Genomic DNA, 57671 nt, shown 5'->3' with positions numbered 1-57671 from the left:
ACCTCTTTAGGTGCAGTATAATTTCTATCTAAAATTAGCCAGATAATTCGTATAGAAATCTATATTATTTAACAAACTCTCGCATTTTACTTTCAACACTTGCAAATAATTTTCTTTTTAAAAATTTATCGGTAAAATCATAACATTATACATTTTTTACAAAAATTTGTGCGTAATCTAATAAATAATTATTTTTTATTGCCTATTAAAAATTTTAATGCTGTTATCTAAAATTGTATATATATTTTTAATATTTGAAAAGCTATAATAAACTAGGAAAATATTGAACTTTATCAATACTTACTTCTTCTTGATAACTCTCTAATTATATTTTTATTAAGTAAACATGACTTGGATTTTTACAATTTCTAAATATTCTTTAAATATTCTTTTATCTAAAGGCTCTTCCCTGTAAATCTAAAATGTGATTTACTCCTAATTCATCAAGAACTTGAGGTAATTTTTCTATTATTTTTGGACATACATAGGGGTCGGTGAAATTTGCAGTTCCGACTGCCACAGCTGAAGCTCCAGCTGAAATAAAGTCTATAACATCCCATTCATTCATAATTCCACCCATACCAATAATTGGAATTTTTACAGCCTGTGCAACTTGGTAGACCATACGAATGGCTACTGGTTTTATAGCAGGACCTGACAAACCACCAGTTAAATTTGCTATAATTGGTTTGCCTGTTTTTTTATCCAATCTCATACCAACTAGAGTGTTTATCATAGTTATTCCATCAGCTCCACCTTCTTCAACTGCTTTTGCCATTGCTACAATATCAGCTACATTGGGAGAAAGTTTTACATAAACTGGCACACTTGATACTGCTTTTACTTTTTTCGTTAGATTTTTTGCAGTTTCCGGGTCTGTTCCAAATTGTATTCCGCCATGTTTTACATTGGGACAAGAAATATTAAGTTCCAAGGCTTTGACATTAGGAGATTTTGAAATATGTTTTGCTACATAAACATAATCATCTATCTCACTTCCAGCGACATTGGCAATAATAGGAACATCATATTTTTCTAATTGTGGTAATTTCTCTTCTATTATCCTGTGAACTCCTGGATTTTGAAGCCCAATAGCATTTAGCATTCCACTCGAAGTTTCTGCAATTCTTGGCGTTGGATTGCCATTTCTTTTTTCTTTTGTCGCTGCCTTTATCATGATTGCACCTAATTTTGATAAATCATAAAAATTTGCATATTCTATTCCAAAAGCAAAGCAGCCCGAAGCGGGAATAATTGGATTTTTTAGGTCAAGTCCCGGTATTTCTACTCTTAATCTATCATTCATAATAACCTCCTAAAATATAACTTGCTCAGCCTTGAAAACAGGTCCGTCATAACAAACTCTAGCCGTATCATCAAATTCTGTTTTGCAGACACAGGCATAGCATGCACCAACTCCACACGCCATTCTCTCTTCTAAAGAAATATAACCTTCCTTATCAGGATTTAAATTTTTTAAGGCATTTAACATTTGCAGCGGTCCGCAACTATAATACTTGTCATACTGTAAATTATATTTTTTAATAAGATCAGTTACAAAACCTTTTTCGCCATAACTTCCATCTGCTGTTGCTACATAAGTATTACCCAATTTTTTAAATTCTTCTTCATAAAAAACATCACCTTGATTATTAAAGCCTAGTATGTGGATAGTATTTATTCCTGCTGCCCTAAATTTTTTTGCAAGTTCATAAAGGGGTGGTACTCCGATGCCACCTCCAACAAGCAGAGCAGTCTGACCTTTTTTTAAACTTGATATATCATATCCATTACCGAGAGGTCCAAGTATATCAACCACATCTCCTTTTTTCATTTGAGAAATAATTTTTGTTCCAGCACCTTCTGCACGATAAATCATCACAAAAGTATTCTGCTCCTTATTAATTTCACATATAGAAATTGGACGTCTTAACAAGTATTCATTTGAATTATTTATCCTAATATTTACAAATTGCCCTGCTTGGTTCATATTTTTTACTATATCTCCCTGCAAGGTTATTTTAAAAATATTATGAGCAATATTTTTATTCTCGATAACTTTTGTTAATTCTACTTGCATTTTTTCCTCCTATGATTTTTAATTTTAAAATCAAATAATAAGTAGCTATATAAAATATTATACTTAAGTTAAAAATATTTTTTTTTATTTTAAAAATTTATATAAATAATTTTTTTATTTTTTAAATTTGTAAATAAATTATTTGTATAATATTTTATATTTACTTAGTTTATATTTTTAAACTTCTGCTATTGTAAAACTCATTGATTCTAAGACACTGATTAAAGCATTAGCCGTATCTAGTGAAGTTAAACAAATAACATCTTGCTCACTTGCTGCCCTTCTTATTTTAAAGCCATCACTCGTGCTACGTTTTTCTTTTGATGTTGTATTTATTATCACATCTATCTTGCCACCATAAATTGCATCAAGTACCGTATTTTCATTTTCTGTTATCTTGTTTACTCTTTCTATTCTCAAGCCATGTTCAGATAAATAATCTGCTGTTCCTTTTGTTGCGACTATATTATAGCCTATATCTGCAAAACGTTTTGCTAATTTTAACGCTTCTGGTTTAGCATCTTTACTTACTGTAAATAAAACATTACCACTATCTTTTATCTTAATTCCAGCTGCAACCAAACCTTTGTATAAAGATTTTTCTAAAGTTTTATCAACACCCATTACTTCTCCAGTTGATTTCATCTCTGGTCCTAATGTTGTATCAACATCTTTTAATTTTTGGAAACTAAATACGGGAACTTTTGTATATATTTTTTCCGCTTCTTTAACAAGTCCAGTAGTGTAGCCCTTATCTGATAATTTTTCTCCTAAGACTGCCTGCATAGCAAGTTTTGCCATAGGAACATTTGTTATTTTACTCAAGAATGGAACTGTACGAGAACTTCTTGGATTTACTTCTAATACAAAAACTTCACCTTTGCTAATAACATATTGAATATTTAAAAGTCCTACAATATTTAATCCTTTTGCCAAACGAATTGTATAATCAATTAGTGTATTTATTTCTTCTTTGTTTAAACTTTGTGGTGGATAAACTGCTATTGAATCTCCAGAGTGAACTCCTGCTCTTTCGATATGTTCCATTATTCCTGGTATAACGACTGTTTGTCCATCGCATATTGCATCTACTTCTATTTCTTTTCCGACCAAGTATCTATCGACAAGAACTGGATGTTCTGGCGAAACTTTTACAGCATTTTGCATGTAATGGCGTAACTCTTCTTCTTTATATACAATTTCCATAGCTCGTCCTCCAAGCACATAAGAAGGACGAACTAAAACAGGATAGCCTATTTCTTTTCCATGTTGTACCGCTTCTTCTGTTGTGAATGCAGTTTTTCCTAAAGGCTGTGGAATTTCTAATTTGCGTAATAGGTGTTCAAACTTATCACGATTTTCTGCATTATCTATTTCTTCTAGGGGCGTTCCTAAAATTTTAACTCCTTTTTTAGCTAAACTGTCTGCTAAATTTATGGCAGTTTGTCCACCAAATTGCACAACAACTCCCATAGGTTTTTCATGTTCAATAATTTCCATTACATCTTCTGTTGTTAATGGTTCAAAATATAATTTATCAGAAATAGAAAAATCAGTTGAAACTGTTTCTGGATTATTATTAATAATTATTGCTTCATAACCTGATTCTTTAATAGCCATTACCGTATGAACAGTTGCATAGTCAAACTCTACACCCTGACCAATTCTTATTGGACCAGAACCAAGAACAATAACTTTTTTCTTATCACTAACTATTGATTCTTGTTCAAATTCATAAGTTGAATAGAAATATGGTGTTGATGATGTAAATTCTGCCGCACAAGTATCAACCATTTTAAACACTGGTTTTATATTTTTATCTTTACGCAAATTATAAATTTCTTCTTCCGTCATATTCCATCTATGAGCAATTACCTTGTCTGAAAATCCATAACGTTTAGCGTAAAGTAATAAGTCTATATCCTTAGAATTATTTTTTAATTCATGTTCAATATTTATAATATTTTGCATTTTATCCAAGAAAAACATATCGATTTTTGTTAAATCATGTATTTCTTTAGTGCTTACTCCCCTTCTTAATGCTTCTCCTATAAAGAATAATCTTTCATCTCCAGCTTGCTTGATACGTTTCATTATGTAGTCAAGTTCAAAATCATCTCCATTAGGTAAACCTAAATGATGAACTCCATACTCTAATGAACGAATAGCTTTTAGTAAAGATTCTTCATAGGTTCTACCCATTGCCATAACTTCACCAGTGGCCTTCATCTGAGTTCCTAATTTTCTGTCTGCATGCTCAAATTTATCGAATGGGAAACGTGGAATTTTACTTACTACATAATCAAGTGCCGGTTCAAAACAAGCGTAAGAAACTTTCGTAACTGGATTTATAATTTCATCAAGAGTTAAACCTACTGCAATTTTTGCTGCAATTTTTGCTATTGGGTAACCAGTAGCTTTAGACGCAAGAGCCGAAGAACGAGACACCCTAGGATTTACTTCGATAATATAATACTTAAATGATTCTGGGTCAAGAGCTAATTGAACATTACAACCACCTTCAATTTTTAAGGCTCTAATTATTTTTAATGAAACATCTCTTAGCATGTGATATTCTCTATCCGTTAAAGTTTGTGATGGAGCTACCACAATAGAATCTCCTGTATGTATTCCTACTGGGTCAATATTTTCCATATTACACACTACAATAGCTGTGTCGTTAGAATCACGCATTACTTCATATTCTATTTCTTTGTAACCAGCAATAGATTTTTCTAGTAGACACTGATTTACAGGTGAATAGTGCAATCCATTTCCTACTATCTCTTCTAATTCTTTTGGATTATGGCAAATTCCTCCACCTGTTCCACCCATTGTAAAGGCTGGACGAACGATTACTGGATAACCAATTTTTTCTACAAACTTATAAGCCTGCTCCAAATTATTAATAATTTCTGATTCAGGAACTGGCTCATCTAGTTCATACATTAAATCTCTAAATAATTCCCTGTCTTCTGCTTGCTCGATAGAAGATAATTTTGTTCCTAGCAATTCTACATTATAAGTTTTTAATACTCCTCTTTTGTGCAACTCAACTGCCATATTAAGACCTACCTGTCCTCCTAAAGTTGGCAATAAGGCATCTGGTCTTTCTTTATGAATAATTTTTGTAATAAATTCTGGAGTAAGGGGTTCTATATAAACCTTGTCTGCTATTTCTTTATCTGTCATTATGGTAGCAGGATTTGAATTTACCAAAATTACCTTGTAGCCCTCTTCTTTAAGAGATAGGCAGGCTTGTGTTCCTGCATAATCAAATTCTGCTGCTTGTCCAATTATGATTGGACCTGAACCTATTACTAGAATAGTTTTTATATCTGTTCTTTTTGGCATTTTTCTTCTCCTTACTTATTACTTTCTTTAAAATTTTTCATATTATTTATAAATTCATCAAATAAATAATTTGGGTCGTGTGGTCCCGGTGATGCTTCTGGGTGATATTGAACTGAAAAGACTGGATATTTTTTGTGTCTAACTCCCTCACACGTTCCGTCATTAACGGCTATGTGAGTTACTTCTAAGTCCGTATCTTTTAATGATTCTATATCAACTGCGTAACCGTGATTTTGAGAAGTTATATCAACCCTACCAGTCAAAATATTTTTTACTGGTTGGTTAGCTCCCCTATGCCCAAATTTTAGTTTATAAGTTTTTGCTCCACTCGCTAGGGCTATAAGTTGATGTCCCATACAAATTCCAAAAATAGGAACTTGTGGTATTAAGTCTTTTATTGTTTCTATTGTTTCTGGTACATCAGTTGGGTCGCCTGGTCCATTACTTAACATTATACCGTCTGGTTTTTGACGTAAAATTTCTTTAGCAGTAGAGTTGTGAGGCATGACTATAATATCACAATCTCTTGCGTTTAGTTCTCTTACTATCCCAGATTTTGCTCCACAATCAAGAAGTACAACCCTGTATCCTCTACCAGAAGACATGAATGATTTTTTTGTAGAAACTTGGTTTATTTGGTCTGTTGGTAAATCCGTAGAACGTAATTCAGCTAAAACTTCATCACTATTTTTTTCTATTGTTGTGATTACCCCTTTTATAGTTCCTGCTTCCCTGATTTTTCTTGTTAAACTTCTAGTATCAATTCCTGCAATACCAGGTATGTCTAATTCTTTTAAAACTTCATCTAAAGTAAATTCTTGGCGGAAGTTTGAGGGCTTTTGACAAATTTCTCTTACAACCATTCCTTTTATTGTCGGATTGATAGTTTCATAATCATCTCTATTTATTCCGTAATTACCAATTAATGGATATGTGAATGTTACAATTTGTCCATTGTATGAAGGGTCAGATAAAGTTTCTTGATAACCGGTCATGGCAGTATTAAAAACTACTTCACCTTTCATTTCTGTTTCGGCACCAAATCCATAACCCTTATATATCGTTCCATCTTCTAATATTAATTGTCTATCTTGCTTATACATCTTTTCCTCCGTATAATTTTTAATAATGTAAAAATATTTTTTAGTAAATTGTGCTAACCTATATTTTATTTAAAAATTTCTTCATCACAGTAAGCTATTTTCCCAGCTACAAATGTTAGTTCAGGTATGCCATAAATTTCTTGATTTGTATATGGCGTGTTGCGTCCTTTTGATAAGAATTTATCTGGGTTAATTTTTTCTTTACGTTCTAAATCTATTACGACTAAATCAGCTAGTTCATTAGCTTCTAATTTCCCATAAGGTAAATCAAATGTTCTTGCCACCTTGCTAGACATCATATCTACAAGTTGTTCCAAAGTGAAAATTCCCGTTTTTACAAAGTAAGTATAAAGTTGAGAAAAGGCTGTTTCAGAACCGACAATTCCAAATGCTGACTCTGCCATCGGAACTTCTTTTTCATGTGGTGCATGTGGTGCATGGTCTGTTGCTATAATATCTATCGTCCCGTCCAAAACTCCAGCAATTAATGCTTGTCTATCTTCGCTAGCTCTTAGAGGTGGATTCATCTTCCACATTCCTATTGCTTCAGGAATATCATTTTCATCGCTGATTAAATGGTGAGGACAAACTTCACAAGTAACTTTTATTCCGGCTAACTTAGTATCTCTTATTACCCTAACAGACTCTTTTGTTGATACATGGCAAACATGGTAATGGCAACCTGCCGCTTCTGCTAGTAAAACATCTCTAGCTATCTGCACAGATTCACAAACAGATGGAATACCTTTTTGCCCTAATTCTTTACTTCTCTTACCACAATGCATACAACCACCCAGTATTAAAGAATTATCTTCACAGTGAGCAACTATCGCCTTGTTTAACTTGGCTGCAATTTTCATTGATTGGTACATCATATTTGCATCTTGAACTCCACGACCATCATCAGAAAATGCAAAAACATAATCATTTAATTCTTCAAATTCTGCATAGTCTTGACCCAACTCCCCCTTGGTAATTGCTCCGTAAGGTATGGCTCTGATTACACTATCTTTTTCTATAATATCTAATTGCTGTTTTAGGTTTTCGTAACTATCTGGAACTGGATTTAGATTTGGCATAGGCATGGCTGTTGTAAATCCACCTCTTGCGGCTGCTCTTGATGCTTGGTATATTGTTTCTTTATAAGAAAAACCCGGTTCTCGCCAATGAACATGAACATCAATAAAACCTGGTGAAATAAATTTTCCGTTTAGGTCATAAATTTTTTCTGAACTTTCATTAATTTCATCTGCAATTTCTTTTATATATTTTCCGTCAATAAGAATATCTTTTTTTACTAATTTCCCATTTTCTAATATTTTTCCGTTTTTTAAAAGTATCATTGTAAACTCCTTATAAATTATTATCTCTTATTATTTTTTCTAAAATAGCTTGGCGAACATACATACCATTTTTCATCTGTTCAAATATTAATGATTTTTCTGCTTCTACAAGTTCATCAGCTATTTCTACTCCCCTGTTTACTGGAGCCGGGTGCATTATTATTACACCATCTTTTAATTTTTTATATCTTTCAAGCGTTAGGCCGTAACCTGTGTGGTAACTTTCTTTATCGAATATTACTTGTCCGTCATGGCGTTCGTGTTGCACTCTTAGCAACATACAAACATCTACTTGAGAAATTATTTCATCAAAGTCTACTACTTGACCTAGCGTCTTATCGACAAAAACTTCTGGGCATACAAAATTTACTTTTGCCCCAAGCCTAGTTAAAATATTATAATTTGAACGGGCTACTCTGGAATTTTTTATATCACCCACTATCACAACATTCAAGCCTTCAATTTTTCCAAAACGTTCATACATGGTCATCAGGTCTAGTAAACACTGGCTCGGATGTTCACCGCTACCATCCCCACCAGATACAATAGGAATGTTTAATTTTCTTAAATTTTTATAATACTCACGTTCTGGGTGTCTAATTACCAAAATTTTACAATCTATCATTTCCAAAGTTTTGCAAGTATCATATAAACTTTCTCCCTTATTGATTGAAGATGTTGAAGTTTCAAAATTAATAACATTTAACTTTAATTTATGTTCTGCAACTTCAAAACTATGTTTTGTTCTAGTTGAATTTTCAAAAAATAAATTCCCAACAAATAAATCTTCTCTTGCTAGAGGCTTAGCCCCATTTTTTAATTCCAACCCCCTCCTTATTAATTCGTAAACTTCTTCATTTGATAAATCAGACATGGCTACTAAATTTTTTGGCATATATCATTCTCCTTTGACTAAATTATTATACAAAATAAAAACACCTCATCTGCTCTAGCAAACAAGGCGTGATAAATAGACTTACCCTAGTAAATTCTATAAATCTCTTGTTAGCCTCACAGGGCTACCCTTAAAAAGATATTGTATTAAGTTATGAGTACAACCATATCTTTGTCATCAACTTCTTTTAGTTGTACTTTTATATTTTCTCTGCTTGAAGTAGGAATATTTTTCCCTACATAGTCTGCACGAATTGGTAGCTCCCTATGACCTCTGTCAACAAGTATGGCTAAACGAATAGCCTTTGGGCGAGCTACATCCATTATTGCATCTATCGCTGCACGAACAGTACGACCCGTATATAATACATCATCAACTATAACTACTATTTTATTAGTTAAGTCAAGTTTGAAATTTGTATTCTTAACCTTAGGTTCACTAAAATCTTTTTCCAAATCATCACGATAAAAAGTTATATCCAAAGTTTCAATAGCAACATTAACTCCGTCAATAGCTTTTATTTTTTCTTTTAAGCGTTTGGCAAGAAAAACACCACGAGTTTTTATTCCAACCAAAACAAGACTATTTACTTCATAACCTTTTTCCAAAATTTCGTGGGCAAGGCGGCTAATCATTCTTGACATTGTATCTTCATCGAATAAAATTCTCTTCTTCATTTCTCACCTCAAAAAAATACTCCGACCTAAGTCAGAGTAGTAATTTCATCTTCATTAATAAACATAGCAAGCCATGTCTTAAAATATTTCCTTACTAGCCTCTCTGGACTATTTAAAAGAATTTTTATTATTTTTATATTAATATAATTATAAATTATAAAAAAGATATTGTCAAATAAAATAATAAAAGAACCTTATATAAAAAATAGATTTTTAAATAAATTATTTTACAGCTATCTTGTAATTTTATTAGTAAGTAATTTTTATTTTAACAATAAAATTTTCTAAATATATTTTAAACAAATGTATTATTAAAAAATTTTTTATCCCTTTATTTTCATATTGATTTTAAAATTTTTGTATCTTATTTTTATATTGAAATAACTATAATTTTTTAACTTTAAATAAAATTAGGAAAGTTATATAAAAAAACTTATTCTAATAACTGTAATAAATATAATTTTCTGAATAGTAACTTCTTTAGTCTTTACACCACTAGTAAATAAATACATAAAAATATTAGAAAAAGAAAATCACAAGACTAATTAATAAAAAATAAATTAAAAAATAGGACAAGTAATTATGGAAAGAAAAAAATCAAAAATATATTTAGTCATAATATGTATTATTACATCAGCAATAATACATGGACTTATCCGACTATTGAAAAACCATAACATAATAGATAATACACTATTGGTATTACTGTCATCGTTAAATAGTTTAATAACTCCTATAATATTTTTACACATATACAATAAATATATATCTAAAAAAGACGACTAGATAGTCGTCTTTTTTCTTCAAAATATATTTTAAAAATTTAATAGTCTATAAAGAAAAATTATTTTTTATAACTTATATAATTTTATAAGAATAATAAAGCTGCTGCATAAGCAATTACTACTGACAGTGGTCCAGTTATTAATCTTGAGTAGAATAGAGCTGGAACCCCATGTTCGATTGTTTCTGCTTCTGCTTCTCCCAAACTTAAACCTACTGGTACGAAATCACAACCTACTTGTGAATTGATAGCAAATAGTGCTGGTAAGGCTAGGTAAGCTGGAATAACTCCTAAACCAATTTGTGTACCGATAAGAGTACCAACTACTTGAGCAATAACTGCACCTGGTCCTAATATTGGAGATAGTAATGGAATAGCACAGATAATTGAAATTCCAACTAGACCAAAAATATTTCCAATAAATGGTGATATTCCTTTTGCAATTAAATCACCAAGTCCAGATGCTAGTATTAGTCCCATAAGCATACTTACAAAAGCCATAAACGGTAAAACACTTCCGATTACAACATTTATAGTTTCACGTCCAGCTTCATAAAATTTAGCGACAACATTTCCTACTCCTTGACCAAGTTTCATAATAAAACTTCCACTAACTTGTTCTTTAGCTTGACGTTTAATTTCATCATAATTTTCAGGTTTTTTAACTCCTGTATTACTCACAACTGCTTTTTTAGGAGCTGGTGCATCTGCTCCGTCAGTTACTGTAATTTGTTCAAGACCAACAGCTGAAACGTAAAGCTCTTCTGTAATAAATTGAGCTAGTGGTCCAGTTTTTCCAGTTGGTTTTACGTTAACTGTAAAAATATTTTTCTTAGGATAAACACCACATCTTGCAGTTCCTCCACAATCAATAACAGCTACTAAAATTTCACTATCATCAACTCCAGTTTTAAAACCATCAACTATTCTACAATCTAACAATTCTGCTAATTTTTCTGTTACAGGTTCAATACCTGCTGAAGTCATAGATAAAATTACATCTTTTCCTTCTTCTTTTCTTATTCTAAGTGGACCTCCCCAACCAGAAGGACCTTTTTGAATTAAAACTTCTTTCGCCATTTTCTCCACCTCTTATTTTTTAGATTTACTTGCTAAATATTTGTAAATTTTTTCTGTTACCATTCCTCTAATAAAGATTACAACTAATCCTGTTAATAAGTATACTAGGGCTAATTTAGTAGTTGACTGCCCTAGAGTTGTAAGTCCTGCTGAAATACCCAACCATACAAAAAGTTCTCCAGGATTTGCATGTGGGAATAATCCAGTTATTGGATGTACAAAAGATACAGCAGCGTCGTAGTAACCTGGCTTGTGTTCTTCTTTTAAAAATCTACCAAATGTGTAGCACATAGGGTTAGCTAAACAGAAAACTCCTAAAAATGGTAAAACCAAATAGCGTGCAAATGAATATTTTGATATTTTTTGAGCAAATCTATCAACACGAGATTCACCAATAATTTTAATAATAGAATTAATAGCAACCATAAGTACTATTAAAGTTGGTAAAATTCCTGTAACTAAACCTACAAAAGTTTCACCACCAGCTTTAAAAAGACCTATAAAAGCTTCTATACCATGTGTGATTTTATCTAACATATAATGTTACCTCCTAAAAATAATTTGTTTACGATTTCATTATAAGTATATTATTTTTTTAGATAAATACATATTTTTTCATCGCAAATGGAAAATTTATGTATTTATGATTTTTTTTATTAAAAGTACAATAAAATTATAAATTAAATAGCAGGGAGGAATTTTAGATGAAATATAATTCTGAAGTGGTTAATATCGGAGGTGAGGCTCTATCATTATATGAAGGAATTAAAAGTTTAATTCTATTTAATGACAGTGTCCTAGATGAATCACTCAAAGATATTGCCTTAGTTCACAAGTCATCTCAACTATTAGAAGATATAGCTGTCGGTGATGAAATAAGAATTGGCGAAAATGAATTATACGTTACTGCTGTCGGTGATGTCGCACTAGAAACTTTTAAAAATATCGGTCATTTAACTATGCGTTTTACAGGAAGTGGTGAAGTTAATTTACCAGGAGAGATAGCAGTCTTTGGCGAACTAAAAAATATTAAAATCGGAGATAAATTTACTATTAAATAATCTAAAAAATAAAAACATTATTAGGAGGAGAAAAAAATGTTTGGTTTAAATAGAAAATTAGCTGAACTAGAAGCTAAGGGAGAAAAAATTCGTGTTACTCTAGTTGGTGCAGGTCAAATGGGTAACGGTATGGTTAGTCAAATGGCAACTATGAAAGGTATGGAAGCTACAATAGTTGTAGATATAAATATAGAAAATGCTAAAAAAGCATTCACTGATTCTGGAGTTGACCCAAGTCAAATAGTAGAAGTAAATAATGTAGAAGAAGCTAATGCAGCTATTGCAGGCGGAAAACGTGTTGTTTGTAAAGATTTCTTAATTGGATGCAAGGCTGAAAAAATTCAAGCAGTTGTCGACGCAACTGGTGGGGTTGCTCTTGGAGCTGAAATAGCATTTAATACTATTCTTAATAAAAAACATATCGTAATGTTAAATGCTGAAACTGATTGTGTTGTTGGACCAATACTGAAAAAATTAGCTGACGACGCTGGAGTTATTTTTACAGGTTCTGCCGGTGATGAACCAGGTGCTGTAATGGAATTATATGATTTTGCAGACGCAATGGGATTTGAAGTTCGTGTAATTGGTAAAGGAAAAAATAATCCCCTAGACTTTGACGCAAATCCAGATTCAGTAAGAGAAGATGCCCTAAGAAGAGGGGCAAACCCACACATGATTACTTCATTTAAAGAAGGAACTAAAACAATGGTGGAGATGGCTTTAATGTGTAATGCTACTGGAATGGTACCAGATGTTCGTGGTGCTCACGGTATCGTATCTGACGTTAAAGACCTACCACAAAAATTCTCACTGAAAGAAGAAGGTGGAGTATTAAATAAATACGGAGTTGTAGATTTTGTAAATGGTATTGCTCCTGGAGTTTTTGCAATAGTTGCCCACAAATTACCATCAGTTAATCATGAAATGAAATATGTAAGTATGGGAGATGGACCTAACTATGTACTCTATAGACCATATCATCTTTGTTCATTAGAAACTCCGCTATCAGTTGCAATGGCAGTTTTAGAAAATAAACCAACTATTGTTCCTAAGGCTGGACTAGTTGCAGAAGTTCTTACTGTTGCTAAAAAAGATTTAAAAGCTGGAGAATACATGGACGGATACGGAGCATACACTTGCTACGGTTTAATAGATACATACGAAAATGCAAAAGAAATGAATGCAGTACCTCTTGGTTTAGTTGACAAGAAAACAAAAGTTCTTAAAGATATTAAAAAAGGTGAAATCATAACTTATGATATGGTAGAAATAGATAAGTCTACTACTCTATACCACCTAAGACAACTACAAGAAAAATTATTTTAATAAAAAATATATTACATTAAAAATTAAAACTTGATATAATCCAGTTATATTATATATTAGTATACTTCTGAAAGGAGGAGCATTTATGCAAATACCAATAATTGACAACAAGGACTTAAAAATTATTAATTTGCTAGCAGAAGAGAGATTTATTCCAATCAATAAATTATCTCAAGAGCTAAGTGTTTCTGACAGAAGTATTCGTAATTATATAAAAAGAATTAATGAAGAACTTGTAAATATTATTTCGATAGAAGCTCACAGAACAAAGGGTGTGTATCTTAATATTTACGACAAAACCTTGTTCAACAAATTTTTAAAAGAAAACAATCAAAAAAATCTAGCTTTAAACAGCAGAGAAGATAGAATAAAATATATTATTGATTATTTTGTTAAACTTGACGGTATTGCCACATTAGATGAGTTAGCCTACCAAATAAATATTGGTAAAACTACACTAATTGGCGATATGAAAGAAGTAGATAAAATTTTAAAGAAATTTAGTTGTAAAATAAAAAGTAAAAAAAATATAGGTAGCTATCTTGACTATAATGAAATAGATATAAGATTATTAATATTAAATTACTGTTGTGAAAATTACAAAATAGAAATGATTAATGACAAATATCTCAAATTAGAAACTCATATTATTAAATCACTAAAAACAGATATTTATAATTTTCTTACAGAAAATAATTATAATACAACCAAATTAATACTTGATGAAATTATTAAACACATACTTATTATGCTTTATAGGGTTAAGAAAGGTTATATTATAAATCATATCGAGAAAAAACATTCTGTAATAACTAACCACCCTTACTTACGTAAATATACTGATAGTGTTGGAGAATTAATAGAAGAATATTTTGATATTAAGGTAAATGAAAATGGTAGAATTTATCTATCAATTCCATTTTTGACACGTAATGCTGCAGTGAGTGAAATATATGACGAAGAAAATATTGATAACTTTGTTATTAGAATTATGGACAAGATATGGTTGAAAATTAATCAGGATATAGGTTTTGTAATAAATGATAAAAAATTATTAAAAAATCTTGCCCTACACCTAAATTATTCAATTAATCGCATAATATTCAATGTTCAAATCAATAACACTAGCACTTACGACATTAAAAAGAAATATAAATTTGCCTATCGTCTAGCTGAGTTATCATCAAAAATAATAGAAGATGAATTAGGAGTTAATGTATCAGAAAGTGAAACTGCCTTAATTGCAATTCACTTTGGAGCCTTACTAGAAAATAACAAAGCCAAAGTTTCTAAACTTAAAAACTTTGCCCTAGTTTGCGAAAATGGTTTGGGAACTTCTATGCTTTTAAAAGCTAGATTAAAAAGAATGCTTAGCTCTGACAGTAAAATTGATGTTTTTTCTATCTATGAATTTGCCAAAATAGACCATAGCGAATATCAGATAGTTTTTACAACCATATCTCCCAATACAAAAGTATTTCAATCTATATCGTTACCTATTATAAAGATAGATACCTTATTTAACGAAAACGAAATACTTAATCTTATTGAAAATACTTTGTATATAAATAATTTTAACGATAATGAAGATAATAATTCTTTTATCTTAAAATTTATTCAAGACAACCATATTCATTTTTATGAAAGTAGTGATTACAAAGAAATTCTTGTAGATATGATTGATAGTTTAATAGACTCTAACAAGGTAAATGAAAAATTTAAAAAATATATTATTGATAGAGAAGAAGTTAATCCTACTATTTTTGATAATGGGATAATGCTTCCCCACTATACGAGTGAATTAATACAAGAACCGGTAATAGCTATTGGTGTTTTAAAAGAGGAATGTTATCATTGTAATAAGATAGTAAAATTTATTATTTTAACTGCCTATCCAAAAGAAGAAATGATAGACCCAGACTTAATAATAAAAATTTATGATGATATAATGAATATAGGTCAAGATGTAGAACTTATGAACTCTCTTATAAACACAAATAGTTCTGCTGAATTTAAACAAATAATTAGGAGCTTATAAAATGAAAATACTGATAGCCATAGTAATAGTTTATGTTATAAATATTTTTCTATCATTCAAACAAATGAAAAAATATAAGGAAAAAACTGCTAGACTAAAAAAAGAATATCCAACATCTTACATTTCAACTGGTAAAAATCAAAAAATTCTAAAACAAGGTAGTATAGCAATATTAGTTATAAGCAAAACAGGAAAAATAGAATACGGAGAACTTATGAAGGGGCGTACAGTATTTGCTAAATTTAAGAAAATAGAAAATATAGACGGACTTTTTATTAAAGAGGCTAAAGAAAAATTTGCCCACGAAGCTGCAATTATAAATGCTATATCATTCTATGAAAAAATAAAATAAAAAGGAGAAAATATGACATTAATAAACGTAAAAAAAGCATTTAATCATGCTGATAAATATAATTATGCAATACCTGCTGCAAACTTTATAAACCAAGAAATGTTAGAAGCATACATTGCAGCGGCAGAAGAAACTAACAAACCACTAATAATTGCTTTTGCAGAAGCCCACTCTGAATATATAAGTATGGAAAAAGCTGCCCTGCTAGGAAAATTTTATGCAGAAAATAGCAAGGCAAAAATAATATTACACCTAGACCACGGGCAAAGTTTAGCAAGTGTAAAAAAAGCTATTGATTTAGGTTTTACTTCTGTAATGATAGATGCTTCAGAAAAAGAATTTGCTGAAAATGTTAGAATAACAAAAGAAGTTGTTGACTATGCTCATAGCAAAGGAATATTTGTTGAAGCAGAAATTGGTCATGTAGGCAGCGGAGATGTCATCGGAGTTGAATGTGCTGTTGGTAGCGACGGAAATGTTTATACAAGTGTAGAAGAAGCTAGAGAATTTGTAAAACAAACTGATGTAGACTCTCTAGCAATTTCTATTGGAACAAGTCATGGAACTTATGTAGGTGAACCTAATATTAGTATCGAACGCTTAAAAGAAATAGATGCAGCAATAGATACACCTCTAGTCTTACATGGTGGCTCATCATCTGGAGATGAAAACTTAAATAATTGTGCAACTAATGGTATAAGAAAAATTAATATCTATACAGACTTTTTAAAAGCTGCACACAAATCAGTTGTCAATTCAAAATCTAACAACTACTACGAACATAAAGAAGAAGTGAAAGAAGCTATTAAAAATACCTTACTACACTACTTCAATGTTTTTGAAACTAAAGGAGAATAAATATGGGATTAAGAGTACCTTACCTTGTAATAAATCCAAAATCATACCTGTATGGTGAAGAATTATTAGACTTGGCAAAATTTGCTGACCAAAAGGCAAAAGAATATGATGTAGATATTTTATTTACTGCACCTTATGTAGAACTTAAAACAATAGCAGAAAATACTAAGTATCTTACTATAACAGCTCAGCACATGGACGGAATATCACCGGGACGTGGTATGGGAAGAATAGTTGGAGAAATGCTTTATAATGTTGGAGTTCGTGCTACATTCTTAAATCACGTTGAACACAAAATCACCGATGAAGAACTAGAGCAATCTATGGCAAAATGTAAAGAGTTGGGTATACAATCTGTTGTTTGTGCTAACGGAATTAACGACGCTAAAAAAGCTGCAAGACTCGGAGCAGATATTATTATTTGTGAGCCAGATGAATTAGTTGGAACTGGACAAACAAGTTCTGATGAATACATGATAGAAACAAACAAAGCCGTAAAAGAAGCAAATCCTAATACACAAGTCTTACAAGCAGCGGGTGTTTCTACTGCAGAAGATGTATACCGTGCTATCTATTTGGGAGCTGACTCTACTGGAGGAACAAGTGGTATCATAAAAGCAAAAGACCCTAAACAAACCGTAGACGACATGTTACAAGCTATGCTTAAAGCCTACAAAGACAGAGAAAATAAAAAATAAAGAAAGGAAATCTGAATTTTTCAGATGGTATAAAAAATGAAATTTCATCACGAAGATATTAAGGTAACTACTGTACAAAATCGTGTATCTTATCATGATATTACTCCACAAGCAAAAGAAATAGTTGCTAAAAGCGGTATTAAAAATGGGATAATCACATTAACAAGTTCGCACACAACTTGTTCATTATATTTTGAAGAATATATGCACGATAAAAACTACTATGGAGATGAATATTTACAAGTAGATATTAGCAATGTAATGGATAAAATCGTTCCTAGATGTACAACTGAAACTCAATACTTCAGTCCTGGTCCAGAACATATAGAATTTGGTTTAGGCCTAACAAGTCCTAACTATCCACCAGAAGCATGGACTATGCTAAACACAGATGCCCACATCAAATCATCTATTTTTGGAACAAACTCACAAACAATTATCGTAAAAGATGGACAGATGCAAATGGGTTCTCTTGGAAAAGTATATTTTGCTGACTGGGATATGCTAAGAGAAAGAAATAGAACTATTAATGTTCTTGTAATGGGAGAATAAAAAATAAGAGATAGAAAGAAATCAACTCAAAATTAAGAGTTATTTCCGTCTATCTCTTTTTTAATTTCTATTAACAAGAATTTTTAATTTATTATCTTGTTTGTCAGTGTCAGAAAAATATATTTTATAATCTATCTCAAACTGTATAAATTTATTTTTTTCTAGGATATTAATTTTTTGTAAATGGGTATTAAAGGATACAATACCAAAATCAGTTTTATAGTTTGTTTTTTGAAGTTTTTTACTAAGTGCTAGAACTACTCCGTCTTTGATAATATCAGCCCTGCTCGCATCCTTAGCAATTTTAATTTCAAAATTATTTTTTTTACTGTCTTGATAAGTTAGGATATAATTTTTTTCATTTTCTACTAAGTCTCCCATATTTTTTTCGAAGAGTAGCTTTTCATTATCTATATATGTTGTTATATTTATTTTCATCATAAGCTCCTATGAGATTAAAACTATAATTTTAAATTTTCCAATTCTTCTTCTACTTCTAACCAAGTAGTATTTAATTCTTCTAGTCTTGTGTTTATATCCTGCAAGATATTATTATATTCTTGAGTTTTCTTTGCGTCTGTGTAAACTTCTTCTTTAATTAGTTCATTGTTTACGCTGATAATTTCTTGTTCTAAATTTTCGATTTGTGAAATGAGATTATCTCTTTCTCTTTCTAGTTTACGAACTTGTTTTTTTTCTTCTTTGCTGATTGTGTAGTCATTTATTTCTTTTTTTTGATTAGGATTAGTTTTTTCTGTCTGGGTAATTTTTTCTAGTATTAATTCTTGCTCTTTTTTTTCAAGATAGTAATCAAAATTACCAAGATAAATATTAGAACCTTGTTCATTTATATCCATAAGCTTGTTAGCAATCTTATTAATAAAGTACCTGTCATGACTAACAAATACTATTGTTCCCTCATAGTTTTCAAGTGCCGCTTCTAAGACCTGCTTGCTGGCTATATCAAGGTGGTTGGTCGGCTCATCTAGGATTAATAAATTATTTTTTTCAAGCATGAGTTTAGCGAGTTGCAACCTAGCTTTTTCTCCTCCTGATAGGTCGCTAACTATTTTTAGTACATCTTCTCCCGGAAATAAAAATCTTCCCAGTACACTTCTTACGTCAGCTTCTTTCATGGTCGGATATTCGTCCCACAGTTCTTGTAAAACTGTTTTTGATGATTGAAATTCTGCTTGTTTTTGGTCGTAATAACCTAATGACACCTTACTTCCATAATAGATATTTCCAGCTAGGGCTTCTTGTTTTTTGGCTATTGTTTTTATTAGAGTTGATTTGCCGATACCATTTTTACCGACAATAGCTAAACGGTCGCCCTTGTACACATCAAAATTATAATTTTTTGCTATTTGCTTTCCGTCGTAACCTACTTTTAAATCTTCTATTCTAAGAACGTCACGTCCACTTTGTTCACTAATTGTAAATTCTATGTTGGCTGTCTTGTCATCTTTGCGAGGATTATCTAGGCGTTCTATCTTATCTAAAATCTTCTGACGACTTTTTGCCATACCGCTGGTAGAAGCTCTTGCTATATTTTTTTGTACAAAGTCTTCTAATCTTTTTATATCCTTTTGTTGACTTATATATTCTTTTAGGTGTTTTTCAAAATCTTCTTCATACTGAATTAAAAATTTTGAGTAGTTGCCGATATATTTTTTACAAGTAGCAAATTCAACATTATAAACAACATCAACTATCTTATCAAGAAAATAACGGTCGTGGCTTACTATAATTACTGCACCCTTATAGGCATTTAAATAATTTTCTAACCAGGCTACATTTTCCATATCCAGATGGTTGGTCGGCTCATCAAGAATTAAAACATCGGGTTCACTAAGTAATAATTTTGCCATGGAGATACGAGTTTTTTCTCCACCAGAAAAATTAATAATATTTTTATGCAGATCATCTTCGCAAAAATCTAAACCGAACAAGACAGATTTAATCTTGCTCTTGTAGTGATAATCCTTATGATTTAAAACCATATTTTGTAAATTGTCATATCTATTTAATAAATTTGGGTCTTTTTCTATATTTTCATTCGTTAGGTTGGCTGCTGATTTTTCTAAATCACTTTCTAGGTCAATTATCTCTGTAAAACAGTCAAGCATTTCTTCATAAATAGTTCTTTCTTCTTTTACAATAAATTCTTGGGATAGATAACCAATTTTTGTATTTTTTGCAACCATTCTTTGCCCACTATCAAAACTTGTCAGCCCTGCTATAATCTTTAATAGTGTTGATTTACCCGCACCGTTACGACCGACTATGGCAATTTTATCTTTTTCATTGACTTCTAATTTAACATTTGAAAATACTTCTGTAACAACAAAATATTTACTAATATCATTTAATTGAATTAGCATAAGCTCTCCTTTCTAAATGATTTATTTTTATAAATAATTTTCAAAATAAAAATTGTAAAATTAAAATTATTTTTTAATAAACATTACTATAAACTATATTCATAACACCTAATTATAACAAAAAAAATATATTTTTACTAGTTGAGTAAAAATTCAAAAATAAGATTTACTTAACCATTAAATTTTGTAAAATAAAAATTATACAACACATTTATCTATAATCATTTCGCTAACGCACTACTTGAAGGAATTAATGATAAAATTAAAATACTAAAGAGAAATTCTTATGATTATCATAAATATTCATATTTTAGAAATCGTATTTTATTAATATGCAAGTTATATGTGTCATATACAGCATCATCTACTCCACAAATTGCTTAATATTTTAAGCACAAACCTACGTGAGAATAACTCCTTTCTCTTACAACCTAGGGGAAGATAAATGTATAGTGTCCATTTCGGTAAATTATACATAAGCTGTACTTAAAATAAAAATGTAGTGACTTAACTAATATTAAATCACTACATTTTATTTTAGCAATATCTTTAAGCCACAGTATCTTAAATACCTATAGCAATATAAAGACATTTAGCATGTCAGAAATTATTTCTACCATATCATCACTTGCAATAGTTTCTATATAACTATTATTTTCATAAAATTCTTATTTTACATCATTAATAACCAAAGTAATTTTATCAAGTTTTTTGAATAATAGCTATATCTTTTTCACCATTTTCCAAAAGTTCTATCACTGGCAAAATAAGACTTTTGATTTTTTGAACAATAAAAGACTGGTAATAATCATCATTAACAATTTCTTTTAATAGTCTATATTCTTTATCAAATTCTTTTATGTAAATGACTCCACAAGTTTATTTATTAATTTAAAATTATTTATAATAATATCTGGTTTTATATTTTTTACAGACATACTCATAAATAATTTGACTCCTTAATATAATATTTTTCAAAATTATAATTAAAAAATTTCTCCGTCAATTATTTCAGCATTACCATTTAAAAATATGCATAAATTTTATACCTTCTAAATTATCAGAATTTGCTATTTCTTCTTTATAAACTTTCATTACAGCTTGATAAGTATTGTTTACCATCCATAATCATATATATAACAATCAATCTAAACTATTTTTATATATAAATTTAGTAAAGCTGTGTTTTAATTTGAATGTTTTATATTAGACACTCCTACCTGGTAACAAACTTACGGGTAGAAGATAAGATTTTTCTAAACTTGAACCCTCAATTTTTTGCAAAAGAAGATCTACCATGAGTTTAGCAATATCTGCTAGCGGTTGTTTGATGGTTGTCAGTTGGGGATAATGTGTTTCGATGAAATAAGTCCCATCGTAGCCTATAAGTTTTAAATCTTGTGGAATAGATAATTTCAAGGATTGAATTATATTCCATACTAGTATGGCAGTCAAATCATCTGAAATAAAAATACCGTCTGTTTTGGTTGTTTTAAGAATTGTTCTGATTTCTATTTCTTTGCGAGCAGGGGAGAAATCACTTGAGATATGGTAAATCTTTGCTTTTGGAAAAATACTAGAAAATCCTCTTTGGCGAAGACCAGTAGGAGAGTTGGAATTGTTATTCCCTGTAATCATAATTGGATGAAGGCATCCTGCTTTTTTAAGTGTTTTAGCTGCTAAAATACCTCCGCTGTAGTTGTCAGATGAGACAATTGGTGTAGAAGGTGATAAATTACGGTCAAAGGCAATAATAGGAGCTGTAACTAGGTCATAATCTTTAATTCCTAGGTTATGACTTCCTGAAATAATACCATCTACTTGATTGGCAGTTAGCATTTCTAAGTACTCTTTTTCTTTGGCAGAATCCTGCTGACTGTTGCAAATAATAGTTTTGTATCCTCTATTGAATAATTCCTTTTCTAGGTAAGCAATCAATTCTGCATAGAATATATTACCGATGGTTGGAAATATGAGACCAACTAGTTTGGGAGATTTCCCTTGTAAACCTCTAGCTAGATTGTTTGGTTTGTAGTTTAACTTTTGCATAGCTTCGATAACATTTTTTATCGTCTTCTCAGACAAATATCCTTTTTTATTAATGACACGAGAGACGGTTGTAGGACTTACTCCAGCTAGTTTTGCGACATCAGTTAGTTTTGCAACCATAATCTAATGAGTAGTAATTTCCAGTTGCTTTCCCTGCTAGAATAGTTATTCCCGTCTCTCCCTGGCAAGGGAATATGCGTCCAGAAAATACTTTTTCTCCTTTATTAATAAAAATTTCAAATACAGACTTATCTACGAAAATATTAGTTGTTGTTAGCTTGTTGTCAATATGGCAATGGCGTTTTGTACCAAATTCAAGGGCAAAAGCTTCTCCGCAGTTCTTGCGATCAACCGATACCTTTTCATTTGCAGGGTCAATAACTAGTTTTAGCCCTTTTTTGTTTAAATCTGAGAAGAGAAGCAGCTCAATATAACCATCTTTTTCTACAGTTAATTCCAATTCGTATACATTATTAGTTTCTTTTTTTTCTTTAAAGACTTGAGAATCTTTACGGAGACTAGTAATAGCTTCAACAGGGTATTGGTAGAGTTTACCATTATTTATTTTCAATTCTTTGACCAAGGATAAGCAACCAAGATAATCATATCTTTCCGTAGGGTACTTAATGTCGGGTAGCCCAAGCCAGCTGATTGCAAGTACTCGTCCGTCGGGAGCATTGATTGCTTGAGTCGCATAACATTCAAAGCCGTAATCCAGCTGTTCAAGTGGACCAGGATTGAACACTGTAGCTGTTTTTGGATCAAATGATTGAGCTATTTTGTACATATTTGGATAGATATTGTCGTATTCAAGAATATTTTTATCTAGTCCTTGTGGGCAATAAAGTAGAATAGGTTGTTCATTAATAAATACAAGGTTTGGACATTCTATCATATAAGATGTCAAATCATTATCAAAATTCAAATCATTAATATAGATCCAGTTTAAATAATCATTATCTAAAGCTTTGTATAGTTTGATGATACCTTTTTTATTAATATTTTGAGCACCAATAATAGCATAGCAGTTGCCCTTGAAGTTGAAAATCTGCGGATCGCGAAAATGATCTGTTGTGTCGTCTGGTTTATCAATCAAAATCTTATCAATTTTTTGAATTTTCCCATTTTTACTCATTAGGGCCCCAATTTGATAAGAGTGGCGAAGCCAGTTTTTATCACGTACATTTCCAGTGTAAAAGAGAAAAAGCTTGTCTTCAAACTGCATGGCGGATCCAGAATAAACACCTTGGCTGTCGAGCCTAGTGTCGGGGTATATCATGACCCTTGTAGGTTCGAAGTGGACAAGATCTGTTGACTGAGTATGAAACCATGATTTTAATCCGTGAGCTACACCAAATGGAAAGTATTGATAAAAGAGATTCCATTTCCCATTAAAGTAAGAAAATCCGTTTGGATCGTTTAAAAGACCGTGTGGAGGTTCGATATGAAAGCTTGTTCTCCAAGGAGAACTCTCCGTATTTTTGGTGATTTTTTCAATATGTTCTGTTGACCAATCTTCATAAGGACGGTATCGTTCTTCATTTGTTAAGAGCATGTTTTCTCCTTATTTCATTTTTAGTTATTTTTCTATAAATATAGTTAATATAGTAAACTTTTTCTTGTAAAAAAGCAAGATTTTGTACTTAAATTTTAAATTATTAAAAAATATATTAAACGTTTGACATATTAAGGAAAAAGTTTATAATAAAAAATATATACGTCTTAAAATGCTTTTTAATTCAATAAAGAAAAAATTTAATAAAGGAGATTTTTACAATATGAACAATACTGAAATTGCAAAAAATGTCATAAAAGCTCTAGGTGGATGTAATAATATTAATAGTGTAGCCCACTGTGCAACTAGGCTACGTGTCATGGTAAAAGATAAAAATAAAATTGACCAAACTCTTATCGAAAATATAGAGAAAGTACAGGGAGCTTTTTTCAATTCAGGACAATATCAAATAATCTTTGGCACTGGAACCGTTAATAAAATTTATGATGAAGTTGTTGCACTCGGCCTCCCAACTTCTTCAAAAGATGATATGAAAGCAGAAACTGCTAAACAAGGTAATTCATTTCAACGTGCTATTCGTACATTCGGTGATGTATTTGTTCCAATTATACCCGTAATTGTAGCAACTGGTTTGTTTATGGGCTTGCGTGGATTACTTGCTGCTTTAAGTATTACGCTACCTCAAAATTTGAATGTTTATTCTCAAATTTTGACAGATACAGCCTTTATTGTTCTGCCAGCACTTGTAGTATGGTCAACCTTCCGTGTATTTGGAGGAAATCAAACTATTGGTATCATACTTGGTATGATGCTAATATCTGCTTCTTTACCAAATGCTTGGGAGGTGGCTAAGGGCGGTGATGCGACACCAACTATTTTCTTTGGATTTGTTCCAGTAGTTGGCTTGCAAGGCTCAGTTCTCCCAGCCTTTATTATCGGTATAGTTGGTGCTAAATTTGAAAAATTTGTACGAAAGCATGTGCCCGAAGTATTGGATCTTTTAGTAACACCATTTGTTACATTGTTTGTGATGTCGATCCTTGGTTTGTTTGTTATTGGCCCAGTATTTCATGTTGTTGAGAATTATATTCTTGCAGCTACCAAAGCTCTTCTTGCTCTTCCATTTGGTCTTCCAGGCATCTTTATTGGTGGGGTCCATCAGGTTATCGTTGTTTCTGGTGTTCACCATATCTTCAATTTGTTGGAATCTCAGTTAATTGCAAATACTGGTGCAAACCCATTTAATGCCATTATTACTGCGGCGATGACAGCACAGGGAGCGGCTACAGTAGCAGTTGGTGTGAAAACTAAAAATCCTAAATTGAAAGCTCTTGCTTTCCCTGCATCTCTTGCGGCTTTTCTGGGAATTACAGAGCCAGCTATCTTTGGTGTGAATTTACGTTTTCGTAAACCTTTCTTCTTTTCATTGATTGCAGGTGCTATAGGCGGTGCTCTCGCTTCTATTCTAGGGCTTGCAGGTGTTGGATTCGGTATTACTATTATACCAGGGACACTACTTTACTTGAACGGACAACTTCTACCTTATTTATTAATGGTAGCAGTATCCTTCATAGCTGGTTTCACATTGACTTATATGTTTGGGTTTGAAGATGAAGCAGTAACTTCTGAAAAAAATTTTAAAGTAGCATCAACTACTGAAGTAATAGATAAATCTTCAAATCCACTTGTTAAAGAAGAAATATTTGTTTCACCTCTTTCAGGTGAAGTTGTTGCTCTTGAAAATGTTAATGATCCTGTTTTTTCATCAGGTGCTATTGGACAAGGTGTTGCTGTCAAGCCATCTGAAGGTCTTGTTTATTCACCAGCAGACGCAGAAGTTACTATTGTATTTGACACAGGGCATGCTTATGGTTTGAAGACAGCAAGTGGGGCTGAACTACTTATTCATATCGGTATTGATACTGTATCAATGAAAGGTGAGGGATTTGAGAAATTAGTTGCAGTAGGTGATAAGGTTAAAGCAGGAACGGCTATTGCTAAGTTTGATTTAAGCAAGATTGTATCTGCAGGTCTTGATGATACTACTATGGTAATAGTAGTAAATTCATCAGAATTTAAAGCAGTTGAAGCCCTTGCAAATTCTAGAATATCACATGGTGATGCCTTATTTAAAGTACTAAAATAAGCATATAAAAAGTTTTAGCTCTTAAAATTAAGTTATATCTACCATATGCAGTGTCATCTACTCCACAAATTGCTTAATATTTTACATAGATAGAATTTTCTTTTTAAATATTTATAAAATTTAAACCCTATTTTCTTCATATAAATATTTTATATATAACAAAAATGCAGTCCAAAGACTGCATTTTTTATTGAAAGTTGATTGAGAGTTACTTTAATTAGATTTTTTCTACGAATTTTTTCTCTCCGTAGCCATACCATGCCGCTTCAAACATTTCTTTCATATCACTAATCATCGCTAAACGAGGGTTAGCTGGCGTACATTGGTCTTCATAAGAGTCGAAGGCAAGTTTTGTTAGTGAAGCTAAAAATTGTTCGTGAGTATAACCACCTTTTGTGAATGAACCATGTTCTTTGAATGCCATTGGACAGCCTACTTTTCTACCTAGTTCGTAAACAGCTTGTGCATAAGATTCAACACCTTCTTCTGGTGTGCTAGCTTTTAGTCCTAGCATTCGAGCAATTTCTTGATATCTTTCTGCTGCTTGGTAGTGTTCATATTTAGGCCATAGTGAAACTTTTCCTGGACGAGTACCGTTATATTTAATTACATAAGGTAATAAGGTCGCATTATTTTCACCGTGAACTGTATGGAATTTACCACCTATTTTGTGTGACATTGAGTGGCAAATTCCTAAGAAGGCGTTAGCAAATGCCATTCCCGCCATACAAGATGCGTTGTGCATTTTTTCACGGGCGTCTCTGTCAGCAGTTTTTACTGATTTTTCTAAGTTATCAAATACTAATTTTATAGCTTTAAGAGCTAAACCGTCAGTATAGTCGTTAGCTAGAGTAGCTACATAAGCTTCTGTTGCGTGAGTTAATACATCCATACCAGTGGCTGCTGTTGGTCCTGCTGGAACTGTTAATACTAGATTAGGGTCTACTATTGCCACATGAGGAGTTAGTGCATAGTCAGCTAACGGATATTTTTTATCATTTTCTTTGTCAGAAATTACGGCAAATGGAGTAACTTCTGAACCTGTACCTGATGTTGTTGGAATAGCTATAAATTTAGCTTTATTTCCTAAGTGTGGATATTTAACTGTACGTTTTCTTATATCTCCGAATTTTTGTACTAATTCAACAAAGTCAGCATCTGGTCTTTCATAGAATAACCACATTATTTTAGCTGCGTCCATTGGAGAACCACCACCAAGTGCAACTATCGCATTTGGTTTAAAGCTATTCATTAAAGCTGTACCAGCTTCTACAGTTTTAATATCTGGGTTTGGTTCTACTTGGTCAAAGATTTGAATTTGTACCTTGTTTGCACGACCTTGTAATTGGTCAATAACTTTTTGAGCGAATCCTAGTTTAACCATTGATTCGTCAGTTACTATCATTACTCTTTCCAAACCCTCCATCTCTCTTAGGTACTTTATTGAATTTGGCTCAAAATAAACTTTTGGTGGTACTTTGAACCACTGCATATTATTGTTTCTGCGTCCAATAAGCTTTACGTTGATTAGGTTAATTGCTGATACGTTTCCTGATACTGAGTTGCGTCCGTAACTACCACAACCTAATGTTAGAGACGGGATAAATGCGTTATAAACATCTCCAATTCCTCCGAATGTTGATGGAGAGTTCCAAACAATACGGCAAGCTCTTACTAATTTACCAAACTCTTCTGCTACGTCAGCATTTTGTGTATGGATAGCTGCTGTATGTCCTAGCCCATTAAATTCTACCATTTGACGTGATTTTTCTAATCCATCTTTTGTATCTTTTGACTTAATTACTGCTAATACTGGAGATAATTTTTCTCTAGTTAGTGGTTCGTTAATTCCTACCTCACTACATTCAGCAGCTAAAATTACAGTTCCTTGTGGCACTTCAAATCCTGCTAGTTTTGCAATTTCTGTTGCTGGTTTACCAACTATTACTGAATTTAATTTTGCTCCAGCACAATCTTGTGATTTAGCTTCTACTCCAAATAATAATTTTTCTAAAAGAGCTTTTTCTTTTTTGTTTACAAAGTAAACTCTGTGTGATTTCATTATAGAAATAAATTCATCGTATAATTCTTTATCGACAATAGCCGCTTGTTCTGATGCACAAATCATTCCGTTATCAAATGCTTTACTTAAAATAATATCATTTACCGCTTGTTTAAGTTTTGCATCTTTGTGTACATAAGCTGGCACGTTACCTGCACCTACACCCAAGGCTGGTTTACCACAAGAATAAGCTGCACGAACCATCGCATTACCACCAGTTGCTAAAATTGTTGCAACTCCATCATGTTTCATCAAGGCATTTGTACCTTCCATTGATGGTTTTTCGATAAATTGAATACAGTTTTCTGGCGCTCCTGCTTTTATAGCAGCATCTCTAACTATTCTTGCCGTTTCTTTAGAACACTCATTAGCAGATGGGTGGAAGCTAAAGATAATTGGATTTCTTGTTTTCAAACAGATTAATGACTTGAAAATTGTTGTTGATGTTGGATTAGTAGTAGGAACTACACCACATACAACTCCAACAGGTTCTGCTATAGCAGTCAAACCATCTACTTCATCTCTGTCTATAACACCAACTGTTTTAACTCCACGCATGCTATTTACTATGTATTCACAAGCATATAAGTTTTTAGTTGCCTTATCTTCTATTACACCACGTCCTGTTTCTTCAACCGCTGCTACCGCAAGAGGCCCGTGGGCTTCTAAAGATGCAACTGCGGCCGCTTGAACTATCGCATCAATTTTTTCTTGGTCTTCTATTTTCAAGAATTCAGCTAGTGCTACTTGCCCTTTTGCAACAAGCGTGTTCACTTCTTCGATTGGGTCTAATAATACTTCTTTTTCTTTTGCCATGATTATGACTCCTTTTAAAAATTATTTAAATTTTCATAAGTAGACAAATTTTAAAATAAAAATTACAATAATTGCTAGGCATTATTTAATTTTATTAGTTAATTTGCCCCTTAATTTATTACACCTAAAGTTTAACACACAAAAAAAAATTTGTAAATATCTGTTATATATCTGTTTTGAATATAAAAATTAATTTATTTTTATTTTTATTCTTATTTTTATAAATCAAGATATCATTTTTGAAACATATAAAATAAAACAGTGAAACAGAATATTTCATTTTAAAAAATGGTGTTTTACTTTAAAATTTATTTTTTAAATAATAATTGTTATATATCTATTTATCTTATTTAAAAAGACAAAAATAATAATAAAAATATTTTTAAAAATTTATTGACTTTTCTATTTTGAAAAATATTTCATTTTATTAGATAACAGTTTTAGGAGGAGTATGAAAGATTTTAAATATGACTTAATTATTATTGGAGCTGGGATTAGCCCTCTTATGATAGCAGATAGATTAAATAATCATAAACTTAAAATTTTTCTACTAGAAGAAAGAAAAAGAGTTGGCACAAAATTATTGATGACTGCCAATGCTTGATGTAATCTTTTATCTAGCGACACACAAAATCAGTTAGAACTAGCCATACATAACGGTAGATTTTTACGCAGTGCCTATCATAAATATAAGCTCCATGAATTTTTTAAAAATCATAACCTGCCTTTAAAACAAGAAAATAAAAGCCTTTATCCAGCTAGTGAAAAAGCTATAGATGCTGTGAATTGTTTTAAAATTAATAATGCAATAAAAAGAGAGCTAGATCTCCATATCTAACCCTCTTAAAATATTTATTAGGAAGTGTCTTTTTTTAATATGTTATACAAATTGTGGTTGAATTATAAAATCCTATAAATTAATTATATTAATTTTTATATAAAATTTTTAAGTTTTTCTAAAAGAACTTTATTAAATTTATCAAGTTCTAAATTATATTTTGATATGCTGATATTTAGATTTATTTTTATACTAAAACCTGACCAAGTATTTAATTAATATGATTTTTATTTGTTTCATAATAATACTCTTTAGGGAATATGTATCTTTTTACATATAATTTATTTAATATTTTTTATTATAGGTTTGAAAATTTTTCTACTAATTCTTCTGTTCTTTTTTTACAATCTTCTTGATTTAATATATCTGATATTACACAGATTCCATCCACCCCTATATCTTTAATAACATCTAAATTTTCTAACTTAATACCTCCAATTGCTAAAATTGGAATATATACATTATTTTTAATATCCATAATAGTCTCTTTAGATATTACATGAGCATCAGGTTTAGTATTTGTAGCAAATATAGCACCGACTCCTATATAATCAGCTCCCTCTTTTTGAGCTTCAAGTGCCTGTGATACAGTTTTTACAGAAACTCCTACTATTTTATTATGTCCCATTAATTCCTTCACTTTTTTTATTGGCATGTCAGATTGTCCTACATGTACACCATCCGCATCTACAGCAATAGCTATGTCCAATCTATCATTTATTAATAATGGAACATTGTATTTTGCACAAATTTCTTTTATCTTTATGGCTCTATTTAAAAAATCTCTAGTAGCTAATTTTTTTTCTCTAAGTTGAATAATCTTAGCTCCACCTTTTATGCATTCCTCTATAGATGTATAAAGATCTTTACCCAAGCATGCTTTTTCATCTGTAATTACATACATATCATATTGATATTTCACTTTTTCATAAGATATTTTAGCGTTTTTTATTACCATCTCTGGATTGAAGTTGAAAATATTATTCATCACCTCTTCTTTATAAGCGGCAATACCCTTAGTTTCATTATTTGCTATTTCACCAGATAGACTCATAGTCAAGACACCTGCAACTGAACTAATTAATGGATTTTTATTAGCTCCAACATAACTTCCTATCAATGAAGCAATCATACAGCCAGTTCCTGTAATGTAGGCTAAAGAATCTGATTCATTTTGTATTTTTATAATATTTATTCCATCTGTTATAATGTCAACTTTTCCAGTAACAGTACATACACATCTATACTTTCTAGCTATAAAAATAGCTGCGTCTATTGCTTCAGTACTTTCTACACTTGAATCTACTCCTTTGGTTTTTACATTAACTCCTGCCAATGCCATTATCTCAGAAGCGTTACCTTTAATAATACTAACGTGCACTTGATTTAAAAACTCTATAACCGTTTCATTTCTAAAAGGAGTTGCACCTATGCCTACTGGGTCAAAAACTATGGGTATATTATTCTCATTTGCAGTCTTTCCTGCTTTTATCATTGTTTTTAATGATTCAGAACTAATTATTCCAAAGTTAAGTACCAGTGCATTGGCTATTTTCGTCATTTGATCTACTTCATCATACGCATCTCCCATTACTGGTGATGCCCCAATAGCTAGTGTAACATTTGCACAATCATTTATTGTAACATAATTTGTAACTTGTTCTATTAAAGGTTTTGTTTCCCTAACCTTTTTAATTGCTTTACAAATTTCTTCTATAATTATATTTTTATTCATGTTTTTAATCTCCTTTATATTTTAGGTTTAAATCTTTATATATTTGTCCCATAGGATTTGTAGGTCCACATCCACTACCTATATTTAAAGAATTTTCAATAGCCATAGTTATAAATTTTTTGGATTTTTTTACAGCATCAATCATTTCAAAGCCTAAAGCTAAATTTGCAGCAATTGCTGAAGATAATGTACAGCCTGTTCCATGTGTATTTTTAGTCTTTATTCTATTATTAGTAAAGTAGTGTTCTTTATTATTAATATCTATTAAAACATCACATGGATTTTCATCAAGATGCCCTCCCTTAATGAGTACATACTTTCCTGTTACTGTTTGTATTTCTTTACCAACTTTTACCATTTCTTCTACCCTAGTTATATTTACTTCTATGTTAAATAATAATTTATATATACACTTGGCTTCCATTATATTGGGAGTAATTATATCAGCAATAGAAAAAAGTGTATTTATTAATTTATTTTTTGCCGCATCATCTATTAAATCAAAGCCTGAAGTGGAAATCATAACAGGGTCTAAAACTATATTATTAGTTTTATATTTTTTTAAACCGTCATAAACCGACTCTACTATATTTGAATTTGACAGCATTCCTATTTTTATAGAATCAACTTCAATATCTGTAAAAATAGCTTCTAGCTGACACGTAACTCCTTTTGAAGAAATATCTTCTATATAATTAACCCCCATTGTATTTTGTGCTGTTATTGATGTTATAACACTCATACCATAAACTCCATGTGCTGCAAATGTTTTTAGATCGGTTTGAATCCCAGCTCCTCCACTTGAATCAGAACCGGCTATTGTTAATACTTTTTTCATTATTTACCCTCCATATATAATGTTTAATTAAATATATTAATCTATTTTCAAAAAAGTTAGATGCTAGCTCAATATTTAATAATATAATTTTATTATTTTTAATAATTTTTAAGTAAATCCACTAAAAAAGCATATATCTACGGATATATGCGGCGTCAATTAAATTCCTACGCTGGCATTACCCAGATCAGGTCGAAGGTCAAGAATCACATTCTTATCTCAGCCGATTTATCAGCCCCCTTTTATAAGATAATTTATTATTTTTAACAATTTTTAAGTAAATCCACTAAAAAAGCATATATCTATGGATATATGCGGCGTCAATTAAATTCCTACGCTGGCATTACCCAGATCAGGTCGAAGGTCAAGAATCACATTCTTATCTCAGCCGATTTATCAGCCCCCTTTTATAAGATAATTTATTATTTTTAACAATTTTTAAGTAAATCCACTAAAAAAGCATATATCTGCGGATATATGCGGCGTCAATTAAATTCCTACGCTGGCATTACCCAGATCAGGTCGAAGGTCAAGAATCACATTCTTATCTCAGCCGATTTATCAGCCCCCTTTTATAAGATTAATTTATTTCTTATTTCATATTAGCATAAAAATTTTATTTTTTCAATAAAAAGAGTTATATATTATTATTTGTATTTAATTTTCACTGGAAATAAAACAAACAATTTAGAAAATAAATATTAACTATACCTGAAATAATCATTTATAATATTCTTGTTTTTGCTATAAATATTCTTGTAAAATATAAGAATATTATGTTTTATTTCCTTGGAATTGGTGAAATCGAAAAAAGGCATATATTAAAAAATGATTTCATCCTAGATTTTAAAAATAAAATTTTCAAGTCTACTGCTATATAGAAATATAAGATTAGGAGAAGTAGCCATAATTTCTAGTAAGAAATTATCTGTTTTTATTGAATATAATAAAAATAGGATTAGAAACTTGTGATTTAGATGCTAATTGTACTATATTTTAGTAGTGAGAAAAGATGAATTATATATTATATATTTTTATCCCTTATGAAAACATCTGATTAAGTACTTTCTACCATATTAAACCTAGCAAGATTAAACATTATTATTAAAGACGAATTGCAAAATTTTAGTTATCATATACACTTAATTAAAGCGACAATAATGGTGTTATCATAGATTATTACCATATTTATTATTTATAATTTCAATGGCTTTAGTTATATAGAATTATTTATTAAATACTAGTCCTCTTATATATTGGAAAATTAGGAACATTGGCTTATACAAGTCATGTTAAATTGATAAAAATTTAAAGAACTAACTGGCATATCATGGTAGCCCAAGTTGCCTAGAAGTTTTAAAATAAATATTTCCAAGTCTTGTTAGGTTTTAAATGATGCTTATATATTTTTTATTGGGAGATGGGAGATTGTAAATAATTATGGATTTTATGGGTGTGATTGAAACATAGAAAGTTAGAAAAAATCTCAACTTAGCTTCAGAATTTTTTTATTTTTCTAATATATCTACTTGTGGGATAATCCGAACTGTCTAGCAACTCCTCTTTACCTACTGCAAGCATGGCAAGATTATAAGCAATTATACCTCCAGTAGTTAGACCAGAAGAGCCTAGACCACTTGCTACAAAAAGATTTTTTTCGCCTGGAACTAGACCGTAAAAGACAGAAAAATCATTTGTATATGCCCTAATTCCTACACGCTCATTTATTACCCTTGCTTTTTTTAATGTAGGTAAAAAATTAGTCGCCTCTTCTTCAAATTTATTTAATAAATCTTTGTCAACACTTAAATCAAAGCCCATATTATTTTCGTGACTTGCTCCCATACTGAGAAAACCATTTTCAAAAGGGATTATATCTAACTCACCTTCTGGCATAATTACGGGATAAGTGCCACTCTTAGAATCTGAAATTTGATAATCTCGAAGTTGTCCTTTTTGTGGGCGAACGTCTACTTCAAAATTAAGGGGTTCAAGTATTTCTTTAAGCCATGCCCCTGTACATAAAATTACCTTGTCAAATTCTTCATTATCAACAATATATTTGTCTTGCTGAATTTCTAGTGTAACTTTTTTATTTATTACTTCAACCTTGGCAGCTTCGAGTAGTGTTTTTACAAAAAGTTCTCCCTCTATTCTCCCCCCACCACTTGCATAAAGGGCGTAATTAGCACCTGTAAAATCTGGAATATTTTTTTTGATATCCTCCTTAGAAACTATTTTTAAATCCCCTATCATAGCAGAAACTTCTCTTCTACTTTCTGCAAGACTTAATAGGTATTGTAATTTACTTTCATCTTTTTTTAGGATATAAACTCCAGTTTGCTTGTAAAAATCTGTGCTGTAACCGTCATTTTTTAAATCTTTTACCAATTTTAAATAAAATTCAGCCCCCATTCTTGCCATCTTGTACCAGGCCTTGTTACGACGTTTAGAAAACCAGGGGCTGATAATTCCTGCTGACGCCTTTGTTGCTTGCCCCAAGCCGTAATCAAAAACCTTTAGTTCGACATCTTCTTTTGACAAGTAATAGGCACAAGTAGCTCCAACTATGCCAGCACCAACGACTGCTATTTTCATATTAACACCTCTTTCTTATATACTTATTTTATAGCACTAAAAAACTATATTCAATTATTTTTATAATTTATTTTTTAATTTTATATTTCAAAATAAAAAATACTTTGAAATATTTAAAATCTCAAAGTATTTTTATTAGATACTATTTAAAAATTTTTATTTTTACCATAAAAGCAAATTAAAACACTGTCTTAACTTAATTAATTAATTAATTTTAATATTATATTATTCTCCAAATCATTTATATTATAAATATTTCTAGTTATATTAAAAGTTTCTTCTAAATTCTTCTTAGCCTTGTTCCAACCCTGACCGTCAGTAATCCAAATAAATTCAAAATTTTCTATTTTATTACATACTTCAAATAAATTTTTATAACTTCTTGCAATTTCATTCAATTTAGAATCACCTCTGGAGTAAAAATTTGTTTCTATGGCATAAATTTTATTATTGGTTTTTATTACAAAGTCAAAACGCTTTTCTGTTTTACCACTATTTCCTAGCTTTGATAAATCTATTCCCCAATATTCTTCTATCTTACTTTTATTTAGTTCTTTAAAATAATTTACATTTTTAACTAAACCAGAACTTAGCAGATACGATTCAACTAAATCTTCCATTAAATGTCCTGTTCTATTTTTCCTAGCATTAGAATCTAATCCTACTTCTATTCCTGTAACATAATCATATAAATTGGAAATTATATGATTTTCTAAAAGGTTAAAAATTCCTGTTTTTCTCATAAACAAAATATAATCTTTAATATCATAATTCTGTTTCTTAAAATTAAATTCATAATCACATTTATTGTCTTTAATTATTATCTTGTTTTCTCTTTTAGCTATTAATATTGGTATTGCATTTAAAATATTAGGATATTTTTCTACTAAATTTTTAAATTCTACTTCTATATTCTTGCTATTAATTAGCGTGTTTAACAAATTTAACTCTATTTTTATGCTATCTATATTTTTATACACTTTTTCAAAATCTGTATACCAAGACCAACTAGCTATAGAATTAACCATTTTAGATAACCATATATCAAAATTTCTATCCATATTTACTCCTTAATAATTTGTTATTATAATTTCTTTGCCTACTCTATTTGATGCATCGCTATTGACTGCCCTTTTAACATCAAGAAGTTCAATATGATACTCTTTATATAGCTCTCTAATTAATTTTGTATTATGATTAGTTAGCATAAGATATACCCCTTTACCATCTAATCGTTTAAATTCTTGAGCTAATCTTTTATGGTCATATTTTGTAAAACCTGTTTGTGTATATGAATTAAACGTAGTTTCATTTAAAGGTGCATAAGGACTATCAAAAAATACAAAATCACCTTTTTTTACAGTCTTTAGAAGATTTAAAAAATCACCAGATTTTATAGTGGCATTTTGTAACTTTTTAGAAATAGCCTTTAAATTATCTAACTCATAAATTTTAACCTTAGTTTTTTTATTCCAAGGAACATTGTAAAGCCCTTTTTTGTTGACTCTATATACACCGTTAAAGCAATATTTATTTATAATCATAAATAAAGCTGCACACTCTAAGTCTAGCTCTTTATTTATTATCTTGTCATTGTATAATTCTCTTAATTTTTCATACCTAATGGAATTAACCTCTTCACTGTTTAAACAATCTATTTGGTATGCAAGTTCTTTGTAATTATTTTTTATTTGATGATAAACATTTATTAATTGTTCATTAATATCATTAATAAAAATATTTTCAGAATTAATATTAAATAATACCGCTCCGCCTCCAACAAAAGGCTCGTAGTAATCATTAAAATTTGAAGGTATTTTATTTTTTATTTTATCTATTACCTGTCTTTTCCCACCAACCCACTTTACAAAAGGTTGTGGATAAATAACATTATCATTTTTCATATATCTCCTAAATTAATATACCTTGATATAATTTTAATTTAATAAAAATATTTCATAAATATAATTAAAATAAATTTTATTTATTCACTTCATCAGTCAAGCTGTACAACTGGTCTACTAAATATCCTACATAGGCAATTGCTTCTTTTAGTGGTTCTTGCGTTCTTACATCACAACCACCTAAAGTTGCCAAGTCTTTTGCTGACATACTGCTTCCTTTTGTTAAAGTGTTTAACCAAATTTGAGCGGCTGAAGTGTCCTTTTCTATTTTATTTGCTATGGCTGTTCCTATTGTCAGTCCTGCTGAATAAGTGTATGGATATAGTCCCATGTAATAATGTGGCTGACGCATCCAAGTTAATTCTGCTCCCTCATTTACTCTTAAACTATCTCCAAAAAATTCTTCCATTACAGAGCCTTTAATATCTGATAATATCTCACCAGTAAGCATTTCATTATTATCAACTTTTTTATAAACCCTGTCTTGATAAACAGCTTCTAGGTAGTGAGTTACCATATTGTGAAAATATGTACGACTAATCATATTAGAAATTACCCAGCGTTTAAATCTTGCGTCCTCACTTGTTTTTAAAAGATAGTTAGAAACTATTACTTCGTTACAAGTTGACGGAGCTTCTACAAAGTAAAGAGGACAGTCATAATTTAACATTGTTTGGTGCTTACCTGTACTCATAAAATGAAAGGCATGACCTAATTCGTGAGCAAGAACAAAGACTTCATTCATTTTACCTGTCCATGATAAGAGAATATAGCTAGCTATATTTGGCACAGTAGCACAAAAGCCACCAGTAGATTTTCCCTTGTTCTGTGGAAAATCTGTCCAACGCTTGTCATAACTTTCATCAATTAAGTCTAGGTAATCTTGCCCTAAAACTCCAAGAGCCTTTTTCAAATATTCTCTTGACTCATCAACTGTCATGTCAACTTCAAACTCTGGGTCAAGGTTGATTTTGCAATCAGCAAAAGTCATATCTTCTATCTTGTGTTCACGAGCAAGTAATTTTATGTAGCGACGAATGTGGGGTGCTAAATCTTCCATTAAAACTTTAATTTGTCTGTCATAAAGTTCTCTATCACCGTCTTGTCTATCTAATAAATAATCAATTACACTTTCGTAACCACGAGCAGTGGCTATGGCTTTTTCTTTTTTAATGTGTGATATATATTCGGTAGCTGTTGTATTTTTATATCGGTTCAAAGTTTCATAAAAACTTGCCGCTGCATTACGTCTTACTTCCTTGTCATTATCCATTTCATGTAGATTTTCATAAAGAACATAAGAATTTTCTAAAGTTTTTCCATTTGCTTCAAAAGAATCAAATTCCATATCTTCAAATTTTGTAACTTCATAAAGATTGTAAAAGCTCGGTAAACTTTCTAGGCTTGCTAATAATTGTTCTGTATCTTTACTTAGCATATGTTTTTTATCACGCAAAACTTTACTGAAAAAATATTCTAGGTCGGGGCGTTTAGAACTTACAAATTCTTTAATAAAATCTTCTTCTAAAGTAGCAAGTTCACTACTAAAGAAACTTGCATTACTTGACCAGATACTCACAAAATTTTCAAACAAGCTATAATTTTCAATAACTTTATTATTAAATCTGTCTACCGTTGTTGGCAAGTAGGCGTAATGTTCTAACTTAGTTAAATCGAACAATAATTCTTCAAAAGTTTTAATAGCCCTATCTAAAATATTTAAGTCGGCTAATTTATTTTCAAACTCTGACTTAAATTCAATAATATTTTTTTCTAGTTTTTTTAATTCTTCCTTATACTCTACATCATCTTTGTAAATTAAATTAATATCCCATGTATATTTTTTATCGACATCTTTTCTGTCTACTAATTTTACTTGGCTCATAATAATCTCCTTTAGCTATAATTTTCGTTAAAAATTTATTTAACTTGTATATTATAAAATTATAAACTATTTATTAGAAAATTGCCATAGTAACTTTATTATGATATATTTAAGAAAAATAAATTTAAGGAGTTTTTATGGATACTTCATGGAAAAAATTTTTTAAAAATTATCCTAAACGACAAGACCTTGGCAATGTGCTAGATGAAATAAATAAACAAAGGGCAAAAACAACAATCTTCCCTCCTCAAAATGAAGTATTTAAAGTTTTTAATTTAGCCCTTGAAGATATAAAGGTGGTAATACTGGGACAAGACCCCTATCACAATGATAATCAGGCTTGCGGTTTAAGTTTTTCTGTAAAAGATGGCCTACCTCTACCCAAAAGTTTAATAAATATTTACAAAGAACTGCATGACGACTTGGCTATAGCTCCTAGAAAAAGTGGCAACTTAGAAGCCTGGCACAAGCAGGGAGTTTTTTTGCTTAATTCTGTTCTGACGGTTGAAAAAAATAAGCCAGCTAGTCATTCAAATCTTGGTTGGGAAGATTTTACAGACTACATTATAAAAGAAATATCTAATGAGTGTAATAATATTGTTTTTATTCTTTGGGGAGGTTTTGCTCGTAGCAAAAAGAAACTTATAGACGTTAAAAAACATTATATTATCGAATCAGCCCACCCAAGTCCCTTGTCTGCTTATAGAGGATTTTTCGGAAGCAAGCCCTTCTCAAAAACCAACGAATTTCTAAAATCTGTAAACAAAGAAGAAATAAAGTGGTAGCGACAATAAAAATTTTACAAAATATCTGAAAATAAGAGAGCAAAACAAAAAGATTTAAAATAATTTTAAGTCTTTTTTCTTGTCCTATTTCTTTTCTTTAAAAGCTAAATTTTTGATGTGTTCTTCAGTCTTTTTAACACTCACTGCTTTCTTATCTTCAGTAAGTATATTTTCTGGAACAATTTTTCTAAACTTGCTTATTAGGATAATTATTTATTTTTAAATTTTTACATATCTTCGTAAAATATCTTTTCCCTTTAAATAAAAAAACTACCTAAATTTAGGTAGTTTTATCTTATTTTTTTAAAATGTTATGGCAACGTGGGCATAAGCCGTCTTCATCTACTTCATCAACTATTGTCCAGCAACGTTGGCATTTATAACCCTCTGCTCTTGTTACGCTCACTGCTGTATAGTCATATTCTTTGCCGCCATTTTCCTTAACATCTGCCTTACTTACAATAAATAATTGATGTAAATTATCTACTGATTTTAATAGGTTTACTATTTCTAAATCTTTTGCATAAATTTCTATTTTTGCTTCTAGTGATTTACCGATTACTTTTTCGTTACGGCTTTCTTCTAGGGCTTTAAGAACGTCATCACGAATTTCTAATAATTTATCCCACTTAGCCTCTAGTTCTTTGTCGTCGATAAGGTTTTCGGCTGGGAAGTCTGTTAGGTGTACCGAGTCAGCTTCTTCATAAGGCATGTTGTCATATACTTCTTCAGCAGTAAATGATAGTATCGGTGCTATTAATCTTACTGTTTTACTTAGGACTGTATATAGAACTGTCAGCATACTTCTACGAATGTGAGAATCTTCTGACTCGATATAAAGAATATCTTTTCCGTAATCTAGGTAGAAAGAAGATAGTTCGATATTAAAGAAGTTTGTTAGCTCGCTCATTACATAGTTGAACTGGTAATTTTCATAGTATTTTAGCATTTTACTAACAACTTGTTCAAATTTTATCAGCATATACTTATCTAATTCTAATAAGTCTTCATAGGCTAATAGGTCTTTTCTGTTATCAAATTTTCCGTTGAATAAATTTCCTAGTAAGAAACGGTATGTGTTACGTAATTTTCTATAAGATTCTGAAACCTGTTTTAATATGTCATTTGAAATACGCACGTCTTGTGTGTAGTCAACACTTGCTGACCATAGACGGATAATTTCTGCTCCTAGTTGTTTTCCTACATCATTTGGAGAAATAACATTTCCTAGAGATTTACTCATCTTATGGCCGTTACCGTCCACAACAAAACCAGCAGAAACTAATTCTTTGTAGGGAGCTTGTCCAGAGACAGCAACAGAATTTATTAGTGATGAGTTAAACCAACCTCGATATTGGTCGCTTCCCTCTAGGTAAAGGTCGGCTGGATATGTTAAGTCTTCACGCACTGCACAACAGCCTTGGTGTGATGTTCCAGAGTCGAACCACACGTCCATTATATCCATTTCTTTTGTGAATTTGCCGTTTGGGCTGTCCGGGTGAGTGTAGCCTGCTGGTAGTAGTTCTTCGGCTTCTTTATTAAACCAAACATTAGAACCCTCTACTTCAAAGATTTTTGCAACGTGTTCGATTAGGTCGCTATCTAAAATTGGTTGTCCGTTTTCTGCATAGAATACTGGAATAGGAACTCCCCAAACTCTCTGACGAGATATTACCCAGTCTCCACGGTCGCGAATCATGTTATAAAGACGAGGTTTCCCCCATTCACTATAAAATTTGGTTCTGTCGATAGCGTCTAAGAGTTCTCCACGAAAGGCATCGACCGAACAGAACCATTGAGGTGTTGCCCTGAAGATAATAGGTTTTTTACTACGCCAGTCGTGCGGGTATGAGTGGGTAATAGTTTCTTGTTTTAACAAGGCGCCTAAACTCGCTAGATGTTCAATAATATCCTTGTTGGCATCAAAAACAAATTTTCCAGCAAACATTCCTGCTTCTTCTGTGAAAATTCCTTGATTGTCAACCGGAGAAATTACGGGTAGTTTGTATTGTAAAAAACCTACATTGTAGTCGTCAACCCCGTGGCCTGGTGCAGTGTGAACAAGCCCCGTCCCTGCTTCGAGCGTAACGTGGTCGCCTACTATTAGCATTGATTCTCTATCCAAGAAAGGATGTTTACATAGTAGGTATTCTAGGTCTGCACCGTTTACTTCATTGACTATTTGGTAACTTTCCCAGGCAAATTCTTTTGCTAACTTATCTAGCAAATCTTTTGCCACTAAATATTTTTGGTCATTAACGGCAACTACTTGATATAAAAAATCCTTATTTACTGCAATGGCAACATTGGCTGGCAAAGTCCAAGGCGTAGTTGTCCAAATAAGAAACTTAGTTCCCTTGTCAACAAGTTCAGTATCGCTGATAAGTTCAAAACCTACATAGATTGACGGCGAAGTGTGTTCCTTATATTCAATTTCCGCTTCTGCCAGGGCAGATTCAGAAGATGGCGACCAGTAAATAGGTTTTAGTCCCTTGTAAATATAGCCCTTGCTCACCATTTTTCCAAAAACTCTAATCTGCTCAGCTTCAAATTTTGGATCCAAGGTTACATAAGGATTGTCCCAATCTCCGATAACACCTAATTTTTTAAAGTCTACTCTTTGCTTATCAATTTGCTTTAGGGCATAATCTTTACACTTGTTTCTAAACTTGTAGGCTGGCATAGACTTTCTATCAACGCCATTATTTACCAAAACTTGCTCGATTGGTAAACCGTGCGTATCCCAACCAGGAACAAAGTTCGATAGGTAGCCATTCATATTTTTATACTTCACGATAAAATCTTTTAGGATTTTATTCAGAGAATGTCCGATATGAATGTTACCATTTGCATAGGGTGGACCGTCATGTAAAACATATGTCGGTTTCCCCTCATTTTTCGCTAAAACCTTTCTGTATAAGTCCATTTCGTCCCAACGTTTTAAAAATTCCGGCTCCTTGTTTGGTAAATTGCCTCGCATTGGAAAAGCTGTTTTGGGCATAAGTAGTGTGTCTTTAACTTCCATGTCCTATCTCCTTTCAAAATAAAAAACTCCTAAAATAAATCAGAGGGCGAAAAAATCCACGGTACCACCTCTATTAACTCACTTTAGGAGCAGCTCTTTTAATTATTAATTTTTTAAATAAAGTGATAATTTTTAAATCTTGTTAAAACTTTGCACCAACCAGTTTCTCTCTATAAACATAATTTAAAAATCTTGTCTTTATTAAATTTATTTAATTATATTATATTTTCTAAAAATTAGCAAGTGATTAGTGAAAATTTAAAATATAAAATTGAAAAAATATTTTTCCCAGTTGAAAAAGTTTTAAAAATTATTTGACAAAAATTTATAAAAAATATTTAAGCTGGCAATTAAAAAATTCAGACCAACTTTCTTAAAAATTTTTATCTAGTAAAATTTAGATTTTAAAATTTATAATAATTCTTTGCTAATAGATTTTATAAAAATTCACAAAAAATATTTAGGTTGGCAGTTAAAAATTATAGACCAACTTTCTTAAAAAAATTTTTATCTAGCAAAATTTAGATTTTAAAATTTATTTGATAAAAAATTTTATCTAGTAAAACCTAGATTTTAAAGTTTATAATAATTTTTTGCTAATAGATTTTGTAAAAATTCACAAAAAATATATAAGTTGGCAATTAAAAATTTTAGACAAACTTTCTTGAAAAAATTTTTATCTAGCAAAATTTAGATTTTAAAATTTATTTGATAAAAATTTTATCTAATAAAACCTAGATTTTAAAGTTTATAATAATTATTTGCTAATAGGTTTTATAAAAAATATCTTGCCTTTGGCAATACAGCTAATAAAAACTAGCAAAAATATTTTATAGTAAGTAAATTTATAAAAAATTTAATTCCCCTGTCCATATTAAAAAAAATTTATTCCCAGCCCTAATATTAATCATTTATTTTAGAAAATAAAAAATAATCTTAGACAAGTTTATCTAAGATTATTCTATATTTTAAAGATTTTGTATTTTGACTTGATTCTTTTAGGGTATATCTCCCATACTTGCGAATAGAAATCATATCGCCAATCTTACAATTTTTTTCGCCGTCAGTAACTAGGGTGTGATTTACTTTTACAAATTCTTTTTGCAAGACTTCCTTTGTTTTACTGCGACTTTTATTTATAATTTTTGAAACGATAGAATCCAGCCTATGCGATGAGCAAACAATACTAAGACTTTGATATTTTTTTTCTATTTTAATAGCAGCCAGATTTTCCTCTATGCTAAAATTTAAAACAGCCCTACCGATTTTACTAAAATTCATTATTAGATATTCGGCAATACCAGCGTCAACAAAAATAAATATCTTGTCATCTTCAACAATAATATCTCCGATACGGTTAAAATTTAAGCCTAGATTGTGGACTGCTCCTAAAACGTCCCTGTGTCCTATCTTGTGAAATTTAGTATTAAAATTTGCTACTAAACAGACTATATTATAGTCAATATCGTAGTTATCATTAATAAGCAGTTTGGCACGTTTACGCTCGTTATCTAAAGTTCCACCAAAAAAATCTAATTTTATATTACTATAAGAATAATTTATAATTTTTTCTAAAAGTTTTTGTTCTACCTGACTTAAAAAAGGAGAAATTTCATTTTTACCACTCTTTAAATTTATGGTATTTAATAAATCTTTTGCTATCTCCTGCTCTTCTTTGGAAAAAATATTATTATTAAATAAATTTTTCATACTAGAAAATTGACACTCCAAAGACAAGAGCATATATTAATCTTTCTATAAATCCTAGGGCTATAAAGGCTAGGATAGGAGAAAAATCTACCATGGCAAGTGGAGGTAATATTTTTCTAAATAATTTTAAGTAGGGTTCACAAATATCTTCTAAAAATCTGATTATTATATTTTCTCTTGAGATGGGAAACCAAGACGAAAAAATATAGATTAGTAAGGCTCCCTCATAAAACCTAAAAGTGTAACTAATAACCTTGTATATCCAAATGTAAAAACTACTATCCAAATTAATATTCTCCTTCTGAAAATTCACCCTCTACGTCTACTCCGTGAGGAACGCAAAGATATATTTCATCACCGATTGTTTTTAATTTTGCATCCATGGCATAAATTCCACCAGATATAAAATCTAATAACCTGTCTGAAGTTTCTAAATCTAATTTTGTTAAATTTAAAATAACTACCTTATTAGCCTTAATATCGTCAAGAACATCTTTGCTGTCTGCAAAAACTAAGGGCTCTACTAAAACTACATCACCTTTTTTCGCCATACCTTGTGAGATACCTACTTTTCTACTTGATTTATTATTTTGCACTCTACTAATTTCACTTTCCTTTTTTTCTACTATTTCATCTTTATCTAGTTCATCATATACTTGGTCTTCTTCATTTTCTAAAAGACTACTGAATTTTTTCAATATACTCATAGCTATATACCCCTATAATTTATATATCATCTCATTATAGCACATAAAAATCAAAAAAACTAGAAACAATACTAATTTAAAATTTTTATAGTAAAAATTTTACAACTAAATAGCAGGCTATCATCAAGATGAATGAAGAAATAAAACAAGCTCCTAAAACTCTACCGCCTTTTTGGCGTAAAACTTTAAAATCAACATTCATTCCCAAAGCTGCCATTGCCATACCCAGCAAGATATAGGCTGTATCGACCAAGTAAGGACTTAGTGGTTTTAAAACTGTAACATAGCTACCTATAAAACTCATAGCGATAAAGCCGAGTATAAAATAAGGCAAGGGTGCTTTTTCTTTACTATTATTTTTTTTAAATATAGCCAAGGCTAAAATAACCACAACAAGCATAAGAACTCTTGAAAGTTTCATTAAGATTGAAGCCTCTAAGGCTAGTCTACCACCTGCACCACCAGCAGCAACTGCGTGGGCAATTTCATGCAAACTTGCTCCAGTAAAAGTTCCATAACCTGCATCAGTTAAATTTAAATATGGTTTTAAAGCTACCTCGATAAGAGTAAAAACTGTTCCCAAGATGGCAACCACTGCAACGGCAACTACACTATCTTCTGTTTTTGCCTTGATTTGTGAACTCACACCCATTACTGCGGCAGCTCCACAAATACCACACCCACACGAAGCAAGTATGGCTAAATCATTTTCGATTTTAAAAAATTTACACAGTAAATAAGTTAAAATAATCATAAAAAGAACTATTAAAAATGCCATTAATATAGTAATTTTTCCCTCAGAAAATAATTTATCTACCGACAACTTAAAACCTAATAAAATAATTCCCACTCTTAAAAATTTATTACTTATAAAAGCTGTACTTTTTTTTATGGTCTTTAGGTTATCCTTAAGAATTATTTGAAGTAGCATACCAAAAACTAGGGCTAAAACTAAATGACCGAATAGTTTTAAATATGGTAGCTTGGCTAAGTACATAGCACAAAGTGATACTATAAAAGTTATAGTAAATGATATATAAAAATTTTTTTCTTTAAACATTATTTCTCCCCCTTTTTCTTTATTATACACCCATATACTAAATAAAAAAAGACGATTATAAAATTTATAATCATCTTAAATAATATTCACTAATTTTTTATGCTTGTAGTTTTAATGGCGACAGTTAATTTTTTACTTCCTCTTCACAACTTCTTTAGTTGCTTGAATTTTTTTATCAGCGTAAAGTACCACGTCTTTAATAACTAACTTCTGTACGGCTGATATTAGGGTATTTATAAATTCAAAATCAATTTCACCGTTTTTGGTTGGGAGTTGGATAAATTCTTTTTTTACTTTTTCCCAACCTGCTTTATCTGTCCAAGCAAAATTACCATATATAGATTTCCTAATTGCACCTGTTAAAAACAAATTATGATTGTCATTAAGTGAAAAATCTAACTTGCAAGATATTGCATAAGCATCTTGTAACACTGTAAATTCTTTACTTTGATAAAATGTTGCACCAGTATTTGCTCCATTAGCAGATATTGAAATTACATTTTTTAATATAGTTGCATTTGCTTTAGGAGCGTAGTTATTAAGTCCTTGATTTTCAATTCCTGCGGTTAAAACTGGAAGATTGAATTTTTCTGTCTTTCTAGGAGATAAATCTCCTACTTTCATTTTTAAATTTTTTGTTTTGATTTTCTCAAACAAATCTCCAATCCTAAACTCCGCCCAAGTAAGTTTATCTGCTAAGACAAGGTCTAGTGCCTCACGCTCAAGAGTGGATAACTTATAGTTATCCAAGCCGCTTACTGTCAAGTAAGCGGCTAGCTCGCTTATACGCTCCTCTTCTAGCTCGCTTATACGCTCCTCTTCTAGCTCGCTTATATAAGCGTCCATAAATTCAAAATCAATTTCTCCATTTTTGATTGGGAGTTTTAGAATAAATGAATTTATCCATTCTTTAGTAGAGCCTGTCCCCCAGCTAAAATTACTTAATAAATGTTTAAATATTCCTACAAAGAATATTCCAATACTTTCATTAAATTCAGAAAATTTAGGCACAAGTATTTTAACATTATTTCCTGTAAAATATTTTTCCTTTTGGTAAAAAACCGTGAATGTGTCTTGTGCAAAAGATAATGTATTTTTAGGATTTAAAAATTCTTCACTTTGTTTAATATACCCTCTAATTCCATTTTCTCCAGTTTTTCTAACAACATAAGGATAACTATCTAATATTTTTTCTTCCATAATCTCTATATTGTTAGCGTGAAAAATTTTTTTCGATGATTTAACCTCAAACAAATCCCCAATCCTATACTCGCCCCACTGAATATTTTTTAGTTTTTTATCCAGTGAGGCTTTTATTTTTTTGATTTTGCTTCCTCCTGGTCTGTATTTTTTATAAGGTTTGCTACTTCCCAAGCCAAATAATCTGCCACGGTTTTTTTAAAGTCTTCTAGTTTTGGTCTTGTGTCTATTGGGGCTGACTGGTTCCAGTCTGCTCCATTGTTTGGGTCGATATGTCCTTCATAGTATTCTTTTTCTGTAAAGATATTTAGTTTGCTTTTGCCAAAGCGGACTAGGTTTGTTATTTCTTCGTATCTTTCTTTTGCTCTGTCGGTATCTCTTAGGTTGTTGCTTGCTTTTTTTCTGTTGCTTCTTGTGTAGCCGTCATTTGAAAAGTCTATGAATTTTACTATTTCATCTTTTTGGTGTCTTTCTCCTACTCTAAAGACGTATATGTTGGTTTGGACGCTTGATTTGCCGACAAATAGGTCTATTGGCATTTTTATGCTGGCTAGTAGGGTGTTTTTTTCTAGTATTTTTTGGTTTATTTCTTTTGCCTTGCCACTTCCTGCTGAGTTTTGTATGATGATTGCCGCATAGCCTTTGTTCATCATTGACAAGGCTTTTTCTACAAAGACCATGCCGTTGCCTTGGGCTGAGTAGGGTGGGTTTAGGATAAAGGCTGTGGCTGGGAAGGTTTCTTCTGTTTTGCCAAAGCCGTATTTGCCGTCAAAGTCTGTTAGTGAGTCTTTGTTTAGTATGTTTGAGCTACCATCTCCCATTAGTATCATGTTTAGTATGGCTAGCATGTAGATGTTTGATAGGACTTCTAGTCCTAGTAGTTGTTCGGCTTTTATTTGGAGTATTTTTTGTTCTAGTTCGGCTGGTGATTTTATTTTTTCTTTGGCGTCTATTATCATTTCGTTCATTGCGGCTACTAGTAGTCCGGCTGAACCTGTCGCAAAGTCCCAAACGTAGCTGTCTTTATCTACTCTGGCTAGTTTTACGAGTAGGTTTGCTACATAAGAGGGTGTTAGGACTACATCGTTTAGTTTGTCTTGGGTAAATCCTAACCAAGAGTACATTTCATTAAATAGTTTTCCTGTGAAGTCTGTTGTTAGTCCTATTTTGTAGTAGATGCCTAAGTCGTCTATTATTTTTGCAAATATTCTTTTTAGTTGGCTTTCTCCGTTTACTGCCTTGTTTATGTTGTCTGAAAGTAGGGTGTTTTCTAAACTTCTTACTATTAATTTTTGTTTTGTATAGGGTAGGTTTTTCTTTTTAGGAAGGATTTTATTTTTCTTATTATGATTTCTCCGTCTGTGTTGCCTTCTTCTTGTGATGATTTTAGGTCTGATTTTTCTAGTGGGCTTACTTCTCCAGGTATTCCTAGGTTTGCCATTATACTCGCTGATACTAGGTATACTCTGTCGTTTTCGCTAAGTCCTTTTTCGCTTGCGTATATGTCGTTGTTTAGTTTTACTAGACTGGCATTGATTTCTTTTTCTCTTTTGTCTTTTAGGGCTTCTAGTTCTTCTGTTGTTAGGGATAGTTCACTTTTTTTTTTATGAAGTCGTCAAAGTTTTCTTTTCTTAAAAATGATAGGTCTGTGTATTTTCCGATTTCTTGACCTATTCCAAAGTTTTCTTTTGATACGTAGTAGACTCCTATTGTGTGTTTGATTTCTTCTTTGTCGTTTTTATAGCCTGTTACTCCTATAGCTATTACTTGGGTGTAGCTTGTGTAGTGTAGGATTGCATTGGCGTAGTGGACTGCTCCGTTTACTGCATAGTCGTTTATGTTTTTGTAGTTGGGGGAGTTTTTGCTGTTTCTGTTGTCTACATTTCCGTTTTCGTCTAGTTTTATGAGTTTGTCTTTGTAGCCTTTGTATTCTATTAGGACGGGGTAGTAGTTTAGGTTTTTGTCTTGTAGTAGGAGTTTGGCATCAGGTCTGTTGCCTCCACTTCCTCCATTTTTTGATTTGTATTCGTCTAGTGCCTTGTCTATTTCTGCATTTAGGCTTTCTTGTTCGAGTTTGTAGTCTAGCTTGTAGTTTTTTAGCCAGCCGTTTACTAGGTCTGCTATGTTGGGTTCTATTGATTTTATTTTTGCCATCTTGGGTTCCTTTTTGTGTTTTTTTAGTTTTATTATACTATATTTATATTTGTTAGGTCTATGTATTTTTTCTTGTTTTTATAATTGTTTTGAGTTTAATTTTATTTTTTTAAATATTTTATTTGGTATAGTTTTTTGTGGGGTTTGTTTTGGTTTTTACAACTTGCCTTATTTTATTTTAACTTTAATATTTTATTTGAAATTATTTAATAATTTTTATTTCTAATTATTTTTGTTTTGGATTGATTTATAGATTTTATTTTTCTTTTAATATTTTATTTTATATTTTTTGTGGGTCTTCTTGTCTTTTACAACTTATCTTATTTTTTTCTTTTTGTATAAATTTATTTTTACTAGGTAAAATTAAAAATCTTGTAACTTTTGTTACAAGATTTTATTCTTTTCTGATACGTTCATACATTTAAAATATTTTACGCTTCTAAGTCTACATTATGGAAAACTTGTTGAACGTCATCACAGTCGTCTAACATATCAAGCATTCTTTCAAATTTAATCTTGTCTTCTGGACTTAAGCTTACTTCATTTTGTGGTAACATTGAAATTTCTGCAATTTCAAATTCTTCTATGCCTGCTTGTTTCAAGGCGTCTTGTAGTTCATGGAAATTATCTGGCTTGCCGTATATAATCGTCATGCCGTCTTCTGCGATAATATCACGCACATCAAGGTCAGCTTCCATTAAAATTTCTAAAAGTTCATCTTCTGTTTTATCAGCCACACCAATTACAGCTGTATTGTCAAACATGTAATTAACAGAACCTGTAACTCCTAAATTACCTCCATTTTTTCCTAGGGCTGTTCTTACTTCTGCGGCTGTACGATTTACATTATTTGTTAGCGTGTCGATAATAAGCATTGTACCTGCAATACCAAATCCTTCATAACGTAATTCGTCATAATTTTCTTCTGAGCCGCCTTTTGCTTTTTCTATGGCCCTATCAATTATATTTTTTGGCACACGATAAGTTTTGGCTCTTTCTAAAACCAGCCTCAAATTTCTATTTATTTCTGGGTCAGGTTCTCCAGATTTTGCGGCTTGATATATTTCACGTCCGAATTTTGCATATATTTTACTCGTGTTTGCATCTTTTGCTGCTTTTTTTTCTTTTATATTATTCCATTTACGACCCATTTTAACTCTCTTTCTTTGCTTGTTACGCTAATTTAAATTTATTTACCCTATATATTAGCCTATTTCAAGTATATTTTCAATACTTAAAATAAAAAACGAACATAAAATTTAATTTTACGTTCGCTTTTGTTTTATTAAGGTCTAGTTATTATTTTTATTTGTTGTTTCAGGTTTTTTCCCTTCGAATATATCCACTGTCCAACCTGTAACAGCCCCTTTCGAATCTCTAATTCCCCTGATTACATATTCCATATATTTCTTCTCTGCTCTTGACCTACGCACAACTTCTTCCTTAGCATAATCGTGGGCTTCTGCTTGACTTGTAAAAACCTTTCCTGTATTGCCTGCCCCGTCAGTGCTACCTGTAGCACTAGAATTATTTTTTACTGGGCTGTTGGGGCTAGTCGGTTTATTTTCATTTGTTGAACTTGTATTTTTGTTTGTGTTTTGCTTGGTGTTTTCTTTATTTTGGTTTGTAGTTTGACTTGTATTTTTATTTGTATTTTCTTTATTTTGGCTAGTATTTGAGTTGCTTGTAGTTGATGAGCTATTGGTATTTTGCTTGCTTTCTTTTGCCGATTTTGTATTAGCCTTTTTATTTTGGTCTGTGTCCTTGCTAGAATCTTTATTGCTTGTAGTTTGATTTGTATTCTGGTTTGAATTGTTTTTTGCTTTTTTATCCACAGAAGTGAAATTCAAAATCAATATAACCATTACTGAAAAAATAATAACCCCCACCGCTGCAAAGATAAGCATTTTTAAAAATTTTTCTGATTTTTTCATTAACAATTCCTCCTTAATATTAGTTACCTATATTATACCACTAAATTAGAAATTGTACAGTAGAGACTTATATTTACTTTTTATACTGGCAATTAATTCATAACCCTTGCTTTTGGAAATATTGAGTTTTGAAAAAATAATTTTACTGTCTAGCCCCTGCTTTAGCAAGTTGTAAATTTTATATTCTTCTGCTGTTAATACAGATTTAATACTATTTTCTATTTCTATACTTGCTAAATTATTATCACTTATTGCAAATACTTTTGTATTGTCTACTTCTTCAAAGCAAGAAAGCTTGTATCTGCTCCGTCTTCTTAATTCATCTATTATTTTTCTTTTCATTGTAGCAAGGGCAAATCTGTCAAAATCTTTTTCTGCAATATCCCCCTTTTTCAAAATTAAAAAACTTACCAATAAACCCTCTAGGGCATTGCCATAAAATTCATCATACTGGCGATAAGCAATATTACACTTGTAAAGAGCCAGATTAATTTTATCCTTGTAAGTAGCAACTAATAAATTAAATTCTACTTCTTCTTCTGCTGTTAATCTATAATCCATAATTCTATCCTCTGTAAAAATTTTAGACGTCTAAGTATATTTTATGGGATAAAAATATTTTTACAATAAAAGCCTAAGATGACCATACTTTTAAGACATATTTATTAAAAAATATATTTTAACTTTTTAAAGGGTTTTGGCTTTTAAAATCTTCTTAGTAGGAAAAGATAAGTAGGAGTTTTTAAATAATTAATTGGGGAGTAAACTTTTTAATAGGCTGAGGTGTTGAAAATTTTCTTGAAATTAAATTTTTAAAATATTTTTAGTAGGAAAAGATAAGTAGGAATTTTTGAATGTTGAAGTGAAGTTTAAACTTTTTAATAGTTTTGATTGTTGAAAATTTTTCTTTTAATAAAACTTTGAAAATAAAATTTTATTTCTAGCAAAGATACAAATAAAAATTTTTATAATAAATTGGGAATAAAAAACTAGAAAATAATTTTCTAGTCGTATTTAACCACTAGCAACTAGTTCTTTCATAGGGTGTATGCTAGCAATATTAGTATTTATATTTTCTAATTCTTCAAAAATATATCTTCTTTAACTCCAGATTTTGCTTTAAAATTAGTAAAAATATTATGTTTTTCTAACCATTGATTAACATAGTCTATTTCAAATGATCCTGAACCAGCTCTTCCAGAAATAATATTGTAAAACACTTGATTTTTGAATTTAATTATTTCCTCAATTTTAATTGCTTCAATTTTTTCTCCAAATATATCTGGAATTACCATATCATTTTGAATCTTAAATTTTATTACTCCACTTTTTTTCTTTGAAATAATACTTTCAACAGAAAAAATATTATTAGTAATAAGGTTTAATTTACAATCAACTAAGTTTAATTTTCTATTAGCTAATAAGTAAAAAATTGAATATAATTCAGACCATTCCCCTTTATTGAAAGCCACCTTTTTCTCCTTTGCCATAAAATTCATCCAATCTCTCTATCATATATTCTGCCATACTTTCTATAACTGGAATACATACAGAATTCCCAAATAACTTATACTGTTGGCTGTTACTTATACTCTTAGGAAATTCAAATTTATCAATACCATTTTCCATAAAAGCATAATTTACAAAACCTTGTAATTTTCCCCATTCTTTAGGGGTCATATACCTAATACCCTCTGAATTAAGTTTTCCTTTTTTTGCCCCTATATTCTTTAATCCAATATAATCTTCTTTATACTGTCTTATTAAATTTCTCTCTTTACCAGAACCGCCAGTAGCCATTATAGTATTTGCTATTGGATTAGGTTCATCATTTACAACAATATAACCAAAACCTGCTTTATTTGATTTATGTCTATCTTTATGTCTGTTAAGTGTATCTAAATATATTTGAGATAAATAGTATTTAGGTTCTACTACTTCTTCTATCAAATCGTTTAAGTCTTTATAAATATTTAACTCTCTACCCCTTGGTAGCATAGGAAATATATATCCTTTGGGAACAATATCTTTTCTAAAACCCATAATAAAAACTCTTGCCCTCCTTTGTGGAATACCAAAATCATATGGAGTTCTTACAATATTTTCTCTTTTTGCAGAATATTTTTTACCAACGAGTGTTTCTTCTATATCAACACCTACTAGAACATAACCAAGTTCATCTAATGTTCTTGCAATTACATTAAATGTATTTCCTTTGTCGTGCTTTAAAAGTCCTTCAACATTCTCTAGCATAAATGCCTTAGGTTTAGACATGTTTATTATTTTTGCTATATCAAAAAATAATGTGCCTCTTGTTTCATCTTCAAATCCCTCTTTTAGGCCCGCTATCGAGAATGCTTGACAAGGAAAACCACCTAGAAGAACATCATATTCTGTACTTTTAACTAACTCTTTAAATTCTTCTGATCTTACATCATTATAAGGGTCATCTCCATATAAGAATTTATAAGATTCACAGGCATATTTATCTATTTCAGCTGATAAAACATTTTGAAATCTACCAGTATTTTCATAACCTTTTCTAATGCCTCCAATCCCTGCAAATAAATCAATCATTTTGTATGTCTTATCCAAGAATATTTCCCTCCTCTTGATTTAAATTAATTATTTAAACTACATCTTCAAGTCTGAAATCCAAAGCTATACAAATTTTTTCTATTGATGCAAGATTTACATAGTTAGCTTTAATCATTATTAGAATAATATTACTTCTTATTCCACTTTCTCATTTTAAATCTTCTTTATTCATTGCTTTTTCAGCTAATAAGTGCCATAAAGGTTATAACTAATAGCCATTTATTAACTCAGTAATTCGTTTAAAATATTGCTTTTATTATAGCATAAATAGCATTAAAAAGCCCTATTTTTAAATATTAGCTTTTGCCTGCCTTAGCAATTATTGAGATAGTCTGTTAGTAACATCTTTATAATTTACATATTTATTATCTAATAAAAACCTGCCCTAATATATAAAGATAATTTTTTATTCATAGTTTTCTTACTTCTCCTAATCTTATATTAGCAATCAGTTTTTCCACCTTTTTATTAAAAAGACTGGTTTATTTTCCTGTATTTTTTATGATAATTTTATATTTCATTTTTGTTGGACTTTTTTCCTATAATAACTTTTATATGAATTTTTGCTTTTTGTAGTTTTTCCTTAACTTTTTAACACTAAAATTTTTTATTATATCATATATTTTTTATTATAAGTATTGTTTTTTTATTTTTTTGTGCTAATATAAAATTGTAGATTTAAGTAGGTGTTTTTAAGTTGATACCTAGTTCGAAATAGTTATTATGTATTTTATTAATAAAAGGAGGACAAAATTATGAATAAAAAAATTAAAGTTACTAGTGTAATATTAACTTCTAGTTTATTATTTACACCAATTATAGATGATATTTTAAAAATTAATATAGCTCAAGCTACAAACCAAGCAATCTCAAAAGCTATAGAAGAATATGATAAGGAAAATATAAATTTAAATAATCTTTCAGAAAAAGATTTTAAGGATATAAAAAAAGAATTTAATAATAGATTATTGTATGATAAAAATTTTAAAAATAAAGGTATATTATTTGAAGAACGTGGAATTAAATATCAAACTGTAAAAATTGCTGTAAAAGCTATGAAAAATAAATTAATAGCTATAGGAAAAGAGGCTTTTGAAAAAAATATACCTAAGTGGCTCAAAGCTTATATAAGTTACCAAACAGTTATGAAAACATTAGATGTAATAACAGGATTTGAAGGTGAATTAGAAGATATAGTTACTAAAGGTTATATTAATTTAGGAATTAATCCCTATGTAGCTGGAGTAATAGCAAGATTATCTATTGCTATATTACTATAATAAATAAATGAATATAAAAAAAAAAATAATAATATATATTTTTTTAGTTACACCTATGCTTTTCCCTAAAAATTATATTGACTATTTCACAAATATAAATATTATTTGCAGAATAATTTACAATATTTATAAATTTATTTTTGTAATATTTTTTGTAAAAATAATCAGCAAATTTTTTAAAAAAAAGACGACTAAATAGTCGTCTTTTTTCTGAATATTTATTATTATTCCATTTATTAGTTATTAAGCAATACCACTAAATTTCATCTTTAAAGTAATATTCTTCAAGTTCTCCTTTTTTAATTTTTCTCTAGCAAGTTTAAAATCTTCTTAAAGATTTTATGATAGGAGAATCCTTATAATTATTTTTTATTTTAAATAATTATAAAAAATTTTTCTCTTGTTTATATTTTATTTTTTAAGTGCAAGCTTTCTTTTGCTAATATTTATACATTATTCATTTTTCAAAAATACCCACATTTTTTATATGGTAACCTTATAAATAATTGGCTTTTATTTTGTTCTTCTAATAAAAATTTTTATGTTGATCTAATAATTTGGTAAATTCTAAAATATGCTTATCTTTTCCCTTAACCTGTTCTTTTAAAATATCTGTATAAAAATTGTTATCAAATTTAATTTCAATCTCTTTTTTCATCTATATTAAATAAAATATTTTTTACATGCCCTAATATATTTAAATCAACTGCCTTTGCTTTTTCCAACTCATCTCTTTATTTTAATTTTAAGCTTAAATTTTATATTTCTATTAGCCTAAAAATCTCCTTTATAAATAAATGTAGAATTTTTTATTCAGTTGTCATTGTCCCTCTGATGTGGTAGTCTACTTAATTCTTGTATTATCAATAAAAATAAAAAATAATTAGTAAGGATGCGAAGCATCATTACTAATTATTTTACAAGGCAAAAATCCCTATAATTCGGATTAAAAACAGGGGTAACAGGAATTGAACCCATACCGAAGGTTTTGGAGACCTTTGTTCTACCCTTAAACTATACCCCTTAAAATAATGGTGGGAAGAAGTGGATTCGAACCACTGAACCCTAAGGAACGGATTTACAGTCCGTCGCGTTTAGCCTCTTCGCTATCTTCCCAAATATAAAATGCCGGCCAGAGGACTTGAACCCCCGACCTACTGATTACAAGTCAGTTGCTCTACCAACTGAGCTAGACCGGCAAATAATGGTGCCTCGAGACAGAGTCGAACTGCCGACACATGGAGCTTCAATCCATTGCTCTACCAACTGAGCTATCGAGGCTCTAAATATATAATAATGGCGGTCCCGACGGGAATCGAACCCGCGATCTCCTGCGTGACAGGCAGGCGTGATAACCGCTACACCACGGGACCAAAATAAAAAATTGCGGGAGCAGGATTTGAACCTACGACCTTTGGGTTATGAGCCCAACGAGCTACCAGACTGCTCCATCCCGCGTTAATAAAATGGAGGAGGAAAGGGGATTCGAACCCCTGCGAGCTTTTACACTCCTGTCGGTTTTCAAGACCGATCCCTTCAGCCAGACTTGGGTATTCCTCCATATGGTGGACTCTGTAGGACTCGAACCTACGACCGATCGGTTATGAGCCGATAGCTCTGACCAACTGAGCTAAGAGTCCAAAATTCAAGATAATATTATTGGTGGCGGCAGAGGGGATCGAACCCCCGACCTTACGGGTATGAACCGTATGCTCTAGCCAGCTGAGCTACACCGCCAATAAAATTTACATACTTATTTTCAAAATGGTGGAGCCTAGGAGGATCGAACTCCTGACCTCCTGCGTGCAAAGCAGGCGCTCTCCCAGCTGAGCTAAGGCCCCTTTTTTAGGTTATAAATGGTCGGGAAGACAGGATTCGAACCTGCGACCCCTTGGTCCCAAACCAAGTGCTCTACCAAGCTGAGCTACTTCCCGAATTTTTATTCATACGCGCCCAAGAGGAGTCGAACCCCTAACCTCTTGATCCGTAGTCAAACGCTCTATCCAATTGAGCTATGGGCGCTAATATAATGGTGCCGAGAACCGGAATCGAACCGGTACGGTATTGCTACCGCAGGATTTTAAGTCCTGTGCGTCTGCCAGTTCCGCCACCCCGGCATTATATTAGAAAAATGGAGCGAAAGACGGGATTCGAACCCGCGACCCTCACCTTGGCAAGGTGATATTCTACCCCTGAACTACTTTCGCATTTTTAAATGGTGCGGGTGAAGGGAGTCGAACCCCCAC

48 protein-coding genes, 15 tRNA genes and 3 riboswitches (1 of these 66 only partly in view) are annotated in these 57671 nt (G+C 30.8%); of the genes, 12 read left to right on the top strand and 51 right to left on the bottom strand.

Annotated features, from left to right (window positions below):
* Positions 1-391: 391 nt before the first annotated feature.
* The 9 genes from KMP11_RS00985 to KMP11_RS00945 all read right to left on the bottom strand — a co-directional run bounded on the left by KMP11_RS00985 (position 392) and on the right by KMP11_RS00945 (position 11853).
* Positions 392-1306, bottom strand: a complete 915-nt coding sequence (locus tag KMP11_RS00985) for a dihydroorotate dehydrogenase (RefSeq protein ID WP_215756103.1) — start codon at positions 1304-1306, stop codon at positions 392-394.
* Positions 1307-1315: 9 nt separating this feature from the next.
* The gene (locus KMP11_RS00980; RefSeq protein ID WP_215756104.1) at positions 1316-2080 is read right to left on the bottom strand and encodes a dihydroorotate dehydrogenase electron transfer subunit; all 765 of its coding nucleotides are present in this window, start codon (positions 2078-2080) and stop codon (positions 1316-1318) included.
* Positions 2081-2257: 177 nt separating this feature from the next.
* On the bottom strand, positions 2258-5434 hold the full coding sequence (carB, locus tag KMP11_RS00975) for a carbamoyl-phosphate synthase large subunit (RefSeq protein ID WP_216279960.1): 3177 nt from the start codon (positions 5432-5434) through the stop codon (positions 2258-2260).
* 11 nt (positions 5435-5445) lie between these two features.
* Complete coding sequence (carA, locus tag KMP11_RS00970; protein WP_216279959.1) at positions 5446-6537, bottom strand: glutamine-hydrolyzing carbamoyl-phosphate synthase small subunit; 1092 nt, start codon at positions 6535-6537, stop codon at positions 5446-5448.
* 65 nt (positions 6538-6602) lie between these two features.
* A complete protein-coding gene (locus KMP11_RS00965) occupies positions 6603-7880 on the bottom strand; it encodes a dihydroorotase (RefSeq protein WP_216279958.1) in 1278 nt (425 codons plus the stop codon).
* Between the two features lie 10 nt (positions 7881-7890).
* The gene (locus tag KMP11_RS00960; protein ID WP_216279957.1) at positions 7891-8775 is read right to left on the bottom strand and encodes an aspartate carbamoyltransferase catalytic subunit; all 885 of its coding nucleotides are present in this window, start codon (positions 8773-8775) and stop codon (positions 7891-7893) included.
* Positions 8776-8921: 146 nt separating this feature from the next.
* Positions 8922-9452, bottom strand: coding sequence for a bifunctional pyr operon transcriptional regulator/uracil phosphoribosyltransferase PyrR (gene pyrR / locus KMP11_RS00955; protein ID WP_215756109.1), 531 nt, complete (start codon positions 9450-9452; stop codon positions 8922-8924).
* A gap of 868 nt (positions 9453-10320) precedes the next feature.
* A complete protein-coding gene (locus KMP11_RS00950) occupies positions 10321-11316 on the bottom strand; it encodes a PTS glucitol/sorbitol transporter subunit IIB (protein ID WP_216279956.1) in 996 nt (331 codons plus the stop codon).
* A gap of 12 nt (positions 11317-11328) precedes the next feature.
* Positions 11329-11853, bottom strand: coding sequence for a PTS glucitol/sorbitol transporter subunit IIC (locus tag KMP11_RS00945; RefSeq protein ID WP_216279955.1), 525 nt, complete (start codon positions 11851-11853; stop codon positions 11329-11331).
* A gap of 167 nt (positions 11854-12020) precedes the next feature.
* Here KMP11_RS00945 and KMP11_RS00940 point away from each other — a divergent pair, with 167 nt between their 5' ends.
* From KMP11_RS00940 to KMP11_RS00910, 7 genes are all read left to right on the top strand, one after another.
* Positions 12021-12377 carry a PTS glucitol/sorbitol transporter subunit IIA gene (locus KMP11_RS00940; protein ID WP_216279954.1) on the top strand — a complete coding sequence of 119 codons (357 nt, stop codon included), beginning with the start codon at positions 12021-12023 and terminating at the stop codon, positions 12375-12377.
* A 36-nt stretch (positions 12378-12413) separates the two neighbouring features.
* Entirely contained in the window at positions 12414-13703 is a 1290-nt protein-coding gene (locus tag KMP11_RS00935; protein ID WP_216279953.1) for an NAD(P)H-dependent oxidoreductase, read from the top strand.
* Between the two features lie 85 nt (positions 13704-13788).
* Entirely contained in the window at positions 13789-15741 is a 1953-nt protein-coding gene (locus KMP11_RS00930) for a BglG family transcription antiterminator (RefSeq protein ID WP_216279952.1), read from the top strand.
* A 1-nt stretch (position 15742) separates the two neighbouring features.
* Entirely contained in the window at positions 15743-16093 is a 351-nt protein-coding gene (locus KMP11_RS00925) for a transcriptional regulator GutM (protein WP_216279951.1), read from the top strand.
* Positions 16094-16105: 12 nt separating this feature from the next.
* Positions 16106-16951 (top strand): class II fructose-bisphosphate aldolase, encoded by an 846-nt coding sequence (locus tag KMP11_RS00920; protein ID WP_216279950.1) that lies wholly within the window; start codon positions 16106-16108, stop codon positions 16949-16951.
* A gap of 2 nt (positions 16952-16953) precedes the next feature.
* Positions 16954-17649 (top strand): triose-phosphate isomerase, encoded by a 696-nt coding sequence (locus tag KMP11_RS00915; RefSeq protein ID WP_216279949.1) that lies wholly within the window; start codon positions 16954-16956, stop codon positions 17647-17649.
* Between the two features lie 36 nt (positions 17650-17685).
* A complete protein-coding gene (locus KMP11_RS00910; RefSeq protein WP_215756118.1) occupies positions 17686-18201 on the top strand; it encodes a YjbQ family protein in 516 nt (171 codons plus the stop codon).
* Between the two features lie 60 nt (positions 18202-18261).
* Here KMP11_RS00910 and KMP11_RS00905 read toward each other — a convergent pair whose 3' ends face one another.
* Positions 18262-18639 (bottom strand): DUF1934 family protein, encoded by a 378-nt coding sequence (locus KMP11_RS00905; protein WP_215756119.1) that lies wholly within the window; start codon positions 18637-18639, stop codon positions 18262-18264.
* A gap of 23 nt (positions 18640-18662) precedes the next feature.
* A complete protein-coding gene (locus KMP11_RS00900; RefSeq protein WP_216279948.1) occupies positions 18663-20585 on the bottom strand; it encodes an ABC-F family ATP-binding cassette domain-containing protein in 1923 nt (640 codons plus the stop codon).
* A 213-nt stretch (positions 20586-20798) separates the two neighbouring features.
* On the opposite strand from KMP11_RS00900, the gene KMP11_RS00895 reads away from it, so the two are divergent.
* Positions 20799-20969 carry a transposase gene (locus KMP11_RS00895; protein WP_215756143.1) on the top strand — a complete coding sequence of 57 codons (171 nt, stop codon included), beginning with the start codon at positions 20799-20801 and terminating at the stop codon, positions 20967-20969.
* A gap of 318 nt (positions 20970-21287) precedes the next feature.
* Here the strand turns inward: KMP11_RS00895 and KMP11_RS07885 are convergent, their stop codons facing one another.
* From KMP11_RS07885 to KMP11_RS00885, 3 genes are all read right to left on the bottom strand, one after another.
* Positions 21288-21446, bottom strand: a complete 159-nt coding sequence (locus KMP11_RS07885) for a DUF5713 family protein (protein ID WP_371741362.1) — start codon at positions 21444-21446, stop codon at positions 21288-21290.
* A gap of 345 nt (positions 21447-21791) precedes the next feature.
* Positions 21792-22754 carry a LacI family DNA-binding transcriptional regulator gene (locus KMP11_RS00890; protein ID WP_216279947.1) on the bottom strand — a complete coding sequence of 321 codons (963 nt, stop codon included), beginning with the start codon at positions 22752-22754 and terminating at the stop codon, positions 21792-21794.
* A complete protein-coding gene (locus KMP11_RS00885; protein ID WP_216279946.1) occupies positions 22735-24189 on the bottom strand; it encodes a sucrose-6-phosphate hydrolase in 1455 nt (484 codons plus the stop codon). Before KMP11_RS00885 ends, KMP11_RS00890 begins: the two co-directional genes overlap by 20 nt.
* A gap of 223 nt (positions 24190-24412) precedes the next feature.
* On the opposite strand from KMP11_RS00885, the gene KMP11_RS00880 reads away from it, so the two are divergent.
* Positions 24413-26296 (top strand): PTS sucrose transporter subunit IIABC, encoded by a 1884-nt coding sequence (locus tag KMP11_RS00880; protein WP_305798415.1) that lies wholly within the window; start codon positions 24413-24415, stop codon positions 26294-26296.
* A gap of 217 nt (positions 26297-26513) precedes the next feature.
* Here KMP11_RS00880 and adhE read toward each other — a convergent pair whose 3' ends face one another.
* On the bottom strand, positions 26514-29174 hold the full coding sequence (gene adhE / locus KMP11_RS00875) for a bifunctional acetaldehyde-CoA/alcohol dehydrogenase (protein ID WP_216279944.1): 2661 nt from the start codon (positions 29172-29174) through the stop codon (positions 26514-26516).
* Positions 29175-29625: 451 nt separating this feature from the next.
* Between adhE and KMP11_RS07605 the strand changes: the two genes are divergently transcribed.
* Positions 29626-29778, top strand: a complete 153-nt coding sequence (locus KMP11_RS07605) for an NAD(P)-binding protein (protein ID WP_253195962.1) — start codon at positions 29626-29628, stop codon at positions 29776-29778.
* Positions 29779-30310: 532 nt separating this feature from the next.
* Here the strand turns inward: KMP11_RS07605 and thiM are convergent.
* The 6 genes from thiM to pepF all read right to left on the bottom strand — a co-directional run bounded on the left by thiM (position 30311) and on the right by pepF (position 38972).
* The gene (gene thiM, locus KMP11_RS00865) at positions 30311-31747 is read right to left on the bottom strand and encodes a hydroxyethylthiazole kinase (protein ID WP_216279943.1); all 1437 of its coding nucleotides are present in this window, start codon (positions 31745-31747) and stop codon (positions 30311-30313) included.
* Positions 31748-31751: 4 nt separating this feature from the next.
* Entirely contained in the window at positions 31752-32585 is an 834-nt protein-coding gene (gene thiD, locus KMP11_RS00860) for a bifunctional hydroxymethylpyrimidine kinase/phosphomethylpyrimidine kinase (protein WP_216279942.1), read from the bottom strand.
* Between the two features lie 147 nt (positions 32586-32732).
* Positions 32733-32836: riboswitch (TPP riboswitch) on the bottom strand.
* Positions 32837-32897: 61 nt separating this feature from the next.
* Positions 32898-33001: riboswitch (TPP riboswitch) on the bottom strand.
* Between the two features lie 61 nt (positions 33002-33062).
* Positions 33063-33166: riboswitch (TPP riboswitch) on the bottom strand.
* Between the two features lie 916 nt (positions 33167-34082).
* The gene (locus KMP11_RS00855) at positions 34083-35183 is read right to left on the bottom strand and encodes an NAD(P)/FAD-dependent oxidoreductase (protein ID WP_216279941.1); all 1101 of its coding nucleotides are present in this window, start codon (positions 35181-35183) and stop codon (positions 34083-34085) included.
* 200 nt (positions 35184-35383) lie between these two features.
* Positions 35384-36244, bottom strand: a complete 861-nt coding sequence (locus KMP11_RS00850) for a type II restriction endonuclease (protein ID WP_216279940.1) — start codon at positions 36242-36244, stop codon at positions 35384-35386.
* A gap of 9 nt (positions 36245-36253) precedes the next feature.
* Positions 36254-37087, bottom strand: a complete 834-nt coding sequence (locus tag KMP11_RS00845) for a DNA adenine methylase (protein ID WP_216279939.1) — start codon at positions 37085-37087, stop codon at positions 36254-36256.
* Between the two features lie 76 nt (positions 37088-37163).
* Complete coding sequence (gene pepF, locus KMP11_RS00840) at positions 37164-38972, bottom strand: oligoendopeptidase F (RefSeq protein ID WP_216279938.1); 1809 nt, start codon at positions 38970-38972, stop codon at positions 37164-37166.
* Between the two features lie 137 nt (positions 38973-39109).
* Here pepF and ung point away from each other — a divergent pair, with 137 nt between their 5' ends.
* A complete protein-coding gene (ung, locus tag KMP11_RS00835; RefSeq protein WP_216279937.1) occupies positions 39110-39757 on the top strand; it encodes a uracil-DNA glycosylase in 648 nt (215 codons plus the stop codon).
* 295 nt (positions 39758-40052) lie between these two features.
* Here the strand turns inward: ung and ileS are convergent, their stop codons facing one another.
* The 14 genes from ileS to dcm all read right to left on the bottom strand — a co-directional run bounded on the left by ileS (position 40053) and on the right by dcm (position 54142).
* Positions 40053-42782, bottom strand: a complete 2730-nt coding sequence (ileS, locus tag KMP11_RS00830) for an isoleucine--tRNA ligase (RefSeq protein ID WP_216279936.1) — start codon at positions 42780-42782, stop codon at positions 40053-40055.
* Between the two features lie 936 nt (positions 42783-43718).
* Positions 43719-44492 (bottom strand): YlmH/Sll1252 family protein, encoded by a 774-nt coding sequence (locus KMP11_RS00825; RefSeq protein ID WP_216279935.1) that lies wholly within the window; start codon positions 44490-44492, stop codon positions 43719-43721.
* A 1-nt stretch (position 44493) separates the two neighbouring features.
* Positions 44494-44778 (bottom strand): YggT family protein, encoded by a 285-nt coding sequence (locus tag KMP11_RS00820; RefSeq protein ID WP_371741349.1) that lies wholly within the window; start codon positions 44776-44778, stop codon positions 44494-44496.
* A gap of 1 nt (position 44779) precedes the next feature.
* Positions 44780-45199 (bottom strand): cell division protein SepF, encoded by a 420-nt coding sequence (locus tag KMP11_RS00815; RefSeq protein ID WP_216279934.1) that lies wholly within the window; start codon positions 45197-45199, stop codon positions 44780-44782.
* Between the two features lie 85 nt (positions 45200-45284).
* Positions 45285-46259, bottom strand: a complete 975-nt coding sequence (locus KMP11_RS00810; protein WP_216279933.1) for a YeiH family protein — start codon at positions 46257-46259, stop codon at positions 45285-45287.
* Positions 46260-46391: 132 nt separating this feature from the next.
* Complete coding sequence (locus tag KMP11_RS00805; RefSeq protein WP_216279932.1) at positions 46392-47633, bottom strand: restriction endonuclease subunit S; 1242 nt, start codon at positions 47631-47633, stop codon at positions 46392-46394.
* Positions 47573-48583 (bottom strand): HsdM family class I SAM-dependent methyltransferase, encoded by a 1011-nt coding sequence (locus KMP11_RS00800; protein ID WP_216279931.1) that lies wholly within the window; start codon positions 48581-48583, stop codon positions 47573-47575. Before KMP11_RS00800 ends, KMP11_RS00805 begins: the two co-directional genes overlap by 61 nt.
* Positions 48584-48744: 161 nt before the next feature.
* Positions 48745-48900 carry a hypothetical protein gene (locus KMP11_RS00795; protein ID WP_216279930.1) on the bottom strand — a complete coding sequence of 52 codons (156 nt, stop codon included), beginning with the start codon at positions 48898-48900 and terminating at the stop codon, positions 48745-48747.
* A gap of 140 nt (positions 48901-49040) precedes the next feature.
* On the bottom strand, positions 49041-49613 hold the full coding sequence (locus KMP11_RS00790; RefSeq protein WP_216279929.1) for a VRR-NUC domain-containing protein: 573 nt from the start codon (positions 49611-49613) through the stop codon (positions 49041-49043).
* Between the two features lie 431 nt (positions 49614-50044).
* Positions 50045-50764, bottom strand: coding sequence for a YebC/PmpR family DNA-binding transcriptional regulator (locus KMP11_RS00785; protein ID WP_216279928.1), 720 nt, complete (start codon positions 50762-50764; stop codon positions 50045-50047).
* A gap of 141 nt (positions 50765-50905) precedes the next feature.
* Entirely contained in the window at positions 50906-51547 is a 642-nt protein-coding gene (locus KMP11_RS00780; protein WP_216279927.1) for a hypothetical protein, read from the bottom strand.
* A gap of 45 nt (positions 51548-51592) precedes the next feature.
* Positions 51593-52108, bottom strand: a complete 516-nt coding sequence (locus tag KMP11_RS00775; protein WP_216279926.1) for a sigma-70 family RNA polymerase sigma factor — start codon at positions 52106-52108, stop codon at positions 51593-51595.
* 515 nt (positions 52109-52623) lie between these two features.
* Positions 52624-53019, bottom strand: a complete 396-nt coding sequence (locus KMP11_RS00770) for an HpaII family restriction endonuclease (RefSeq protein WP_216279925.1) — start codon at positions 53017-53019, stop codon at positions 52624-52626.
* Positions 53006-54142 carry a DNA (cytosine-5-)-methyltransferase gene (gene dcm, locus KMP11_RS00765; RefSeq protein ID WP_253195961.1) on the bottom strand — a complete coding sequence of 379 codons (1137 nt, stop codon included), beginning with the start codon at positions 54140-54142 and terminating at the stop codon, positions 53006-53008. The genes KMP11_RS00770 and dcm overlap by 14 nt, the downstream gene beginning before the upstream one ends.
* Before the next feature lie 758 nt (positions 54143-54900).
* Here dcm and KMP11_RS00760 point away from each other — a divergent pair.
* Positions 54901-55425: a hypothetical protein gene (locus KMP11_RS00760; protein WP_216279924.1), complete on the top strand. Its 525-nt coding sequence runs from the start codon at positions 54901-54903 to the stop codon at positions 55423-55425.
* Between the two features lie 526 nt (positions 55426-55951).
* On the opposite strand, the gene KMP11_RS07805 is transcribed toward KMP11_RS00760, so the two are convergent.
* From KMP11_RS07805 to KMP11_RS00685, 16 genes are all read right to left on the bottom strand, one after another.
* Positions 55952-56083: a hypothetical protein gene (locus tag KMP11_RS07805; RefSeq protein ID WP_256444860.1), complete on the bottom strand. Its 132-nt coding sequence runs from the start codon at positions 56081-56083 to the stop codon at positions 55952-55954.
* A 295-nt stretch (positions 56084-56378) separates the two neighbouring features.
* A tRNA-Trp gene (locus KMP11_RS00755) sits at positions 56379-56449 on the bottom strand.
* A gap of 8 nt (positions 56450-56457) precedes the next feature.
* Positions 56458-56541 (bottom strand) — tRNA-Tyr (locus tag KMP11_RS00750).
* A 10-nt stretch (positions 56542-56551) separates the two neighbouring features.
* Positions 56552-56624, bottom strand: a tRNA-Thr gene (locus KMP11_RS00745).
* 6 nt (positions 56625-56630) lie between these two features.
* A tRNA-Phe gene (locus tag KMP11_RS00740) sits at positions 56631-56706 on the bottom strand.
* A gap of 16 nt (positions 56707-56722) precedes the next feature.
* Positions 56723-56798, bottom strand: a tRNA-Asp gene (locus KMP11_RS00735).
* A gap of 11 nt (positions 56799-56809) precedes the next feature.
* Positions 56810-56883 (bottom strand) — tRNA-Met (locus KMP11_RS00730).
* Between the two features lie 9 nt (positions 56884-56892).
* Positions 56893-56985 (bottom strand) — tRNA-Ser (locus tag KMP11_RS00725).
* 3 nt (positions 56986-56988) lie between these two features.
* Positions 56989-57065: transfer RNA gene (locus tag KMP11_RS00720), tRNA-Ile, on the bottom strand.
* 20 nt (positions 57066-57085) lie between these two features.
* Positions 57086-57162 (bottom strand) — tRNA-Met (locus KMP11_RS00715).
* Between the two features lie 28 nt (positions 57163-57190).
* Positions 57191-57266, bottom strand: a tRNA-Ala gene (locus KMP11_RS00710).
* Between the two features lie 16 nt (positions 57267-57282).
* A tRNA-Pro gene (locus tag KMP11_RS00705) sits at positions 57283-57359 on the bottom strand.
* A gap of 14 nt (positions 57360-57373) precedes the next feature.
* Positions 57374-57447 (bottom strand) — tRNA-Arg (locus KMP11_RS00700).
* Positions 57448-57455: 8 nt separating this feature from the next.
* Positions 57456-57542 (bottom strand) — tRNA-Leu (locus KMP11_RS00695).
* A 15-nt stretch (positions 57543-57557) separates the two neighbouring features.
* Positions 57558-57632, bottom strand: a tRNA-Gly gene (locus KMP11_RS00690).
* A gap of 9 nt (positions 57633-57641) precedes the next feature.
* Positions 57642-57671, bottom strand: a tRNA-Leu gene (locus tag KMP11_RS00685); it runs 55 nt beyond the window's last position.

It is taken from the genome of Gemella sp. zg-570 (assembly GCF_018866345.1).
GTDB lineage: Bacteria > Bacillota > Bacilli > Staphylococcales > Gemellaceae > Gemelliphila.
Note: the sequence above shows the minus strand (reverse complement) of the source record. Positions and strands in the feature narration are given on the sequence as shown.

What these genes read in the sequence shown, in the direction of transcription:
- KMP11_RS00985 (WP_215756103.1), bottom strand. Translation starts at nt 1,306, where the DNA reads ATGAATGATAGATTAAGAGTAGAAATACCGGGACTTGACCTAAAAAAT.
- KMP11_RS00980 (WP_215756104.1), bottom strand. Translation starts at nt 2,080, where the DNA reads ATGCAAGTAGAATTAACAAAAGTTATCGAGAATAAAAATATTGCTCAT.
- carB (WP_216279960.1), bottom strand. Translation starts at nt 5,434, where the DNA reads ATGCCAAAAAGAACAGATATAAAAACTATTCTAGTAATAGGTTCAGGT.
- carA (WP_216279959.1), bottom strand. Translation starts at nt 6,537, where the DNA reads ATGTATAAGCAAGATAGACAATTAATATTAGAAGATGGAACGATATAT.
- KMP11_RS00965 (WP_216279958.1), bottom strand. Translation starts at nt 7,880, where the DNA reads ATGATACTTTTAAAAAACGGAAAAATATTAGAAAATGGGAAATTAGTA.
- KMP11_RS00960 (WP_216279957.1), bottom strand. Translation starts at nt 8,775, where the DNA reads ATGCCAAAAAATTTAGTAGCCATGTCTGATTTATCAAATGAAGAAGTT.
- pyrR (WP_215756109.1), bottom strand. Translation starts at nt 9,452, where the DNA reads ATGAAGAAGAGAATTTTATTCGATGAAGATACAATGTCAAGAATGATT.
- KMP11_RS00950 (WP_216279956.1), bottom strand. Translation starts at nt 11,316, where the DNA reads ATGGCGAAAGAAGTTTTAATTCAAAAAGGTCCTTCTGGTTGGGGAGGT.
- KMP11_RS00945 (WP_216279955.1), bottom strand. Translation starts at nt 11,853, where the DNA reads ATGTTAGATAAAATCACACATGGTATAGAAGCTTTTATAGGTCTTTTT.
- KMP11_RS00940 (WP_216279954.1), top strand. Translation starts at nt 12,021, where the DNA reads ATGAAATATAATTCTGAAGTGGTTAATATCGGAGGTGAGGCTCTATCA.
- KMP11_RS00935 (WP_216279953.1), top strand. Translation starts at nt 12,414, where the DNA reads ATGTTTGGTTTAAATAGAAAATTAGCTGAACTAGAAGCTAAGGGAGAA.
- KMP11_RS00930 (WP_216279952.1), top strand. Translation starts at nt 13,789, where the DNA reads ATGCAAATACCAATAATTGACAACAAGGACTTAAAAATTATTAATTTG.
- KMP11_RS00925 (WP_216279951.1), top strand. Translation starts at nt 15,743, where the DNA reads ATGAAAATACTGATAGCCATAGTAATAGTTTATGTTATAAATATTTTT.
- KMP11_RS00920 (WP_216279950.1), top strand. Translation starts at nt 16,106, where the DNA reads ATGACATTAATAAACGTAAAAAAAGCATTTAATCATGCTGATAAATAT.
- KMP11_RS00915 (WP_216279949.1), top strand. Translation starts at nt 16,954, where the DNA reads ATGGGATTAAGAGTACCTTACCTTGTAATAAATCCAAAATCATACCTG.
- KMP11_RS00910 (WP_215756118.1), top strand. Translation starts at nt 17,686, where the DNA reads ATGAAATTTCATCACGAAGATATTAAGGTAACTACTGTACAAAATCGT.
- KMP11_RS00905 (WP_215756119.1), bottom strand. Translation starts at nt 18,639, where the DNA reads ATGAAAATAAATATAACAACATATATAGATAATGAAAAGCTACTCTTC.
- KMP11_RS00900 (WP_216279948.1), bottom strand. Translation starts at nt 20,585, where the DNA reads ATGCTAATTCAATTAAATGATATTAGTAAATATTTTGTTGTTACAGAA.
- KMP11_RS00890 (WP_216279947.1), bottom strand. Translation starts at nt 22,754, where the DNA reads ATGGTTGCAAAACTAACTGATGTCGCAAAACTAGCTGGAGTAAGTCCT.
- KMP11_RS00885 (WP_216279946.1), bottom strand. Translation starts at nt 24,189, where the DNA reads ATGCTCTTAACAAATGAAGAACGATACCGTCCTTATGAAGATTGGTCA.
- KMP11_RS00880 (WP_305798415.1), top strand. Translation starts at nt 24,413, where the DNA reads ATGAACAATACTGAAATTGCAAAAAATGTCATAAAAGCTCTAGGTGGA.
- adhE (WP_216279944.1), bottom strand. Translation starts at nt 29,174, where the DNA reads ATGGCAAAAGAAAAAGAAGTATTATTAGACCCAATCGAAGAAGTGAAC.
- KMP11_RS07605 (WP_253195962.1), top strand. Translation starts at nt 29,626, where the DNA reads ATGAAAGATTTTAAATATGACTTAATTATTATTGGAGCTGGGATTAGC.
- thiM (WP_216279943.1), bottom strand. Translation starts at nt 31,747, where the DNA reads ATGAATAAAAATATAATTATAGAAGAAATTTGTAAAGCAATTAAAAAG.
- thiD (WP_216279942.1), bottom strand. Translation starts at nt 32,585, where the DNA reads ATGAAAAAAGTATTAACAATAGCCGGTTCTGATTCAAGTGGAGGAGCT.
- KMP11_RS00855 (WP_216279941.1), bottom strand. Translation starts at nt 35,183, where the DNA reads ATGAAAATAGCAGTCGTTGGTGCTGGCATAGTTGGAGCTACTTGTGCC.
- KMP11_RS00850 (WP_216279940.1), bottom strand. Translation starts at nt 36,244, where the DNA reads ATGGATAGAAATTTTGATATATGGTTATCTAAAATGGTTAATTCTATA.
- KMP11_RS00845 (WP_216279939.1), bottom strand. Translation starts at nt 37,087, where the DNA reads ATGAAAAATGATAATGTTATTTATCCACAACCTTTTGTAAAGTGGGTT.
- pepF (WP_216279938.1), bottom strand. Translation starts at nt 38,972, where the DNA reads ATGAGCCAAGTAAAATTAGTAGACAGAAAAGATGTCGATAAAAAATAT.
- ung (WP_216279937.1), top strand. Translation starts at nt 39,110, where the DNA reads ATGGATACTTCATGGAAAAAATTTTTTAAAAATTATCCTAAACGACAA.
- ileS (WP_216279936.1), bottom strand. Translation starts at nt 42,782, where the DNA reads ATGGAAGTTAAAGACACACTACTTATGCCCAAAACAGCTTTTCCAATG.
- KMP11_RS00825 (WP_216279935.1), bottom strand. Translation starts at nt 44,492, where the DNA reads ATGAAAAATTTATTTAATAATAATATTTTTTCCAAAGAAGAGCAGGAG.
- KMP11_RS00815 (WP_216279934.1), bottom strand. Translation starts at nt 45,199, where the DNA reads ATGAGTATATTGAAAAAATTCAGTAGTCTTTTAGAAAATGAAGAAGAC.
- KMP11_RS00810 (WP_216279933.1), bottom strand. Translation starts at nt 46,259, where the DNA reads ATGTTTAAAGAAAAAAATTTTTATATATCATTTACTATAACTTTTATA.
- KMP11_RS00800 (WP_216279931.1), bottom strand. Translation starts at nt 48,583, where the DNA reads ATGTACTCTTGGTTAGGATTTACCCAAGACAAACTAAACGATGTAGTC.
- KMP11_RS00795 (WP_216279930.1), bottom strand. Translation starts at nt 48,900, where the DNA reads ATGGCAAACCTAGGAATACCTGGAGAAGTAAGCCCACTAGAAAAATCA.
- KMP11_RS00790 (WP_216279929.1), bottom strand. Translation starts at nt 49,613, where the DNA reads ATGGCAAAAATAAAATCAATAGAACCCAACATAGCAGACCTAGTAAAC.
- KMP11_RS00785 (WP_216279928.1), bottom strand. Translation starts at nt 50,764, where the DNA reads ATGGGTCGTAAATGGAATAATATAAAAGAAAAAAAAGCAGCAAAAGAT.
- KMP11_RS00780 (WP_216279927.1), bottom strand. Translation starts at nt 51,547, where the DNA reads ATGAAAAAATCAGAAAAATTTTTAAAAATGCTTATCTTTGCAGCGGTG.
- KMP11_RS00775 (WP_216279926.1), bottom strand. Translation starts at nt 52,108, where the DNA reads ATGGATTATAGATTAACAGCAGAAGAAGAAGTAGAATTTAATTTATTA.
- KMP11_RS00760 (WP_216279924.1), top strand. Translation starts at nt 54,901, where the DNA reads ATGAATAAAAAAATTAAAGTTACTAGTGTAATATTAACTTCTAGTTTA.
- KMP11_RS07805 (WP_256444860.1), bottom strand. Translation starts at nt 56,083, where the DNA reads ATGAAAAAAGAGATTGAAATTAAATTTGATAACAATTTTTATACAGAT.